Annotated in this window: 57 protein-coding genes, 1 tRNA gene, 5 pseudogenes and 2 riboswitches (2 of these 65 cut by a window edge); of the genes and pseudogenes, 30 read left to right on the top strand and 33 right to left on the bottom strand. The window is 66.6% G+C overall.

All coding sequences use genetic code 11. The features are described from left to right. Positions 1-647 carry the 3' portion of a hypothetical protein gene (locus tag AWC14_RS24295; RefSeq protein ID WP_235215856.1) on the top strand. It extends 67 nt beyond the left edge of the window, so only the last 647 of its 714 coding nucleotides appear in the window; its start codon lies off the left edge, out of view; the stop codon is at positions 645-647. A gap of 51 nt (positions 648-698) precedes the next feature. Here AWC14_RS24295 and AWC14_RS24290 read toward each other — a convergent pair whose 3' ends face one another. Then, positions 699-1,166 (bottom strand): very short patch repair endonuclease, encoded by a 468-nt coding sequence (locus tag AWC14_RS24290; protein ID WP_268811701.1) that lies wholly within the window; start codon positions 1,164-1,166, stop codon positions 699-701. Between the two features lie 291 nt (positions 1,167-1,457). Beyond that, a complete protein-coding gene (locus AWC14_RS24285; RefSeq protein WP_081968070.1) occupies positions 1,458-2,486 on the bottom strand; it encodes a DNA cytosine methyltransferase in 1,029 nt (342 codons plus the stop codon). 227 nt (positions 2,487-2,713) lie between these two features. Between AWC14_RS24285 and AWC14_RS24280 the strand changes: the two genes are divergently transcribed. After that, complete coding sequence (locus AWC14_RS24280; protein ID WP_045376546.1) at positions 2,714-3,202, top strand: hypothetical protein; 489 nt, start codon at positions 2,714-2,716, stop codon at positions 3,200-3,202. An 87-nt stretch (positions 3,203-3,289) separates the two neighbouring features. Here the strand turns inward: AWC14_RS24280 and AWC14_RS24275 are convergent. From AWC14_RS24275 to AWC14_RS24250, 6 genes and pseudogenes are all read right to left on the bottom strand, one after another. Next, positions 3,290-4,270 (bottom strand): annotated as a pseudogene (locus tag AWC14_RS24275) (ADP-ribosylglycohydrolase family protein); the annotation flags it as partial. Positions 4,271-4,295: 25 nt separating this feature from the next. Further along, entirely contained in the window at positions 4,296-4,886 is a 591-nt protein-coding gene (locus tag AWC14_RS24270) for a hypothetical protein (protein ID WP_045376550.1), read from the bottom strand. A gap of 32 nt (positions 4,887-4,918) precedes the next feature. Continuing rightward, positions 4,919-5,031: riboswitch (SAM riboswitch) on the bottom strand. Between the two features lie 45 nt (positions 5,032-5,076). Then, entirely contained in the window at positions 5,077-5,859 is a 783-nt protein-coding gene (locus tag AWC14_RS24265) for a hypothetical protein (protein WP_045376551.1), read from the bottom strand. Positions 5,860-5,892: 33 nt separating this feature from the next. Continuing rightward, positions 5,893-6,004, bottom strand: a riboswitch (SAM riboswitch). A 77-nt stretch (positions 6,005-6,081) separates the two neighbouring features. Beyond that, the gene (locus AWC14_RS24260) at positions 6,082-6,516 is read right to left on the bottom strand and encodes a type II toxin-antitoxin system VapC family toxin (RefSeq protein ID WP_045376553.1); all 435 of its coding nucleotides are present in this window, start codon (positions 6,514-6,516) and stop codon (positions 6,082-6,084) included. Then, positions 6,513-6,809, bottom strand: coding sequence for a FitA-like ribbon-helix-helix domain-containing protein (locus tag AWC14_RS24255; protein ID WP_045376556.1), 297 nt, complete (start codon positions 6,807-6,809; stop codon positions 6,513-6,515). Before AWC14_RS24255 ends, AWC14_RS24260 begins: the two co-directional genes overlap by 4 nt. 66 nt (positions 6,810-6,875) lie before the next feature. Then, a pseudogene (locus AWC14_RS24250) lies at positions 6,876-9,176 on the bottom strand (GH92 family glycosyl hydrolase); the annotation flags it as partial. Positions 9,177-9,354: 178 nt separating this feature from the next. Between AWC14_RS24250 and AWC14_RS24245 the strand changes: the two are divergent. Then, complete coding sequence (locus AWC14_RS24245) at positions 9,355-10,020, top strand: MerR family transcriptional regulator (protein ID WP_057003083.1); 666 nt, start codon at positions 9,355-9,357, stop codon at positions 10,018-10,020. Next, positions 10,013-10,777, top strand: a complete 765-nt coding sequence (locus AWC14_RS24240; RefSeq protein WP_045376567.1) for a nucleotidyl transferase AbiEii/AbiGii toxin family protein — start codon at positions 10,013-10,015, stop codon at positions 10,775-10,777. The genes AWC14_RS24245 and AWC14_RS24240 overlap by 8 nt, the downstream gene beginning before the upstream one ends. A gap of 120 nt (positions 10,778-10,897) precedes the next feature. Here AWC14_RS24240 and AWC14_RS30270 read toward each other — a convergent pair. The 3 genes and pseudogenes from AWC14_RS30270 to mntA all read right to left on the bottom strand — a co-directional run. After that, a pseudogene (locus AWC14_RS30270) lies at positions 10,898-10,964 on the bottom strand (type II toxin-antitoxin system PemK/MazF family toxin); the annotation flags it as partial. Continuing rightward, positions 10,951-11,070: pseudogene (locus tag AWC14_RS24235) on the bottom strand (antitoxin); the annotation flags it as partial. The pseudogenes AWC14_RS24235 and AWC14_RS30270, both read right to left, overlap by 14 nt. Next, positions 11,066-11,446, bottom strand: a complete 381-nt coding sequence (gene mntA, locus AWC14_RS24230; RefSeq protein WP_428839004.1) for a type VII toxin-antitoxin system MntA family adenylyltransferase antitoxin — start codon at positions 11,444-11,446, stop codon at positions 11,066-11,068. The gene mntA and the pseudogene AWC14_RS24235, both read right to left, overlap by 5 nt. Before the next feature lie 115 nt (positions 11,447-11,561). Here mntA and tpx point away from each other — a divergent pair, with 115 nt between their 5' ends. Next, positions 11,562-12,065, top strand: a complete 504-nt coding sequence (gene tpx / locus AWC14_RS24225) for a thiol peroxidase (RefSeq protein WP_045376573.1) — start codon at positions 11,562-11,564, stop codon at positions 12,063-12,065. A gap of 51 nt (positions 12,066-12,116) precedes the next feature. Next, the gene (locus AWC14_RS24220) at positions 12,117-14,483 is read left to right on the top strand and encodes a lysylphosphatidylglycerol synthase transmembrane domain-containing protein (RefSeq protein WP_045376576.1); all 2,367 of its coding nucleotides are present in this window, start codon (positions 12,117-12,119) and stop codon (positions 14,481-14,483) included. A gap of 3 nt (positions 14,484-14,486) precedes the next feature. On the opposite strand, the gene AWC14_RS24215 is transcribed toward AWC14_RS24220, so the two are convergent. Next, positions 14,487-15,425 carry a class I SAM-dependent methyltransferase gene (locus AWC14_RS24215; RefSeq protein WP_045376579.1) on the bottom strand — a complete coding sequence of 313 codons (939 nt, stop codon included), beginning with the start codon at positions 15,423-15,425 and terminating at the stop codon, positions 14,487-14,489. Between the two features lie 68 nt (positions 15,426-15,493). Between AWC14_RS24215 and AWC14_RS24210 the strand changes: the two genes are divergently transcribed. Genes AWC14_RS24210 through AWC14_RS24185 form a run of 6 tightly spaced genes read left to right on the top strand, consistent with a single transcriptional unit; the run spans position 15,494 to position 18,310 of the window. Next, entirely contained in the window at positions 15,494-16,009 is a 516-nt protein-coding gene (locus tag AWC14_RS24210) for a hypothetical protein (RefSeq protein ID WP_045376582.1), read from the top strand. Beyond that, positions 16,002-16,628 (top strand): RES domain-containing protein, encoded by a 627-nt coding sequence (locus AWC14_RS24205; RefSeq protein WP_142281816.1) that lies wholly within the window; start codon positions 16,002-16,004, stop codon positions 16,626-16,628. The genes AWC14_RS24210 and AWC14_RS24205 overlap by 8 nt, the downstream gene beginning before the upstream one ends. Before the next feature lie 54 nt (positions 16,629-16,682). Next, positions 16,683-16,952 (top strand): hypothetical protein, encoded by a 270-nt coding sequence (locus tag AWC14_RS24200; protein WP_052425533.1) that lies wholly within the window; start codon positions 16,683-16,685, stop codon positions 16,950-16,952. Continuing rightward, positions 16,949-17,380, top strand: coding sequence for a type II toxin-antitoxin system VapC family toxin (locus AWC14_RS24195; protein ID WP_081968064.1), 432 nt, complete (start codon positions 16,949-16,951; stop codon positions 17,378-17,380). Before AWC14_RS24200 ends, AWC14_RS24195 begins: the two co-directional genes overlap by 4 nt. Beyond that, positions 17,373-17,831 carry a hypothetical protein gene (locus AWC14_RS24190; RefSeq protein ID WP_045376585.1) on the top strand — a complete coding sequence of 153 codons (459 nt, stop codon included), beginning with the start codon at positions 17,373-17,375 and terminating at the stop codon, positions 17,829-17,831. The genes AWC14_RS24195 and AWC14_RS24190 overlap by 8 nt, the downstream gene beginning before the upstream one ends. Next, positions 17,828-18,310 carry a hypothetical protein gene (locus tag AWC14_RS24185; RefSeq protein ID WP_045376588.1) on the top strand — a complete coding sequence of 161 codons (483 nt, stop codon included), beginning with the start codon at positions 17,828-17,830 and terminating at the stop codon, positions 18,308-18,310. The genes AWC14_RS24190 and AWC14_RS24185 overlap by 4 nt, the downstream gene beginning before the upstream one ends. Here AWC14_RS24185 and AWC14_RS24180 read toward each other — a convergent pair. The 4 genes from AWC14_RS24180 to galT form a co-directional block, all read right to left on the bottom strand. Continuing rightward, positions 18,288-19,052 carry a Mut7-C RNAse domain-containing protein gene (locus AWC14_RS24180; protein ID WP_045376591.1) on the bottom strand — a complete coding sequence of 255 codons (765 nt, stop codon included), beginning with the start codon at positions 19,050-19,052 and terminating at the stop codon, positions 18,288-18,290. The two genes, AWC14_RS24185 and AWC14_RS24180, sit on opposite strands and share 23 nt — an antisense overlap. 39 nt (positions 19,053-19,091) lie before the next feature. Then, positions 19,092-19,391 (bottom strand): hypothetical protein, encoded by a 300-nt coding sequence (locus AWC14_RS24175; RefSeq protein ID WP_045376594.1) that lies wholly within the window; start codon positions 19,389-19,391, stop codon positions 19,092-19,094. A 202-nt stretch (positions 19,392-19,593) separates the two neighbouring features. Then, positions 19,594-20,685 carry a galactokinase gene (locus AWC14_RS24170; protein ID WP_085241473.1) on the bottom strand — a complete coding sequence of 364 codons (1,092 nt, stop codon included), beginning with the start codon at positions 20,683-20,685 and terminating at the stop codon, positions 19,594-19,596. Beyond that, entirely contained in the window at positions 20,682-21,755 is a 1,074-nt protein-coding gene (gene galT / locus AWC14_RS24165; protein ID WP_235215857.1) for a galactose-1-phosphate uridylyltransferase, read from the bottom strand. Before galT ends, AWC14_RS24170 begins: the two co-directional genes overlap by 4 nt. Positions 21,756-21,910: 155 nt before the next feature. Between galT and AWC14_RS24160 the strand changes: the two genes are divergently transcribed. Then, positions 21,911-23,926: an FUSC family protein gene (locus AWC14_RS24160; protein ID WP_052425537.1), complete on the top strand. Its 2,016-nt coding sequence runs from the start codon at positions 21,911-21,913 to the stop codon at positions 23,924-23,926. Here the strand turns inward: AWC14_RS24160 and AWC14_RS24155 are convergent. After that, the gene (locus AWC14_RS24155) at positions 23,901-24,701 is read right to left on the bottom strand and encodes a glycoside hydrolase family 16 protein (RefSeq protein ID WP_142281824.1); all 801 of its coding nucleotides are present in this window, start codon (positions 24,699-24,701) and stop codon (positions 23,901-23,903) included. The two genes, AWC14_RS24160 and AWC14_RS24155, sit on opposite strands and share 26 nt — an antisense overlap. 132 nt (positions 24,702-24,833) lie before the next feature. Here AWC14_RS24155 and AWC14_RS24150 point away from each other — a divergent pair, with 132 nt between their 5' ends. Together AWC14_RS24150 and AWC14_RS24145 are read left to right on the top strand one after the other, a co-directional pair. After that, positions 24,834-28,019, top strand: coding sequence for an ATP-binding protein (locus AWC14_RS24150; RefSeq protein ID WP_045376608.1), 3,186 nt, complete (start codon positions 24,834-24,836; stop codon positions 28,017-28,019). After that, a complete protein-coding gene (locus AWC14_RS24145) occupies positions 28,016-29,719 on the top strand; it encodes a hydroxysqualene dehydroxylase (protein WP_057003082.1) in 1,704 nt (567 codons plus the stop codon). The genes AWC14_RS24150 and AWC14_RS24145 overlap by 4 nt, the downstream gene beginning before the upstream one ends. Position 29,720: 1 nt before the next feature. On the opposite strand, the gene AWC14_RS24140 is transcribed toward AWC14_RS24145, so the two are convergent. After that, complete coding sequence (locus AWC14_RS24140; RefSeq protein ID WP_057003081.1) at positions 29,721-30,566, bottom strand: DUF5995 family protein; 846 nt, start codon at positions 30,564-30,566, stop codon at positions 29,721-29,723. A 395-nt stretch (positions 30,567-30,961) separates the two neighbouring features. Between AWC14_RS24140 and AWC14_RS29820 the strand changes: the two genes are divergently transcribed. From AWC14_RS29820 to AWC14_RS24125, 3 genes and pseudogenes are all read left to right on the top strand, one after another. Then, a complete protein-coding gene (locus AWC14_RS29820) occupies positions 30,962-31,903 on the top strand; it encodes a WXG100 family type VII secretion target (protein ID WP_069601495.1) in 942 nt (313 codons plus the stop codon). Positions 31,904-31,926: 23 nt separating this feature from the next. Continuing rightward, on the top strand, positions 31,927-32,313 hold the full coding sequence (locus AWC14_RS24130; RefSeq protein ID WP_235215859.1) for a hypothetical protein: 387 nt from the start codon (positions 31,927-31,929) through the stop codon (positions 32,311-32,313). Positions 32,314-32,460: 147 nt separating this feature from the next. Further along, positions 32,461-32,631 (top strand): annotated as a pseudogene (locus tag AWC14_RS24125) (site-specific integrase); the annotation flags it as partial. 72 nt (positions 32,632-32,703) lie between these two features. On the opposite strand, the gene AWC14_RS24120 reads toward AWC14_RS24125, so the two are convergent. Then, positions 32,704-32,789 (bottom strand) — tRNA-Tyr (locus AWC14_RS24120). 80 nt (positions 32,790-32,869) lie between these two features. Here AWC14_RS24120 and AWC14_RS24115 point away from each other — a divergent pair. From AWC14_RS24115 to AWC14_RS24100, 5 genes are read left to right on the top strand one after another with little or no spacing between them, the layout of a single operon-like run. Then, the gene (locus AWC14_RS24115) at positions 32,870-33,361 is read left to right on the top strand and encodes a YajQ family cyclic di-GMP-binding protein (RefSeq protein ID WP_057003080.1); all 492 of its coding nucleotides are present in this window, start codon (positions 32,870-32,872) and stop codon (positions 33,359-33,361) included. A 57-nt stretch (positions 33,362-33,418) separates the two neighbouring features. Beyond that, positions 33,419-33,925 (top strand): hypothetical protein, encoded by a 507-nt coding sequence (locus AWC14_RS28815; RefSeq protein ID WP_045376617.1) that lies wholly within the window; start codon positions 33,419-33,421, stop codon positions 33,923-33,925. Continuing rightward, on the top strand, positions 33,922-34,536 hold the full coding sequence (locus tag AWC14_RS24110; protein ID WP_158089925.1) for an RES family NAD+ phosphorylase: 615 nt from the start codon (positions 33,922-33,924) through the stop codon (positions 34,534-34,536). Before AWC14_RS28815 ends, AWC14_RS24110 begins: the two co-directional genes overlap by 4 nt. A 42-nt stretch (positions 34,537-34,578) precedes the next feature. Continuing rightward, positions 34,579-36,036 carry a flavin-containing monooxygenase gene (locus AWC14_RS24105; protein ID WP_235215860.1) on the top strand — a complete coding sequence of 486 codons (1,458 nt, stop codon included), beginning with the start codon at positions 34,579-34,581 and terminating at the stop codon, positions 36,034-36,036. A gap of 32 nt (positions 36,037-36,068) precedes the next feature. After that, a complete protein-coding gene (locus AWC14_RS24100; RefSeq protein ID WP_045376623.1) occupies positions 36,069-36,377 on the top strand; it encodes a hypothetical protein in 309 nt (102 codons plus the stop codon). 12 nt (positions 36,378-36,389) lie between these two features. On the opposite strand, the gene AWC14_RS29815 is transcribed toward AWC14_RS24100, so the two are convergent. Further along, on the bottom strand, positions 36,390-36,743 hold the full coding sequence (locus AWC14_RS29815; protein ID WP_235215861.1) for a hypothetical protein: 354 nt from the start codon (positions 36,741-36,743) through the stop codon (positions 36,390-36,392). A 178-nt stretch (positions 36,744-36,921) separates the two neighbouring features. Further along, a complete protein-coding gene (locus tag AWC14_RS24090; RefSeq protein WP_045376629.1) occupies positions 36,922-38,799 on the bottom strand; it encodes an alpha/beta hydrolase in 1,878 nt (625 codons plus the stop codon). 130 nt (positions 38,800-38,929) lie between these two features. On the opposite strand from AWC14_RS24090, the gene AWC14_RS24085 reads away from it, so the two are divergent. Next, a complete protein-coding gene (locus AWC14_RS24085) occupies positions 38,930-39,952 on the top strand; it encodes an NAD(P)H-dependent glycerol-3-phosphate dehydrogenase (RefSeq protein ID WP_045376633.1) in 1,023 nt (340 codons plus the stop codon). Between the two features lie 885 nt (positions 39,953-40,837). Continuing rightward, complete coding sequence (locus AWC14_RS24080; protein WP_081968068.1) at positions 40,838-41,611, top strand: YoaK family protein; 774 nt, start codon at positions 40,838-40,840, stop codon at positions 41,609-41,611. On the opposite strand, the gene htpX is transcribed toward AWC14_RS24080, so the two are convergent. Both htpX and grcC1 read right to left on the bottom strand, forming a co-directional pair. Continuing rightward, positions 41,608-42,471, bottom strand: coding sequence for a zinc metalloprotease HtpX (gene htpX / locus AWC14_RS24075; protein ID WP_045376636.1), 864 nt, complete (start codon positions 42,469-42,471; stop codon positions 41,608-41,610). The genes AWC14_RS24080 and htpX overlap by 4 nt on opposite strands. A gap of 67 nt (positions 42,472-42,538) precedes the next feature. Beyond that, positions 42,539-43,546: a nonaprenyl/(2E,6E)-farnesyl/geranylgeranyl diphosphat synthase gene (gene grcC1, locus AWC14_RS24070; RefSeq protein ID WP_045376639.1), complete on the bottom strand. Its 1,008-nt coding sequence runs from the start codon at positions 43,544-43,546 to the stop codon at positions 42,539-42,541. 21 nt (positions 43,547-43,567) lie between these two features. On the opposite strand from grcC1, the gene menJ reads away from it, so the two are divergent. The 3 genes from menJ (at position 43,568) to AWC14_RS24055 (ending at position 46,067) form a co-directional block, all read left to right on the top strand. Continuing rightward, positions 43,568-44,779, top strand: a complete 1,212-nt coding sequence (menJ, locus tag AWC14_RS24065) for a menaquinone reductase (RefSeq protein WP_045376685.1) — start codon at positions 43,568-43,570, stop codon at positions 44,777-44,779. A gap of 149 nt (positions 44,780-44,928) precedes the next feature. Continuing rightward, on the top strand, positions 44,929-45,612 hold the full coding sequence (locus AWC14_RS24060; protein WP_045376642.1) for a class I SAM-dependent methyltransferase: 684 nt from the start codon (positions 44,929-44,931) through the stop codon (positions 45,610-45,612). A 5-nt stretch (positions 45,613-45,617) separates the two neighbouring features. Beyond that, positions 45,618-46,067 (top strand): nitroreductase family deazaflavin-dependent oxidoreductase, encoded by a 450-nt coding sequence (locus AWC14_RS24055; protein ID WP_045376645.1) that lies wholly within the window; start codon positions 45,618-45,620, stop codon positions 46,065-46,067. 24 nt (positions 46,068-46,091) lie between these two features. On the opposite strand, the gene AWC14_RS24050 is transcribed toward AWC14_RS24055, so the two are convergent. Beyond that, complete coding sequence (locus tag AWC14_RS24050) at positions 46,092-46,778, bottom strand: demethylmenaquinone methyltransferase (protein WP_045376648.1); 687 nt, start codon at positions 46,776-46,778, stop codon at positions 46,092-46,094. Positions 46,779-46,846: 68 nt separating this feature from the next. Between AWC14_RS24050 and AWC14_RS24045 the strand changes: the two genes are divergently transcribed. Then, the gene (locus AWC14_RS24045; RefSeq protein WP_045376651.1) at positions 46,847-47,686 is read left to right on the top strand and encodes an SDR family oxidoreductase; all 840 of its coding nucleotides are present in this window, start codon (positions 46,847-46,849) and stop codon (positions 47,684-47,686) included. Here AWC14_RS24045 and AWC14_RS24040 read toward each other — a convergent pair. Next, on the bottom strand, positions 47,608-48,765 hold the full coding sequence (locus tag AWC14_RS24040; RefSeq protein ID WP_045376654.1) for a glycosyltransferase family 4 protein: 1,158 nt from the start codon (positions 48,763-48,765) through the stop codon (positions 47,608-47,610). The two genes, AWC14_RS24045 and AWC14_RS24040, sit on opposite strands and share 79 nt — an antisense overlap. Positions 48,766-48,905: 140 nt before the next feature. Here AWC14_RS24040 and AWC14_RS24035 point away from each other — a divergent pair, with 140 nt between their 5' ends. Further along, a complete protein-coding gene (locus tag AWC14_RS24035; RefSeq protein WP_045376656.1) occupies positions 48,906-49,529 on the top strand; it encodes a DsbA family protein in 624 nt (207 codons plus the stop codon). Here AWC14_RS24035 and AWC14_RS24030 read toward each other — a convergent pair. The 8 genes in view from AWC14_RS24030 to AWC14_RS23995 are tightly spaced (at most 54 nt apart) and all read right to left on the bottom strand, a layout consistent with a single transcriptional unit that may run on beyond the window. Further along, complete coding sequence (locus tag AWC14_RS24030) at positions 49,493-50,014, bottom strand: DUF3592 domain-containing protein (RefSeq protein ID WP_057003089.1); 522 nt, start codon at positions 50,012-50,014, stop codon at positions 49,493-49,495. The genes AWC14_RS24035 and AWC14_RS24030 overlap by 37 nt on opposite strands. Positions 50,015-50,019: 5 nt before the next feature. Beyond that, on the bottom strand, positions 50,020-51,639 hold the full coding sequence (gene menD, locus AWC14_RS24025; protein ID WP_045376660.1) for a 2-succinyl-5-enolpyruvyl-6-hydroxy-3-cyclohexene-1-carboxylic-acid synthase: 1,620 nt from the start codon (positions 51,637-51,639) through the stop codon (positions 50,020-50,022). A 23-nt stretch (positions 51,640-51,662) separates the two neighbouring features. Beyond that, a complete protein-coding gene (locus tag AWC14_RS24020) occupies positions 51,663-52,451 on the bottom strand; it encodes an alpha/beta fold hydrolase (RefSeq protein ID WP_057003079.1) in 789 nt (262 codons plus the stop codon). A gap of 34 nt (positions 52,452-52,485) precedes the next feature. Next, on the bottom strand, positions 52,486-53,196 hold the full coding sequence (locus AWC14_RS24015) for a sensor domain-containing protein (RefSeq protein WP_142281814.1): 711 nt from the start codon (positions 53,194-53,196) through the stop codon (positions 52,486-52,488). 4 nt (positions 53,197-53,200) lie between these two features. After that, positions 53,201-53,935 (bottom strand): DJ-1/PfpI family protein, encoded by a 735-nt coding sequence (locus tag AWC14_RS24010; RefSeq protein ID WP_045384963.1) that lies wholly within the window; start codon positions 53,933-53,935, stop codon positions 53,201-53,203. 10 nt (positions 53,936-53,945) lie between these two features. Beyond that, entirely contained in the window at positions 53,946-54,908 is a 963-nt protein-coding gene (locus tag AWC14_RS24005; protein ID WP_045384965.1) for a GlxA family transcriptional regulator, read from the bottom strand. Between the two features lie 54 nt (positions 54,909-54,962). Continuing rightward, on the bottom strand, positions 54,963-55,913 hold the full coding sequence (locus tag AWC14_RS24000; protein ID WP_045384968.1) for an o-succinylbenzoate synthase: 951 nt from the start codon (positions 55,911-55,913) through the stop codon (positions 54,963-54,965). After that, positions 55,910-56,272: the final stretch of an amidohydrolase gene (locus AWC14_RS23995; RefSeq protein ID WP_045384971.1), read on the bottom strand. The gene runs 1,242 nt beyond the window's last position; only the last 363 of its 1,605 coding nucleotides appear in the window; its start codon lies off the right edge, out of view; its stop codon occupies positions 55,910-55,912. The genes AWC14_RS24000 and AWC14_RS23995 overlap by 4 nt, the downstream gene beginning before the upstream one ends.

The raw sequence follows: 56,272 nt of genomic DNA, 5'->3' as shown, positions 1-56,272 counted from the left end.
GCGGGATGGTAAAGGGCGCGTTATGGCTGGTTGGCAAGATCGGAGAAGGAAACGTCTTCACGAAGCATCAGCTACGAGAAGCGTTTCCAAATGCATCCCAGATTGATCGCCGTATACGCGACTTGCGAGCTTTTGGCTGGATAATCCACAGCAGCACCGAGGATGCGTCCCTCCGCGCAGAAGAGCAGCGTTTCGTCAAAGCAGGTATTGCCGTCTGGAACGCGGACGAACGCCGCAAGGCGGCGGCCAGAACGATCACCGCCAAAGAGCGCCAGGCCACATTTGCCGCGGACGGCTATCAATGCGTGGTTTGCGGTATCGCCGGTGGGGAGTTGTACCCAGACTCAGCTCATGAGTCAGCTGTCCTTTCAGTAGCTCGCCGCGCGATCGCGATGCCTGACGGCACGGAGGTCGATGGCCTTGTTACTGAATGTAAACGCTGTCGCGCCGGCAGCAGCGCGGCGTCCCCAACGGATGCAGCGTCATTCCTCGGGCGAGTAGCTGAGCTGGAAGATACAGAGCGCGAGCAGCTGCGCGGCTGGTTGCGCCGTGGGCGTCGCGGCGTTGCCCCGGTTGACCAGGCATGGGTTATGTACAGAAGGCTACCTGCCGAGGTGCGAGATTACGTACGCCAACTGCTTGATTAGGTGAGCTGGTGCGGTACTTCAATGCTAAGCCGCTTCCAAACGGCGGCCGTACTAAGCGCCACCTGCGCGCGACCGAACCAACCCGGCGACCGCCAACGCCGACGCCGAGAGGTCTTCGTGTTCCCAGATCCTGACTGCCAGCCAACCAGCAGCTTCAAGCGCTTCGACCGCCATGCGGTCTCGCTGAGCGGTGCGAGCAAGCTTGGGACCCCAGTACCACTCATTGACGCTCGGCTGTCGGCCATGCTCCGGACACGAGTGCCAGAAGCATGAGTCAACAAATATTGCTACTCGCGCTCGCGTGAACACCACGTCTGGGCGGACTCGGCCGGTCGGAAGGTCGAGCCTGTAGTCCTTGCGGAATCTCAGACCCGCTCGGTGAAGCAAGCGGCGCAGTTCAATTTCGGGGGCGGTGTCGCAGCGTCTGATTGCCCGCATATTTCGCGAGCGACCTTCGGTCGAGGGCTGCGGGTAGAGCCCCCGCCGCCATGCCTTATGGCGCGGGTCGGTTTCTGGCACTGAAGTCTCTTCGCGGGTGCATGCCGTCTCCTGTCGGCGAGGTGCGTCCTGATACCCCAACCACAGATCGAACCACTATCCGAACCTGCAGCCTCCGCCTAGCTGAGCAACATCGGGATGCCGTCAATCTCTGTCTGTCGCCGACGAGCGATGCCCTCGAGCGGGTCAGTCTCGCCCAGTTTAACGCTGGTCGCGTGTTCCGCGGTCGAATGACTACGACCGATTGGCATGCGCGCGACCATGTCCTAAGCCGAAATCTTCTAGCGACAGCAACATCTGGCCGGGGCGGCGCTACCTATTATTCTCTTCATCTTCGTTCTGAACTAACGCTGCTCGGATCGCTTTTCCGAAGGCTGCTGCAACCGGTGGGGGAAATGCGTTCCCCACTTGCCGGTAGGCCGCAGTCTTGCGTCCGTAGAAAGCCCAATCATCAGGAAACCCCTGCAATCTGGCTACCATTGCCACCGTTAATTTTGGCATTTTGTTAAGCGGAAAATCCGGCCCAGGGGCAGAGTCGGCAACGCCAAGACCGTCAACACCGAGTTCACGCCATGCGGCTCGTGCCCGCGTAGGTCCAAGATCCGGGCCGCCGTGCTTCTTACTGCCACCGACGATTGTCGGCGCAATCCCGTTGGCTTTCCTTGCCCAAACCCTGGCCCCAGGCCACTTGTTCGAGGACATCATGTCAACGAGCGTATTGCCGACGGTTAGTGGCGGCTCGACTGAAGGGCTTGGCCAGGCGAAGCCGGAAGCCCACTCTTCCTTGATGGCGACCAACACGAATCGGGGCCGAAGTTGAGGGACGCCATGATCGCTTGCTTGCACTAGGTCCCACCAAGTTTCGTATCCCATCTGCCGAAGCTCATCGACAATCTGCTTTCGATAGCAATCAAATCGTTTACCTGCCAGCCCTCTTACGTTCTCAAGCAGGACCGCTCGCGGGTGCATATCCCTCACCAACTGGAGGGCATGAGGAAAAAGGTCACGTTCGTCGTCGGCTCCAAGTTGCTGTCCGGCAATCGAGAACGGCGGACATGGCACCCCACCTGCGAGCAAGTCGAGATCAGCAAATTCTTTTCCATCGAAGTCACGAACGTCAGCCTCGATAACCTTCCACTCGGCCGCTTTGTTTAGCCGAAGCGTCTCGCAAGCGTCGCGGTCAATCTCCACTACGGCCAAGTGCGAGAACCCAGCTTGGTCCAGTCCAAGTGCCTGACCGCCAGCACCCGCGCAGATTTCTACTGATGTGAGCTCTGGCGGTAGCTTCGCGTCCGTACATCTCGGTGCCTTCGCTGCAGGACGAACGCCAGTGCGAGGCATGGCCAAATCGTAACTACCCGCGGGGACAAATCCAGTCCGGCGGTCGCGTGGCGTGTCACCATCAGACTCGCCCTCAAGGCCGGAGGCGTTACTCCAGTACGTCGGGCTCGTAAAGCTCATAGGCCGCCCCGCCCATCGCAGCAGCACGACCGAGCGCCAGACCAACTGAGTTGGCGCATAGGCTTTTCGGTGTGGCGCCCAGCCAATTGCATCACCGCAGGAGAAGAATGACCGTTATGCATCATCAAGTGCGAGCCTCTGGCATCGAAGTTGATGAGAAAATCGTCCCGTTACTGCTCGAGGTTTGGTCCAGAGGCTTAGCCACCCAGTTCTCCTGCCAGGGCATTTGGGCCGGTCCAGAGTACAAGATCGGCAACGGAACGAAAGACGGTCCCGGGGGGCTGCAGACCTGGTGGCCAGGCGAGGATGAGCGAAAGCGTGCTTACATCCTTTTCAGAGACCTCGATGACGCAGTGAAGTTTCTCTACACCACCACACGCCTGCTGCTCGACGCCGCCGGGCCTGACGACTGCGTGTTATATGACGCCGAACTCAAACTCGAGTCGGCCGACCCCGAAGACGGGTCACGAACGCGCGGCTGTATCAGGTTCCATCCAGCCATCCTGGGAACCATAACGCGCCTGTGGAAGCTCGCACCGGAAGAACTCAATTCGAGCTCAGGCGCACCGTTCCGTGAGTGCGTTTGCCAACGCTGAGGGCAATTACGCCCAGGTACCCCAGGGACGCAAGAAATTTCACTCGCTACCGAGGGGAATCATCGGAATCTTCGTGCCGATTCCGCGGACAATGTCAGTCGTGACAGCGACCAGCTTGCGCGTATTCCACCCCGGCCACCCATGCAGCCGTCGGCGCCACTGCGCCGGCACCGCCGACGCACCCCACACCGCGCCAAGCAGCGCGCCGGCAATCGCCGCAACAGTATCGGTGTCGCGCCCACCGCGGACCGCGGCTTGCAGCGCCAACCGCAGATGATCGGCCCGAAACACTCCCGCAGCCGGAGCCTCTTGCGGCATTGGCGTCGTCGTGATCGCCGACCACGCCGCCTGCAGCGCCTGCACCACCCACCCGTTCTTGGTGAAATCCGCCGGTCGCGATCGTTCGGCCGCATCCAGCAGCGCGGACCACCGGTCGCGTGCCGACGCATCGAGGTGCGCCAAGCCGATCCGAGCGTTGAGCTCCCCGGTCAGCACCGCACGGCGGATGGCACAACACCACAACACACGCGCATCTCCAGTGTCCGGATCGTGGTGAGTCAACGCCCTGATCGCGCGGGACCGCCTACACCAAGCCCTGCTCGTCGTCCAGGTACGCCAACGCCACCGGCGCCGTGTGCATCAACGCGCCATTGCCAGCGCTCCGGCCCGTCCGCTCGTGCTCCGCCGCCGAAGCCTCGCGCGGTGGCCGCCGAAATACCCTGGCGCCCTGCCGCGCTCAACACCAAACGGGTTTGAATGCCGACATCCTGGGTGCCGGGCTCGCGGGCCCACCGATGCCACCGGCGCACGATCGCGTCCTCGGCCGGTCTCATCGCGCAGATCCGCGCCGGTGGCTGCAACCTCGGCGATTGCGATCGCCATCGATGTGTCGTCGGTCCATTCGCCGGTCTCCCACATCGAACGACCACTCACGTCGTCGTCGCTGTCGACCTTGACGTCGGGCCCGAGCAGTGGTCCGAACTCGAACGGCGCGCCTAGTGCATCGCCGGCTGCGGTTCCCAGCAGAACTCCACACGCACGATCCAGTTGTGCTGCAGTCAATTCCATTCGTTACCTCCTTCAGCTCCGCAATTCAGTTAGACGCCGTCGGACCTGGCGCACGCCCGAGCAGGCGCTTGAAGGCGTCCACCGACGCCTCGATGCTGGGCGGCCATTCGGCCTGCCAGACCCGCAGCGGGATGTCGGCGAGCGGGTCGAACCGGCTGGCCAATCGCCGGTACTCCCGCGCCTCCCACTCGCGCAGTCGGCCGTCGCCCTTGGCGAACTCCAGTAGCCGGTCGATCTGCTTCTCTTGCACCTCGGGAGGCGCGCCACCGCTGACGCCGATCCCGTTCATCAGGCTGTGTCGGCCGAGTGCGAATGGCCGATCACCGTATTCCGCTTCCAGCTCCGCGATCGCCTTGTTGACCCGCCGGCAGTTTTCGCATGCCAGCCATGACCAGCGAGTGGTGCCGCCGGCTGTCGCCCGAAAGCAGATGATGCACAACTCTTTTGCGCGGGGCACGTCGCAGCCCTTCCACTGCTCGGGCGAATCCTCGTCGCGGCACGACTGCCACCGACTATCGATGGGCCCGCGGAGCATTCCGCATGGGATGTGGACGGACAACTCATGAATGCGTGCGCGCAGCGCCGCATCGGCTGCACTCACATTCCGCTTGGCCATGGCAGAACTCCTGTTGCCAGGCCTCCTATAGGGAGGCGCTCTTGCCGAACACCGGTTGGTGTCGGCCGCTTCGTCATCCGAGCCACCCACGAGCGTGGGGTTGGCGTGCCGTCCAGTCGGAGCTTGGCGACGGCATCTCGTGAAGCGTTCTCAGGATAACGCGGCGTACCGACACATCGCCACGCTTTCCTCACCTGCTGGCCTTCGCCCCGTGGTCGTAGCGACCATTGAGCAGGGCCGACACCGTCGACGGCTGCCACAGCCGGCCTTTCGGGGTGCGCTGGCCCGTCGAGTTCAGCACCCGTGCCGTAGCCACCTGCGTGACACCGCACCCATGCACAAGCCAGCGCACATAGCGCTTCAACATCGGCTGGCGCTGCGACCACGGCGTCGTCGGCGCCGGAAGCATTGGCGCCGAGGCGCTTTCGAACTGATCGGCCTCCACTGCAGCTCGCCGTAGCGACCGCGCTGACGTTGGGGCGGTGCTGGCCGTCGCAAGGACCCGTTCGATTTCCCGCCCCAGGGTCTTGATGCCCACGGCAGCGAGAGCCGCGTGGTCGAGCTCGTCGACGACTTGGACTTCGCGTCGCAGCGCGATGTCGATTTCGCTGTACCCGCCAGTGGTCGGGAACGGCTCGAGCTCCCGCCCATAGCGGAGGTTGAGCCCGTGGCGTTGCAGCACCAGACTCAGCCGCCGCCAGTGCTGCTCGCGCCCGAGGTCCGGTGCAAGGAAGGGCACCCAGACGTGCATGCGGCCTGCGATCGCGCAACCCAGCGCCGACACAATCGCATCGACGTCGGTCAGGTCCTCGGTCGAGGCCGCCGCGCCCTGCTCGAACCCGAACGCCTCGGCGACGGTGCAGTTATGGCGGGACGCATTTGCGGACAAGTCGTCGCGGTGCTGCACGGTGTCGTGGTCGCCGAGCAGGATGACGCGGGATTCCGCCGGTACGTGTTCTGCAGAATGCGCCATGGATACCACCCGATGTCCCAAGCCTCCGTGGTGGAGGCGCTCTTACCGGCGCCGGTCGGTGCCGGTCGCTTCGTCATCCGAGCCACCCACGAGCGTGGGGTTGGCGCGCCGTCCAGTCGGAGCTTGGCGACGGCGTCTCGTGAAGCTGACCCAAAGGTATCGCCAGGCACCGACAAGTTCGGCTGTCCAAACCTTCCCTCCCACGACCAGGACAGATGCCGATCAGATCGCGACGAACCCGAGCCGTTCGGCAACCTTCCGTTGTGCCTCGTCGCGGGATGCGAATGCCTGCGGCTCGCCCGGCTCCAACAAAGGCGGAACAACTAGTGCGGCGACCGCTAAGTGCCAGGCATCCATCGCCCGCAGCGCATGCCGCCGTACCAGCTCCAGCGCATGCTCCTCGACCTGCTCTTGCGGCGCGCCGAGCACAATCACGGGGCCGGCAAGGTCCGCGTCCAGCAGTGCGAGCAACCCTTTTTCATCACCGCGGCCTGCTCGTGCGGCGCGAACCAGCGCACCGGAGACCTCGATTCTTGTCCATGTGCCGGTGACGGTGGCAATCTCCGGGTCGGCGAGCAGCGCGGTTGCCTGCTGGTGCCCGTCTTCGTCGACAAGGTAAGCGCGGGCAAGGACCGAGGAGTTCAGATACGCGATCACGGGCGCTCGCGCTCTTGCGCGAGCAAATCATCGATTTGTGGACCGAGGCCGCGAGTTGACTCAAGGATCCGCTGCCGTCGCGCCGCACTCGCCGGCCGGGTTTTCACGGTACGCAATGTGCCTGCCGCCGCCGCCGCGGCCCGCACCTGCGCACGCCGATCGGCGCCGTCGGCATCGGCAGCCGCGTCGAGGATCTCGGTTGCGACGGCATTCAGGCTGCGACCCTCGCGCGCCGCACGAGCGACCAATCGCCGGTGTATGTCATCGGATACCCGGAGTAGGAGCTGCCGCATGCTGCCAATGCTATCAGGTCACGGGTGATGATAGCACCCATTCTCCGCGTACTAGGACGGCAAAGGCGCCGCGTTGCCCCCACCGAACGACGGCGGCGCGGATGATTCGCTAGTTCCCCACGTCGTATTAGGGACCGCGGCGAGCGAGAAGGTGACCTCGCCGCCGGTTCGGACGATCGACCCCGGCAGAAACGTCTGATCGGTGGGCTGCCTGTCGACGCTCAGCCCGCTGATGTACTTCAGACCGCTCGAGGCGCCGGGCGCCGCAATCCGGATGAATTGTCCAGCAGGAAGCCTGATCTCGATGCGATCGAACAGCGGCGTGTTCACCGTCAGGATCGATGTCCCAGGCGTCGCCGGGTACAGACCCAATGCCGCCCAGACGTACCAACTCGACATCGCGCCCAGGTCGTCGTTGCCCGGCTCGCCGTTGGGCGTCGGGGCGAACAGTTCACGGCGCACCCGATCGACCGTCTCCTGGGTCTTCCACGGTTGCCCGACGTAGTTGTACAGCCACGGCACCCCGAAGTTCGGCTCGTTACCCACCCACAGATATGGCTCGTCGGAGCCCGCGTTGAGCTGCGTCGTGAACCGGTCCAGCCGCTCGGCCGCCGCCTCCCGGCCGCCCAAAGCGGCCACCAGCCCGGCGAGATTCTGGGGCACCATCCACAGGTACTGCTCGGAGTTGCCCTCGTCGAACCCGTCCTCCCCGAGATCTGTGGTCGGCCCGGTGAACCCCGGCCACACCAGGAAAGCACCGTCGGCGCCGCGCGGCGTGATGCGGCGAGTTACCGGATTCAACAGGTTCTGCCAGAACTGCGCCCGCCGCAGGAACTCAGCGTCAATCACGTTCTCGCCCAACGCCACGGCGAATCGGGAGATCGCGAAGTCGTCGACCGCCCACTCCAGCGTGATCGACGCACCGTCGATCCCATGATCGCCGCGGAATTCCTCGATCTGCGGCGCATACCCCTGCTCCAGGTAGCTGGCGATACCCGGCCGCTCCACATAGCCGCCCCGCCCCGTGCCGCCCTCGGTGGCGCCCTTCAGCATGTAATACAGCACTCTCTTGACGTCGAAATCTTTGGCGCCGAACGCATACAGGCTCGCGATCAGCGGCACCACGTTGTCTCCGGTCATCTCCCCCGTCGCCGCATTCGCCAGCGCCCACCGCGGCAACGACCCGCTCTGCTCCGCGTCATTCACCAGCGACTGCGCCATGTCGCTGGCCCGCTCCGGAAATATCAAGGCCTGCAGCGCCGCAAGGCAGCGGTACGTATCCCAGTCCGAGAAGTTCGCGTACTGCGTGTGCCCTGCCGCCACGGAATGGATCGCGCTGTCGAACCCGATGTAACGCCCGTCGGCGTCGTTGAACGTGTTGGGGTGCAACAGCGATCGATACAGCGAGGTATAGAACGTCTCGATATCGCCCCCGTTGCTGCCCGCCACCGCCACCCGCGACAGCGCCGCGTTCCATTCGGCCGACGCAACCGCGCGGACGTCGTCGAAACCCGCCCCGCCTTCGGCCGCCAGGTTCGCTAAAGCCCCGTCGACGCTCACATACGACAGTGCGGTCCGCACCTCGACCACCGAGCCCGGCGCAAACTCGACCCATCCCCCGGCCCACGGCGAATCCGCCTGGCGGGCACCGGGAAACACCGAGTTCCCTTCGAATGTGCCGACGGACCTGAACGGCTGGCTGAAGCGCATCGCGAAATACACCGTGTAGACGTTGTCTTTGCCGCAGAATCCTCCGGTGGTCGCCGAGCCGGTGATCGTGGTGTTGTCCTCGCCGATCTGGATGGTCGCGGCGTAATTGCCCGCGAGCGACCCGCCGGGACGCACGTGGAACAGCGCGGGCCGACCGTCGTCGGGATAACTGAACCGGCCGACGCCGGTGCGAGTGGTGGCGGTCAGTTCCGCTTTCACGCCGGTGTCGGGGAACCGCACTGTGTAGTAGCCGGGCACGCCGACCTCGGTGTCGTCGTGGGCGATCGTCTCCCAGGCGTACCAGGGCTGCGCGCCGATCGGCGTCGTCGTCGGCAGCATCGGGATATCGCCGAATGCGGCGCAGCCCACCGAGGCGTGGGTCATGGAAAAGCCGGTGGAGCGGTCGTTGTCGTGGTCGTAGCCGGCGTAGGTGTCGGTGGTGTCCGGCGAGTACTGCACCATCCCGAACGGCACCGACGCGCCCGGGAAGTTGTTGATCTCGCCCCACGTCTCGTTGCCCGTCCCGGTGCCGTTGAGCGTGTCGACGTGCTCGACCGGGTTGGCGACGAAGGCCGCCTCTTCGGCGTGCGCGCTTGTCGCCGGCCACAACGTCACGCAGACAGCAACCCACAAGGCGAGCTGCCGTCGCGACCGCATAGCTGTCTCTTACTGCACGCCGTCACATCCCGTGGGAGTTTCGCGATCCGCCAAACCCGGCGTTGCTGTTCACCGCGGAACGGCGCGACGAAGCGGTGAGCCGCCGAACACCTTGCGTGCGGGAGCACGGCAGCTTCCAGGCATTGACAGATAACTTCGCAAAAGCGAATATATCTGTATGGACTTCGTGGCGGTCAAGGATGCCGCACAGCGACTTGGAGTCACGACACGGCAGATTCAATATCTCGTGGCGCGCGGGGAGTTGCGCCCGGTCGCGCGTGGCCTGATCGACGGAGCTTCTCTCGATCGGCATATTGCAACTCGACAAGCGTCTCGGCGTCGCGCCTGGTCTGAAAACACCGCGTGGGCTGCCCTGGCGCTGCTCTCAGACCTACCCACACCATGGCTGGGTCCGACGCAACGGTCGCGATTGAAGACCGCCCTCCAGCAGTTGACCGGTCCCGACCTGGTCAGCCGCACTCGCGGCCGCGCCAAAGTGCGGCGATACCAAGGCCATTCGCGTGGGGCCGAACGGCTCCGCCAGGAAGTGGTCGATACCTCGAGTGCGGCCGCTCTGCTCGAGCTGGTGGAGGCCCCGAACTATGTGGACGGTTACGTCGCTGCCCAAGACCTCAACAAGATTGTCGCCCGCCACGCTCTCATTGAAGATGCCGACGGTATCTACACCTTGCGGGCAACCACTATGGATTTGACCACTGTGCGTGCCCTTGCAGACAAGACGCCGGTACTCGCAGCCCTCGATCTCGCGGAATCTCTTGACATCCGGGAGCGTCAGATCGGGCTGAATTTTCTCGACGACACATTAAAGCGCCTCAATGCCTGAACGTTCCACGATCGACGTCGTCGCAGCACCAGGCGGCTGGCCAAAGCCATGGCCGAATGTCGCCGAACTCGCCGATCACTTGCCGGGCGACCGATGGACACTCGTCGGCGGGCTCATGGTCCAACTGCACGCTGTGCATCACCGCATCGGAACCATCCGCCCCACCAACGATGTCGACATCGTGCTGCACGTCGAGACAACCCGGGGTTCGCCTGCAGTCGCTGCGGACGCGCTGGAGTCGCTCGGATACCGCCTAACCACTCCTGTCGACCCGCGCAACAAAACCGCGCACCGGTTCACCCGCCTCGACCCATCGACCCGCACCACGGACACCGTGGATGTGCTCCTCGCCGACCACGCCGCGCCGAAGGTAGTCGAGAGACTACGCGGACACACAATGGTGAAGATCGAAGGCGGAACCCAAGCCCTACGCCGCACCATCAACGTCTGCCTGCAGATCGTCACGGGCCAGACCACCACCATCAGCGTTCCCGACGCCTTCGGTGCACTGATCCTCAAAACCGCCGCTTACCAAACCGATTCCCGCGATAGGGCCAGACACCTCTATGATGCCGCGGTCCTGCTGTGCTGCATCGAAGACCCGTATGCTCAACGAGAACGGTTTGCGGGCTCCGACAGAAAACGACTGACGTTTCTTGCGAAATCGCTTTTACCGGAACATCCTGCGTGGCAACGCATCCGAAGCGACATCCGTCGCGACGGCCAAGCCGCACTTCGGCTGCTCTCAGCGCCCTGATCGCGTCTTTCCCAGCCCTAGTCATGCTGAGCTGTCCGCACCGAAAGGCGGCGGCGCGGACGATTCGGCAATTCCCCCAAAACCGTGTTTCGAAGTGACGATGGCACGTCATGCCGCTCAGCGGGTTAGGACGAGCACCGGGCGATCACCGCCAAGGGGCTGCGAACCACAGCTCACCGCGCCGCATCCGCCCAGTCAGCCCAATCCTCCACGGGCCCCCAGTCGGCGACCTCGGCGAGCGCCGTTTCCTCGTCCGTGATGGGCTGCCAGGCGTATGCGCGCACGTCGTCATCGACCACGTCGCACCGCTTCAGCGAACTCCTCGTGGGCCCGTGTGATGCGCGGCAGTGCGTCGAGGTAGATCTTGCGGGTCGTTGCTTCCCAGGCCACCCGCCTCGCGCGATCCGTCTCGAAAAGAAGTTTTCCGCGCATCGCGACGCGGCCCGCAAGTTCAAGAGGAGCCTTGTCCAGGACCAACAGGTCGACGCCGCTGGGCAAGAGAATCTCGAACGCCGCAGGTTGCTGCCCGCCGAAGTACGCGGCGATGTCGATGTCTGAGGTTGGCCGCGCCGTGTCGTCCGCACGGCTGCCGTGCAGGTAGGCGAACACGGCACCGTGACGCCGCAGCGCCTCGCCGGCCTCGGCGGTTCGTTCCGCGACATCGGTCACGTTGGCAATTGTCTCATCGCGGCCTGGCCACACGGCAGGATGCGATCACGGCGAGTTCGGTGGAACGACCACCCGCCTCCGCGGGTGGCCCGCGCCGCTTGGCAGACTGGGCGCCATGGCACAGATAACCCTGCGTGGAAATGCGATCAACACCGTCGGCGAGCTCCCGGCCGTCGGATCCCCGGCTCCCGACTTCACCCTGACCGGCACCGACCTCGGCCCGGTCAGCAGCGACCAGTTCCGCGACAAGCCCCTGCTGCTCAACATCTTTCCGTCCATCGACACCCCGGTCTGCGCCACCAGCGTGCGCACCTTCAACCAGCGCGCCGCCGGCAGCGGTGCCTCGGTGCTGTGCGTCTCCAAAGACCTCCCCTTTGCCCAGGCGCGGTTCTGCGGCGCCGAGGGCATCGAGAACGTCAAGACCGCGTCGGCCTTCCGCGACAGCTTCGGCGATGACTACGGCGTCACCCTGACCGACGGACCGATGGCCGGCCTGCTCGCCCGCGCCGTCGTCGTCATCGGCACCGACGGCAAGGTCGCCTACTCCGAACTGGTCCCCGAGATCGCCCAGGAGCCCGATTACGACGCCGCGCTGGCCGCAGTGAGCTCGTCGGCCTGACTGTCGGCGCGCCGCTGAGCGACGCGGCGCCAAGCCAGGGATCGTTGCAGCATGCGAGTTGACGGGCGCGAGATCACCGTCTCCGGCAGCCTGCTGCAACCACTGACCCGCCGGACCAACGACATCCTGCGGCTCGTGCTGGCGGGACTGTTCCTCGCGGTCGTGATCACCAGCTCGCTGATCACCCGCACCCAGTGGGTCGCGCTGGAGAAGTCCGTCTCGCAGATCGTCGGGGTGCTCTCCCCCACCCAGTCCAATCTGGTGTACCTGATCTACGGCATCGCGATCCTGGCGTTGCCGTTCGTGATCTTGATCGGGCTGATTGTCGCCCGGCAATGGAAACTGCTCGGCGCCTACGCGGCCGCCGGGCTCCTCGCTGTGCTCTGCTTATCGATCAGCGGCAAGGGCATCGCCGCGCCCCGCTGGCATTTCGACCTCTCCGACCGGCTCGCCACCACGCTGTCGCAGTTTCTCGACGACCCGCGGTGGATCGGCATGCTCGCCGCGGTGCTCACCGTGTCGGGGCCTTGGCTGCCGGCGCGCTGGCGGCGCTGGTGGTGGGCGCTGCTGCTGGCCTTCGTGCCGATTCACCTGGTGGTCAGCGCCATCGTGCCGGCCCGCGCCCTGCTGGGGCTGGCGGTGGGGTGGTTCGTCGGCGCGCTCGTGGTCCTGGTGGTCGGGACGCCCGCGCTCGAAGTCCCGCTCGACGGCGCGGTCCGCGCGCTGGCCCGGCGCGGGTTCGTCGTGTCCGCGCTCACGGTGGTCCGGCCGGCCGGGCCGGGGCCGCTGGTTCTTTCGGCGCAGTCGGACGATCCCGCGGTGATCGAGTTGTACGGCCCGCACCAGCGCAGTGGCGGGGCGCTGCGCCAGCTCTGGCGCAAGCTGCGGCTGCGCGGCACCGAGACCGCGCCGCTGCACGCCTCGATGCGCCGCGCCGTCGAGCATCGCGCCCTGATGGCGATCGCGATCGGCGAGGCGGAGGTGGCCAACACGTCGACCGTTGCCGTCGCCTCGCTCGAGCGCGGATGGACGCTCTACGCGCACAAGCCCGTTCGCGGTAAACCGATCACCGAATGCGCGACGACGACGCCGGTCGCCAAGGTGTGGGAATCGTTGCGGCACTTGCACGATCAGCAGATCTCCCACGGCGACTTGCGTAGCAAGGAAATCACGGTCGACGACGGTGCCGTGCTGTTCGGCGGTTACGGTAGCGCCGAATACGGCGCCACCGACGCCCAGCTGCAATCCGATGTCGCCCAACTGCTGGTGACAACGTCGTCGCTCTACGACCCGCAGGCCGCGGTGGGCGCCGCGATCGACACATTCGGCAAGGACGCCGTGCTGACCGCGTCACGACGGCTCACCAAAACGGCTGTGCCGAAACGGATCCGGGACTCTGTCACCGACGCGAAGGCCGTCATCGCCGACAGTCGCGCCGAGGTGAAGCGCCAAACCGGGGCCGATCAGATCCAGGCCGAGACGATCACCCGGTTCACCCGCAGCCAGCTCATCCAGCTGGTGCTGCTCGTCGCGCTGGTCTACGTCGCCTACCCGTTCATCAGCACGGTGCCGACGTTCTTCTCCGAGCTGAAGACCGCCAACTGGTGGTGGGCGCTGCTGGGGCTGGCGGTCTCGGCGCTGACGTATGTGGGGGCGGCTGCCGCGTTGTGGGCATGCACCGACGGGTCGGTGAGCTTCGTCAAGCTGTCAATCATGCAGGTGGCCAACACCTTTGCGGCCACCACCACCCCAGCCGGCGTCGGGGGGCTCGCGCTGAGCACCCGCTTTCTGCAGAAGGGCGGGCTCAGCGCGATACGCGCCACCACGGCGGTGGCGTTGCAGCAATCGGTTCAGGTGATCGTGCACGTCGTGTTGCTGATCATCTTCACCACCGCCGCGGGCGCGGGAACCGACCTGTCGCACTTCGTCCCGAGAGCCACGGTGCTGTATCTGATCGCCGGCGTCGCGCTCGGCATCGTCGGCACGTTCTTGTTCGTGCCGACGCTGCGACGCTGGCTGTCGACGGCGGTGCGCCCGAAGCTTGCCGAAGTCTCCCGCGACCTCGTCGAGCTGGCCCGCGAACCGTGGCGACTGGGCCTGATCGTACTCGGTTGTGCCGGAACGACTCTCGGCGCTGCATTGGCGCTGTGGGCCAGCGTCGGGGCATTCGGCGGCAGCACGACGTTCGTCACCGTCACCGTGGTGACGATGGTCGGCGGAACCCTCGCCTCGGCCGCCCCCACGCCCGGCGGCGTCGGCGCCGTCGAAGCCGCGCTGATCGGTGGACTGGCCGCCTTCGGCGTCCCCGCGGCCGTCGGCGTCCCGTCGGTGCTGCTGTACCGGGTATTGACCTGCTGGCTACCGGTTTTCATCGGCTGGCCGGTGATGCGTTGGCTGACCAACAACGAGATGATCTAGCGCCTATAACCGTTGCGCGGACACAAACAGACTGCGCGGCGAGGAGTCCTCGACATCGGCAGGCGGGCGGCGGTAGCTCGCCATCAACTCCTCGGCCGGGACCACCGACACCTCCCAACCGTGGTCGCGCAGCCAGTCGCCGACGTCGGCGCGATCCTCGAAGTACCACAGATCCTGCACGTCGGGGATGTCGCGCTGCTCGCCGAGCTTGGCCGCCAGATCGCGGATGCGCTGCATCTGTTCACGCTGGCGCGCATGAACCTCGGGGTCGTTGAAACCGGGGCCATGCGCCTCCACGGCGATGCGGCTGCCAGGTGCGCTGAGCGCGGTCACCCGCTCGAAGAGCAGGTCCTGGGCGGCCGCCGGCAAAAACGGCAGCAGCCCCTCGGCCGACCAGACGCTGGGCACCGACGGGTCAAAACCCGCCTCCTGCAAGGCCTTCGGCCAATCCTGGCGCAGGTCGACGGCGACATTGACCAGCTTGGCCGTCGGCTCTGCACCGTGTTCTCTAAGCGTCGACGACTTGAACTCCAGCACCTTGGGCTGGTCGAGTTCGTACACCGTCGTCCCGTCCGGCCACGCCAGGCGCCATGCCCGCGAATCGAGGCCGGCCGCCAAGATCACCGCCTGGCGCGCCCCGGCTTTGGTGGCCGCAAGGAAGAACTCGTCGAAAAACGCTGTGCGGGAAGCCATGTAGTTCCGCATCGAGCGCATTCGCAGCGGCAGGTCCGGCTCGGCCTCGACGATCTCGGCGGGCAGCTCGGGCGCCGCGAACCAATTCCACATGCCCTCACCGGCGGCGTCGAGGAAGACCCGCGCGAACGGGTCTTGAATCAGCGGATCGTCGCTCTCGGTGTCAGCGGCGCGGGCCGCGGCCACGCCCAGCGCCGTCGCGCCCACGCTTTCGGTGATGTCCCAGGTGTCGTTGTCGGTTCGTGCCATGCTTTCGACCGTACGCGAGCTTCCTGCGCGTGTGTTTCAATTGTTTCAATCGGTGGTACCATGAGGACATGCCCACCGCCGTTGCCCCGCTTGTTCGCCAGGTCGCCGAGCGCGCCCAAAAGGATTCCGGGTTCGCCGAGGTGCTCGACGCCATCCTGGACGCGCCGACGTCTCCTCAGGGAACGCTGGTGCGCATCGCCGCCGGCAGCCTGAACGACGAGCGTCGCGGCGCTTTGGTGCGCGAGTTCGTCGAGGGCTCCCTGCCGACGCCGGCCGTGCAGGCCCGACTGGGGGTGAAATCGCCGCAGGCGGTGCACCGACTGCGCAGCCGAGGAAAACTCATCGGGTCCGCGGTCGGCAACCAAACATGGTTTCCGGCTTGGCAATTCGACGACGACCGGTTGCGGACGGATCTGCCGCGGATCCTGGAGTTGCTGGCGAGGTTCACGTCGGACCCGCTGGCCGCCGACCGGATCATGCGGCTGAAGCACGACGAGCTCGGCGGCTCGTCGATCGCCGAGGCGCTGCGCCGCCCGAAGACCGCCGAGACCGCGTGGCGGATGCTCGCCGCCGTCGGTGCCTGACCTTCCCGCCGGTTATCGGGCGCCGCTGCCCGACGCCCGGCCGGTCGGGCTGCGCCGTCGCCGCGTCGAGGCCGGCACCGAACTGTGGCGGGTGGAGGCGGCCCCGCCCGCCGAGTGGACATGGGACGGTTTCCCCACCCCACGGTTTCGCTTCGATCCGGAGTCTGGCGCGTTCCGAACCCGCTATGCCGCAAGCACACTCGTCGGCGCGTTCCGCGAGCGCTACCGGCCCACCGGGCTGATGATCCCCGCCGACCACGCCGGGCACTATCTGGTGCGGCTGGTCGCCGCGCGGCATCTGCGGGTGCTCGACCTGCGCACCGAGGCGAACCTCGATGTCCTGGGTGTCGACGACCAGATCAACACCGGTCAGCATCCCGACGTGTGGCACACCTGCCACCGCCTGGCCGATGCCGTGCGGCGATGGTGGACGGGGCCCGACGCCCTCGACGCCATCGTGTACCGGCCGCGCACCACCCCGGAGACCTCGATCAACTACGCGTTCTTCGGTCTCGACGCGTTCACCACCGAATCGCGGACAGTGGCCGAGCGCTCGGACGTCCTCGCCGAACTGGTACTGCGCCATGGGTTTACGGTCGGGTGGGACATTGGCGACTAGTCGGAGGCAACCCAGCGCTTGCACTTGTGCTATCGCATTTGATAGCATCGGCGTATGCCGAACGTGCTGATTCGCGATGTGCCAGCCAAAGATCTCGACCAGATTCGGTCGGCAGCTGCGGCGCGTGGAATGTCGCTGCAGGCTTACCTTCGCGAAGCAATGCACGCGCAGGCGGCGCATTTACGCAGGCGTGAGGCGTTGAACCGGACCGCCGCCCGGCTTAGCGGTAAACGAGCCGTCGAAGAACAAGACCGTCAGGCGGTGCTCGAGGCGATCGATGACGCACATGCTGAACGTGGCGCCCGCCTCGGCCGGAAACCGTGATCGTCGACGCTTCGGTTGTCATTGACGCAATCGTCGACTCCGGTCGCCGAGGCCGGGCTGCCCGCCGGACCCTTGCGGATCATCCAGCATCCGAACCTCTCATAGCGCCAGGACATTTCGCGGTCGAAATCCTCTCCGGTCTCGCGGCAGCCGCGAACCGGCCAACACACCCACTACAGGCCGAGCAGATCGACCAGGCACTCAGGGACGCTGAAGCGCTCGAAATAACGATCGAAGCCACACCATGGGCTGACGTCCGGCGCGCCTGGGCTCTGGCTCAGACCTCACTCCGCTATCCTGATGCCATCTATATCGCCAGCGCGGAACGCCTTGCGACCGCATTGATTACCAGTGACACCCGCATCGAACGATCCGGGGCCCCGGTCCGCTGTCCGATCATCACAGTCCAACCCGCCGACGATGAATGAATCTCCCGCGATCATGCTCTCGCACCACCCGGCGACGGTGCTGCGCGTCATCAACCCCATCATGCGGTTGCTGCTGAGCTTCGCCGGCCGGAAGACGGGACGGCCGTACTCGATTCCGGTGAACTCCCACCGGATCGACGGTGACCTCTACGCACTGACCGATGCCCCGTGGAAGCAGAACTTCCGCGGCGGCGCGACCGCACAGGTTGTCCACGACGGCAAGACGACCAGCATGCACGGCGAACTCGTCGAGGACCGGGCCGTCGTCGCGGATGTCTACCGGCGCTGCGCGCAGTCCTGCGGCGACAAAGACCCGCAGCGCACAATGGGTTTGAAGTTCCGCGACAAGCGCATCCCGTCGACCGAGGACTTCGCCGAGGCGGTCGACCGACTCGGTCTGTCCGCTATCCGGTTCCGCTGCGGCGGCCCACGCTCTACCGTATTGCCATGACAGAACAGTCACCCGCGATCACGGAATCGCACCCGCCGGAGGCCGTGCTGCGAGTCGTCAACCCGGTGATGCGGTTGCTGCTCCGCACGCCGGTGCCGAATCCGTTACGCAAACAGTTGATGGTGGTCAGTTTCGCCGGACGAAAAACCGGGCGTCGGTACTCGATCCCGCTGAGCGCCCACTGGGTCGACAACGATCTGTATGCGCTGACCGGCGCAGCCTGGAAGCGCAATTTCCGCGGTGGCGCCGCCGCTGAAGTGCTGCACGACGGCAAGACGACGAGCATGCGCGGCGAGCTGATCGAGGACCGTACGGCCGTCGCGGATCTCTACCATCGCGCCGCGGAGTCCTACGGCGCCAAGGAGGCCCAGCGCGCGATGGGGCTGAAATTCCGCGATCAGCAGGTCCCGACGCTCGAGGACTTCGCCGAGGCATTCGACCGCATCGACCTGGCCGCTATCCGGTTGACTCCGGCCTAAGCTGCTCGCGCAGCCGCTCGACCAGCCGGACCAACCCGGTGTGGTGTGACCCGGGCCAGTAGATGCGCCCGCATTCGGTGCAGCGGCGAAAATCGTTGTAGTAGCGGCGAGTCAACGGCTCCAAGTGCTCGATCACCTCGTCCTTGGAAACCGTGGCCAGCGTGCCGTTGCATCGCAGGCATCGGGTCAGCGGCGCCACGCGTTGCGCCAAGTCCAGTCGCCGGATCACCTCCAGCGTCTGCTCTTCGGCGTGCTCGGCGTGCACGAACAGACCATGGGTGATCGCCCGGCGCTTCAGCAGACCACGGTCGCGAGTCAGCAGAATCCGCTGCTGGCTCAGGCTGATTTCTGCCAGGGTCTGGTCGTCGGCGTCATTCGACCACCACACGTCGAAGCCCAGCATCCGCAGCAGCCGCGCCAGCCGGCCGAGGTTGACGTCGACGACGAAGCGCGGATCACGCAGCGGCACCGGCCGCAGCCGAGCCGTCGACCCGACGTCGAGCGCCTCGAACATCGGGTAAGCGGCGATGCGGTCGCCGACCTCCGGGCGGTGCGCGAAGCCGACCGGGTCGCCGTTGACCAGGATGAGGTCGACCTCGGTGTGCGGAACGCCCATCGCCTCGAGGATGTCCTTGACCGTCTGGTGCGACCGGAACGGGCGGCGCACGGTCACCCCTCGCGACTCTGGTCCGAGGAACTCGTTGAGCTCGGCGTATGCCCGGACATCCACATAGCCGACCATTGCCCCATGGTCGCCCCGCGAGATCGCGGGGCACAAGCCTCACAGCGACACCTTGGCTTTGTCGCGCAACGCCAGCACCCGTTGGTGGATCCGGTACTCGGTGCTGCGCGGCATTCCGCCGGGGCCATAGCGACCGCGGCCGAGCCGTCGCACCCGGCCGTATCCCATCTCCCAGCGCAATGCGTCCGAGATAGCCTTCGACGCACGCCCGCTCACGGCAAAGCCATGCCACCTGAGCGCGTCGGCCAGCTCGGTGATGGTTGCCGGCCCGTGCAGGGCCAAATGCATTGTCAGGACATAGCGGAGTTCGGTCCCCCGCAGCTGCAACGGTTCATTCATCAGCCGACCATCGCACCTGCCACCGACACGTCCCGTCTTGTCGCTGATAGCCGGGCATCCCGAAATTGCCGAATCTGCGGTAACAGATGTGGCTCGCTGGCCCCGAGTGCCTGGAGTGACGAATTCGTCACCGGCTCAACGCCTAAAAGCCCCACTTGTCGCTAGGAGGAGGGCACATCGTGCATACCTTCCGGCCGGTGACTCATGTGACACCTGGGACCCCAGCACCTCGTGCCGCGTACGTCCGGGTAATCACCGGCTGCTCGTACCCCGCTTCGTGCACCGCCCCACGCACTGCCGACGCGACGGCATCCACCCGCTCAGTCGGCACCAACGCGATCACACAACCCCCGAACCCGCCGCCGGTCATCCGCGCGCCGAAATCACCCGACCCCACCGCCGCATCGGCGATCACATCGATGTGCTCCGTGGTGATTTCGAAGTCGTCACGCATCGAGACGTGCGACGCGGTGAAGATGCCGCCCGCCGACGCGAAGTCCGACTCCCTCAGCGCCGCAACGAAATCCAGCACCCGCTGGTTCTCCGTCAACACATGCCGGGCACGACGGGCATCGACCGCATCGCCAACCGCGCGAAGCGCGGACAGGTCAGAAACCTCCCGCAGCGACGACACCCCCAGCAAAGCAGCCGCCCGTTCGCACGACGCCCGAAGGGCCGCATACTCGCCACCCGCGTGGGTATGCCGCGCCCGCGAGTCGATCAACAACAGCGCAACCCCCGCGGCTTCGGGGTCGAACGGCACCGGCCGCACGGTCAACTCCCGAAAGTCGATCAACAGCGCCCTCGCCGGCTCCCCGAACAGAGCCGCCAACTGGTCGAGCAAACCCGTTGGCGCACCGACGTATTCGTTTTCGGCGCGCTGCGCCAGCCGCGCCTGCGAGATACGGTCGACGCACACACCGGCGGCTGACACCAGCGCGCCCAGCACCGCGCACTCCAGCGCCGCCGACGACGACAACCCCGACCCGATCTCGACGTCACTGGTGACCGACATCGCCCCGCCCGGCACCGCATGCCCGGCCCGACGCAACGCCCACACCACCCCGGCCACATAGCCGGCCCAACCGCTGACGTCACCCGGAGCGGTGTCGAGTGCAATCCGCACCACACCGTCCATGCGGTCGCTGCGCACCACAAGCACATCGGTGTCCGACGGCTCGAACGTCACCGTGGTGCGCTGCGGCAACGCGATCGGCAGAGCGAAACCGAGGTTGTAGTCGGTGTGTTCGCCGATCAGGTTGATCCGCCCCGGCGCGGCGTATCGGATCGTCACCCCAGTTCTCGCAGCCGCTGGGCCACGGCTTCCGGCACCACGTCGCTGATGAACGCATCCATCGCCGATTCGGAGGCCGCCAAATACTTCAACGCGGTAGCGCTGCGCCGGATCGACATCAACTCGACGTGGAAGTAGCCCTCCCGCTGCGCGTCGGTGTCGGCGTACTGGTGCAGCGCCGACATGTACGGCAGCGGAGTCGAATACATCCGGTCGAAGCGCCGCAGCAGGTCGAGATAGATCTGCGCGAAGTCGCCCAGTTCGGCCTCAGAGAGCTCAATGAGGTTGTGCACGAACCGGTTCGGGTAGATATGCACCTCCACCGGCCAGCGCGCGGCGAACGGCACGAACGCGGTAAACGACGCGGTGCGCGCAACAATACGACTGCCGTCGGCAACCTCGCGCGCCAACAGGTCTTCAAACAGGTTGCGGCCACACCGGTTTCGATGCTCACGCGCCTGTTCCAGCAGGACAGCAGTCCGCGGCGTCAGATACGGGTAGCCGTAGATCTGACCGTGCGGATGGCTCAGCGTCACCCCGATTTCCTCGCCGCGGTTCTCGAAGCAGAACACCTGCTCGACGCCGGCCAGCGCCTTCAAGTCCGCCGTGCGATGCCGCCACGCGTCCACGACAAGCCGGGCGTGCGACACCTCCAAGTCGGCAAACGAACCCGTGTGATCCGACGAAAAGCAGATTACCTCACAGCGGCCATAACCGGGCACCGAGACGAAGTCGTCGGGCACCTGAAGCTCCCCACTGCCGCGCAGGCTGGGAAACCGGTTCTCGAAGACCACGACGTCGTAGTCGGGCGCAGGCACCTCGCTGGTCAACCCGGTCGGGCCCGGACACAGCGGACACTGGTCGGCGGGCGGCTTGTACGTGCGGTCCTGGCGCAGCGCCGCGATGATCACCCACTGCCCGGTCGTCCGGTCGAACCGCAACTGCGACGGGTGCGGATCCCGCGGCGGCAGCGACCGACGGTCTAGAACCGGCGCCGGGGTGTGACCCGGCAACGAGAAGAACAGCAGGTCGCGGCCGTCGGCCAGCTTCGCCCGGGTCGGCGCCGTCACGATGTCGAAGACTAATCGACCGCCGCGTTTGGGCCGCGGCGCCACAGTGCAGTAACGATGAGGAAGGCAGAAGGAGGCGGTCACGGGTGCGCGGGCGGTTCGAGCGGACGCTGAACTGGCTAATCGGCTCCGACCCCGGCGCGCTGCGGCTGCGGATGGCCACGAGGACGACGGCGGCTCTGGCATGCGCGCTGGTGATCCTTTTCCTGCTGGCCAAGGCCACCGGTCAGCCGGTGACCGTGGCGCTGCTCGGGGTGCTGATCACGATGGTCGCGGCGCGTTCGGTCAACGAGCCCGATCCCCGGCAGCAGAAGCTCACGATGGCGCTGCTGCCGGTGCCCGCCGCGGCGGCCATCTCCGCCGGCACGCTGTTGGCGCCGCACAAGCTGGTCAGCGACGTCGTGTTCGTGGCGGTGGTGTTCGTCGCGGTCTACATCCGCCGCTTCGGCCCGCGCGGACGGGCGCTGGGCATGGTCCTGTTCATGGCCTACTTCTTCACCCTGTTCTTGCGGGCCACCACGGCCGAGCTGCCCTGGCTGATCGGGGCCGTGCTCGTCGGCACGCTGTGCAGCTTTGTGTTCGCCACCTATGTACTGCCCGATCGGCCCGAACGCGTGCTGTCGGCCACCCTGCGCGCGCTGCGTGCCCGGATGGCGATCGTCGTCGACACCACCGCGGAGGGACTAAAAACCGGCCGGCTCGACGAGCGACGGCGCCGCCGCCTGCGGGCCCGGATCGCCCGGCTCAACGAGACCGCCCTGATGGTCCAGAGCCAGCTCGAAGACAAGGTCAATCCGGCGACGCTGCCCGGGCTCACCGGCGAGCAATTGGCGCTGTGGCTGTTCGACGCCGAACTCACCGTCGAGCGGGTCGCCACCGCCGGGGCGCGAGCCGCCACCGCCGACATTCCGGCCGCGGACCGCGCCGAACTGGCCGCGGCGCTCACCCAGCTGGCCAGTGCCATCCGGCTGCCGGACCGCGGCGGGCTCGACCAAGCGGCGGCCATGGCGCAGCGGATACTCGACCAGCGGCCAACCGACCGGGCCCGGCGCCTCGCGATGGCGATAATCGCCACGGCCACAGCAACTTCCGAAATCCGCGCGCGAGTCGAACACCCCGGAAGCTGGGCGCCCACGCCCGTCGAAAGCGAACCTCCCGAACCCGGTCTGCGGCCGACCACCCGGCAAGCCATTCAAGTCGCCGTCGCCGCATCGCTGGCGATCGTCGTCGGCGAACTGGTATCCCCGGCGCGCTGGTACTGGGCGGTGATCGCGGCGTTCGTCACCTTCGCCGGCACCAACTCCTGGGGCGAAACCCTCACCAAAGGCTGGCAGCGACTCCTCGGCACCGCGCTCGGTGTGCCGAGCGGCGTGCTGATCGCCACGCTGGTCTCCGGTGACCGCGGCGCCTCGCTGGTCCTGATCTTCGTGTGTCTATTCTGCGCCTTGTATGTCATGAAGATCGCCTACAGCATGATGATCTTCTGGATCACCACGATGCTGGCTTTGCTGTACGGCCTGCTGGGCCAGTTCACCGTCCACCTGCTGTTGCTGCGCATCGAAGAGACCGCGATCGGCGCGGTAATCGGCGCCGCGGTCGCGATCCTGGTGCTGCCGACCGACACCCGAAAAGCCATCCGCGACGACGCCCACACGTTTTTCACGACGCTGTCCAACCTGATCGACGCATCGGCGTCGTCGCTGCTCGGCAAGGCCGCCGGCAACCCGACGGACCTGGCCCGTCAACTCGACCGCAACCTGCAGCAGTACCGGCTCACGGCCAAGCCGCTGATGGCCGGGGTCGCCGGGCTGTCCGGGCGCCGCAGCATCCGCCGCGGGCTACGGATGCTCGCCGCCTGCGACCACTACGGACGGACGCTGGCTCGCAACAGTTACGACGACGCGCCGCCTGAGCTGGCCGACGCCGTGAGCGCCGCGGCCGCGCAGGTCCGCCGCAATGTCGAGGCTCTGGACGCCGCGCGCGACGGCAAGGCGAGTGTCGCCCCTGCCACCGACCACCTCGACGCCGCCGAGACTCTTGCCCGCGAGCTGGACGGCTCCCGTCTGCTGGCTGCCCTGCACGCGCTGCGCCAGATCGACCGGGCCGTGGTCACCGCCGCCGTCGAGCTGGGCGCCGAGGAGGCGGTTACCAGACCCGTATCCAGTCGATGAGCATCTCGGCCGGATAGGTTCCCGGCCCGGGATCGCCGCCGCCCGACCCGGCGACGGCCAGGTTTAGCACCGGAAACACCTGGTAGCCGGGGTCGTTGAACGGCCAGTCGGCAATCGAGCGCGCCGGAACAGTGAAATACGGCGCCGCGCCGTCGGTGTAGTCCTGCCAGAACCGCATGCCGGCGTCGTCCCACTGGCATCGCCAGGTATGCCACGCGCTGTCCAGCGCGATGTTGTGCGTCGCCCATTCGGCGCCGTTGGCCTTGGTGTGGACGGTGGTGGCCGACGGCCAGTTGCCGTTGCCGTACCACTCCATGATGTCGATTTCGCCGTTGTTGTCGTTGCCGAGCCAGAACGCGGGCCAGCAACCGGCGGTCAGGCAGTTGAGCTTGATCCGGGCTTCCCAGGTGTGGCCGATGCCGCCGCGCCACGAGCCTTGCACTTTGCCGCTGTAATAGGTGTTGCCCTCTTTTGCGGCGCGCAGCACCAAATTCGAGTTGCCGTCGAGGAACACGTTCTTGCGGTCGTCGCGGTATTGGCCGACGTTTTCCGGCCGTTCCCAGTACGTCGGGTCCTTCATCGACTCGCGGGCCCGCGCCACCATCCATTTCGACCGGTCGGGGGCCGAGTCGGCCGGGCCGTCGAACTCGTCGTGGAACAGGTAGTTCCCGGATGCCGCGGGCGGCGCGGCCTTTGCCGTGGGAACGGGAATCGCGGCGGTCAGCAGGCCGAACCCCGTCATCATCATCATGCTGCGTCGATCCATCCCATGCAGACTACCCATGCGAGTACCGCCTGCATCCGACGCGAGTAAAGCTCTACTCTACTTGCGTCGATTTGCTGAACATCGCTGGTCACACGCGTATCGTTAGCCTCTCGGGGGAGCCTTCGGGGGCCGGAGGCGTATGTGAGCCCTGACCAATCCAATACGACGATCAACGAATTGCTGGACCGCGCGGTGCGGGCCATCAATGCGGGCGACCGCGCGACCGCGACCACCCTTGCCGGACAGGTCCTTTCCGTCGACCGCGGCAATCCGGAGGCCGAGGACCTGCTCGCCGCTCCCGCCCGGTACGGCGAAATCCGCCGCCTCACAATCATGTTCGCCGACCTGGTGGATTCGACGGTGCTGTCCACCCGGTTGGAGCCGGAGACCTATCGCACGCTGGTGGGCCGTTACCGCGACGAGGTGTCCCGGCTGATCGACCGGTACGAGGGCCATATCTGCTCGATCAAGGGCGACGGGCTGCTGGCGGTGTTCGGCCATCCCAAGGCACACGAGGACGACCTGCGGCGCGCGATCGCGGCCGGGATGGACATCACCCGGGCGGTGGCCCAGCTCAGCGAGCAGGCCAGCCGCAAGTTTGGCGCGCCGATCAACGTGCGGGTCGGCATCCACCGCGGCCTGGTCTACCTCGACACCGACCAGGACGACGTCTACGGATTCGCCGCCAACCTGACGGCCCGCATCTCCGGGCTGGCCGAGCCCGGCACCGTCGCGGTGTCCGACGCGGTGGCGCCGCTGGTGCGCGACGCGTTCGAGCTCAGCGCGCGCCCGCCGGCCGCGGTGAAGGGCGTCGACGGATTGATCCCGCATCACCGGGTGGTCACCGAGCGGCCGAGCGCCCCGCCGCTGCGTCCGCTGCCGCTGATCGGGCGCGACCGGGAACACGACTGGCTGCAGCACAGCTGGCAGCGGGCAAGCGAGGGCACGCTGACCATTCCCGGCGTCGCACTTCGCGGCGAGCCTGGAATCGGCAAGACCCGGCTCGCCGGCGAGGCCGCCGGATTGGCCCGGGCCGCGGGCGCACCGGTCGTGGAGCTGATCGGCTCCCCGCTGCACACCGACACCGGCCTGCACCCGGTGCGCATGCTGTTGGAGCGGCACTGCGGCATCACCCGGCTCACCGACGGCCCGGAGCGACTTCGCCTGTTGCAGGACGAATTAGTCTCCCGCGCAATGGATCCCGAAAGCACGGTGCCGCTCTTGGCGCCGGTGCTGGGCGTCGGCCCCGAGCACGGCTACCACCCGGCCGCAGTCGAAGGCCACGCGCTGTACCAGTCGATCGGCGCGGCCGTGCGCCAGTACGTGTTGGCGCGCATCGGCGATCGAGCGGGGTTGGTGGTCGCCGAGGACGTGCACTGGTTCGACCCGTCCACTCTGGAACTGATCACCGCGTTGCTGGGAGCCGCCGACGGCCGCCTGCTGGTGGTATTGACCGGCCGCGAGGACGGGTGGATGCAATCCGATTGGCCAGTAACGCTTTTCGACCTTGCACCGTTGACCGACGAGCAATCCGACGCGCTGATCGACGCGTTGGATCCGGCACTGACCGATGCGCAGCGGGCTGCGGTGCGCCGCCGCTGCGACGGTGTGCCGTTCTACCTCGAACACGTCGTCGGCGAACTCGACGCCAAATTCGGAGTGCCCGAGGCGCTGTACGAGCCGCTGTTCGCCAGGCTGCATCGCCCCCACGCCGATGCGGTGCCGGTCGCGGAAGCGGCCGCCGTCATCGGGCGCTCCGGCGACATCGCCTTGCTTCGCGCCGTGGTCGGCCGCGACGCCGAGGACGTCGACGACATTGCCGCCGAACTCGTGCGGGCGCGGGTGCTCGAACTCAGCGGCAACGACGGCTGGCGATTTCGCCACGAGCTGCTGCGCGAGGTGGCCGCCGAACTGGCGCCGCCGTCGCTACGCCGCGACCTGCACGCCCGCACCGCCCGCGCGCTGGTCGACGCGGCCACCACCGTCGAGCCTGATTGGCGTGTGGTCGCAGACCATTTCGAGCAGGCCCACCTGTACGACGAGGCCGTCGCCGCCTACCAGAAAGCCTCGGTCGACGCCCGTCGCCGCGGCGCCATCGCCGAGGCCCGCGCCTGCCTGACCGACGCCGTCAACCAGCTCGCCCATTGTCCCAAAGGACCGGAACGCGACCGCAAAGAGATCGCGATCCGGCTGGAGCGCGGTTTTTTGGCCGGCGCCGTGCAGGGCAGCATGAGCGGGGAGGGACCCGCCGAGGTCGAACGCTGCCTCCAGTTGGCGAGCAGCGGCATGTACCAGGACGAGCTGTTCCTGACCTTGACCGCGATGATCGCCTACTACTACAACAGGGCCGAGCTGCGCCGGCTGCGGGAACTGATCGACTCGCTGTCCAGCCGGATTCCGCCGGACCGGCTCTGGAGCTATCCGGCGATCGAATCCTCACTGGGCGGGGTCATTTGGCTGGAGGGCGACTTCCCGGCCGCTCGCGAACATCTGCTGCGCGCGCTGGCCGACCGCTCCGCCGCCGACCCGGGCGAATTAGGCGCGGCGTGGTGGATTGCCGACGACCCCATCGCCGCGGCGCACATCTACTTGGCGCGAACACACATGGTGTGCGGCGACCTCGATCGCGCCTACGCGGAGCTGGCCGAAGCCGCCCGGCGCTGCGACGCCCTGGCGTTCCCGCAAAACGTCTACAACAGAGCACATCTCGACTTCGCGACGATTTGGCTGTACTCGGAGGCGGGCCAATTCGAGCAGGCCGCCGCCGTGGTCGCCGACCTTCGCCGGCTCAGCGAGCAATCGGGTCTCGACATGTGGCAAGGGGTTGCCGCGACCCAACATGCGACGGTGAAGGGCCTCGCGGCATTGAGCGCCGGCGCCGACCCGGACACCCTGATCAGCCGGGCCAGGAAAATCGCCGGGTGGGTGGACGCCTCCCGGCACCTGCATCTCAACGTCTATCTCACTTTCCACGACTCGGTGATCGGCCGACTCCTGACTGCGGCGGCCCGGCCGGAAGAGGCGCGTAAGCGGTTGGACTGGGCGCTGCAGCACGCGCACGAGACCGGGATGCACTTCCACGACGCCGAGTTGATGCGCGTGCGGGCCCACACGTTGCCGGAGCCGTCGCAGCAACACGAGGCGCTGCGCACCGCACTCGAATTCGCCCGGAAGCAGGGCGCGACGTTGTTCGAATTGCGATGCGTGCTGGATAGCTTCGAGTTGCACGGCGACGGCGACCGGTCGGCGCTGGCCGACGTCGTCGACCGCTTCCCCGGCGACGCGCGGTGGCCCGAATACGCGCGGGCGGAAAAGATCCTGTCGTGACATCGGTCGCGGTGCTGGGCGGCGGAGTCGGCGGGCTGACCGCCGCACACGAACTCGCCGAACGCGGATTCGACGTCACCGTCTACGAGCAGCGCGACGCGTTCGGCGGCAAGGCCCGCTCGATGCCGGTGCCGGGCTCGGGAACCGGTCACCGCGAAGACCTGCCGGCCGAGCACGGATTCCGGTTCTTCCCCGGCTTCTACCGCCACATCCCCGACACGATGGCCCGAATCCCAGGCGCCAACGGAACCGTGGCAACCCATCTCACCGCGTCGACGCGAATGCTGCTGGCCCAAGACGGTCATCGCAACGAGATCGTCGGGATCGCCGAACGGCCGACGTCGCTGGACGACATCGAGGTGATGATCCGGTTCATGTGGGAAACCGGTGTCGGCCTGGGCATTCCGCCGGGCGAACTGGCCTGGTTCTTCGATCGCCTGCTGACGCTGATGTGCTCCTGCGACGAACGCCGCTTCGACGAATGGGAGCAGGTCAGCTGGTGGCAGTTCATGGGCGCCGAACAGCGCTCTCCCGCGTTCCAGAAGTTCCTGGCCGACGGGATGACCCGAACCCTGGTCGCCGCACGCGCGCGTGAAATGTCGGCGCGCACAGGCGGATTGATCCTATGCCAGCTGATGTACGACCTGGTACGCGGCGACGGGCGGATGGACCGGGTGCTGGACGGCCCGACCAGCGAGGTGTGGATCGACCCGTGGGTCAGCTACCTGCGCGGCATGGGCGTCACACTGCGCGGCGGCTGCGAGGTCGACGAAATCGACTGCAAGGGACACCACATCACCGGTGTGACGATTTCCGGTCCCGGCGGTCCGGAGCGGGTGCACGCCGACTATTACGTGGCGGCGCTACCGGTCGAGCGGCTGCGCATGCTGGTGTCGCCCGCACTGAGCGCCGCGGAGCCGCGGCTGGCGGCGCTGCCGGCACTGGTCGTGCGCTGGATGAACGGCGCCATGTTCTACCTGTACCGCGATGTGCCGCTGGTACACGGGCATGCGATTTTCATCGACTCGCAGTGGGCGCTCACCGCGATCTCGCAAGCCCAGTTCTGGCCCGGCATCGACTTGGAGAAGCGCGGCGACGGGCTGGTCAACGGAATCCTGTCGGTCGACATCTCGGAGTGGAAACGCAAGGGCGGGCACGTCAAAAAGATTGCGATGCACTGCACCCCGGCCGAGATCCGCGAGGAAGTGTGGGCCGAGCTCGTCGACGCCATCGACGACGGCTCGCTCGACGCCGCCAACGTGCACAGCTGGTTCCTGGATCCCGCGATCCAGCAGCCGAACCCGACCGGGGCGACCAATTTGGAGCCGCTGCTGGTCAACACCGCGGGCTCGTGGGCGGACCGGCCCGACGCGGTCACCGCGATACCCAACTTCTTCCTGGCCGCCGACTTCGTCCGCACCTACACCGATTTGGCGACGATGGAGGCCGCGAACGAAGCGGCGCGCCGCGCGGTCAACGGCATCCTGGACGCGGCCGGTTCGCCGGCGTCGCGCTGCGCGATCTGGAAACTGCGCGAACCCGCCGTGCTGGCACCATTTCGCAAGCTGGACCAACTGCGCTGGCGGCTGGGCCGGCAGGTCGTCAAGCCGCCCATCCGGGTCAAGCCCGACGGCAAACCGCGCCACAGCGGCCCGCTGGCCCGCGTGCTGCTGGCGATCACGCGTCGCGGGCGACGCTAGGTCAGAGCAGCTTCTTGATCAGCGGGTGCGGTTTTTCGGCGATGCCCGCCAGCGCGGCTATGTTCGCGCCGACGTTGTGGCTTTCCCGCTTGCTGATGACATTGACGATGTGGTGGAAAGGTCTCCACTTTTCCGGCGGGTCCAGGTACCAGGCGCCCAGCGCCGACGTCCACGCCGACTGGTTGACCATCTTCTGCTTCGCCTGGGCCGGATTTTCGGCCAGAGCAACGGCGAACCACCAAGCGCCCGTACGGAATTTGACGATCAGCCGTCGGATCCAAAAGGTCTCGTTCGGCACCAACCAGCGGATCCGGCGGAACTCCGGTGACAGCTTCTCGATGATGTCGAGCAAGCCGGGGACCTGGCTGCCCAGCAGGGCGTTGACGCGAAAGAAATCCGGCTCCAGATCTTGCAGGGTATGAGGCGCGACGGTCGCGGCGCTGACACCCAAATCGAAACAGATGTGGGCGTTCAGCCCGGTCATCATGTGCTGGATCATGGTTGCGTCGCTGTCCGCCTGCCCGACGAACGAGACCTCCCACGGCGCCGTCACCCCGTGATAGGCGTGCGGATGGAAATACGCATTCAGCGCGTCGAAGTAGCGCTTGGCGAAAACGAGGTCGAACCGCTGCATCTGTTGCGGATCCTTGAACGCGCCGTCTTGCAGGCCTTGCCGCACGGCGAAGGTCGCCCGTTTGTACAGCACGGCGAAGTAGCCGATGGTGCTCTCGGCGTTGATCGACCAGTCGATGATCCGATCGAGATTGCGCGCGACGTCGTCGACGCTTGTGGGTTCGGGCAGGCGCGGCAATGGCCCCGGCGGGGGCGTAGACAGGGGAACAGCCATGTGAGGGATTCTCACCACGCGGGCGATAGCCGACTAGGGTAGTCGGCTACCCGAATGTCGGCTGAGCGGTTCACGTCCCAAGGCGTGGCCGCTGAGCGTGGTGGCAGGTCCAGGCTTCGAACCTGGGTAGGCATACGCCGACGGATTTACAGTCCGTCACTCTCGGCGTTTGTACCAAAAAGCTGTGTTGGTTGTGCGAGCAATACGCAGTCAGAGCGTTGGTTGTGCCGGCTAACGACAGTCGCAAAAATCTGCTGCGGGCGCATTGTCTGGCAGCGTTGCTCACGACGGCACCGAAACGCGGGCTGTGCGGCCCGTAGAGCCAAGGTCACCCGGTGGCCAACGCCATTCCCCGACCACGCCGTCAGCGGATGTGACCCGACTAGACTCCTCACATGGCAGCACAGCTGACCACCGACCCCGCCGCCCTGGTCAAAGAGGCTGGCAATTTCGAGCGGATCGCCGAAGAAATCAAAGCCGTCATCACCCGGGTAGAGCAGGCGGCCACCGACCTAGATACCCATTGGCAGGGCATTGCCGCCGACGCGGCTAAGCAAGCGCTGGCGCGCTATCACGAAGCGGCCACCGCACAGGTCGGGCTGCTCAACGAGGTCACCACCAACTTGCACACCGCAGGCCTGCAATACAGCGCGACCGACGACGAGCGGGCCGCTGCACTGGCGTCGGCGATGAGTAATGGCATGAATAGCGATAGCGGCAAGGGACACAACGGCGTTCAGCTTGTCGACTGGAAACAGGGACCAACCCCGGCACCCAGTCCCGGCCCGACAGGTCAAGACGTGCACAATGCGATCAAAGACCTCCCCAGGGGTACCCGCCCGAATTTTGCCGAGGTCCGCAGCGATGACGATCTTCGAAGACTCTGGAATTGGGCTACCGAAGGGACGCCGGAACGCACCCCGCCCAGCAGCTATAAGGGGACTGAAAGGGTGTTGCGTGATGGGACGATCATCGGGCTGCGAACCGGTGACAATGGCCTGACACTGGATTTGAATCCCCCTGGGGGATCTTACGAGAAGGTCCACGTCAATACCGAAAGGGGCGGCGTGCCAAACGTTCCGTCCGGTGGAGTGGGGTCGCCCGGTGGCGCGGCAGCTGGGACGAATGCGCCGAGTGGGCCGCCGCCCGTTGGCCGCGCGCCTGCTGGGGCTGCGCCGGTGGAGCCGCCGGCGCCCCGCCCCGCGCCAGCTATGCCCATGGGGCCGAACGATCCGAACGCTTTTCCGCATCCCGTTCAGCCACCGCATAGCCATCATGGTCCACCGGTACTCGGAAAAGACGACATGTCCGACCTACCCGAATACGAACCAGAATGATTAAGAACCAAGGGATTGAGCGAATGACTACTGCACGCGACAAGGTCCGCCAGGAGGTACTTCTAGATGCCGCCGCGGGCGACGAGTTGCCCATCACCGCGGTTGACTATTACGTGAAGCAACAGCATTCGTCTGCATCGGTGTCAGGAATTCAAGACGAGACGCTGGCGACGATCCGCTCCCTGGCCGAGGATGGGCTGGTAGCGCTCGGCGCGATGTCGGGCGAGGGTGGCCGCTGGGAGGCTTGGGACGAGCCGGTCGATGCGTCGATGCAAAGAATTACCGACTGGTATGTGCCTCACTACGATGATCCACCGGCATGGGTGTTTTCCTCGTGGATCAAAATCACCGACAAGGGCAGGCAGGTTGCGCGTGAACTTGAAGCGAAGTCCAGAGGTTCACTCACGTAAAACCGCGTGGCTTCGACACACGGGATCGCCGATAGCGGGGTTCGCCATCGGGCTTGTCCTGCGGCTTTTTTCGGTGATGGTACTTACGTCGGTCATCATCTACCTAGCCAGTGTGATCGGCATCGCGCCGTTTCTTCGGACCAATCAATAGCCCACACCGCACCCTGCGCGTCGCTGGCAATCAGTTCCGGCACGAACGTGAAGGTCGTTCAGAAGCTCCTTGGGCACAAGACGGCGGTGTTGACGCTCGACCGCTACGGGCATCTGTTCCCCGACGATCTGGCCGCCGTGGCAACCGCTTTCCACGGGGCAGCTTGACCTGCTGCAGGCGCTCTGCGGGCGCAGACCCGGTTACGCGCTGTGCCAGAGACCGCAAATAGGCTCTGAGCTTGGTGGCAGGTCCAGGATTCGAACCTGGGTAGGCATACGCCGACGGATTTACAGTCCGCTCCCATTGGCCGCTCGGGCAACCTGCCTTGGTGCGACTAGCACCCTATAACGAGGATGTACTCAGGATACAAACGACCAAGCAACCAATCGAGGAGGGACGGATCCAATGGCGGATTCATCGTTCGACATCGTCAGCAAGGTCGATCGCCAGGAAGTCGACAACGCCCTCAACCAGGCCGCCAAGGAGCTGGCCACCCGGTTCGACTTCCGCGGCACCGACACCAAGATCGCTTGGAAGGGCGACGAGGCCATCGAGCTGACCAGTTCGACCGAGGAGCGGGTCAAGGCCGCCGTCGACGTGTTCAAGGAAAAGCTGATCCGCCGCGACATCTCGCTGAAGGCCTTCGAGGCCGACGAGCCGCAGGCCTCCGGCAAGACCTACAAGATCACCGGCACGCTCAAGCAGGGCATTTCCAGCGAGAACGCCAAAAAGATCACCAAACTGATCCGCGACGAGTGCCCCAAGAACGTCAAGACCCAGATCCAGGGCGACGAGGTGCGGGTGTCCAGCAAAAAGCGCGACGACTTGCAGGCCGTCATCGCGATGCTGAAAAACGCCGACCTCGACGTCGCGCTGCAGTTCGTGAATTATCGCTAGACTCATGCGGTTCGTGCGACTCGCCACAGCGCACGAAGCGCATGTAGAATCGCCAGCGTGACCACTATCGAGGACCTGACCGCCGCAGCACAGCGCATCCGCGAAAGTGCCCAAGCCGTGGGCTCAGCGCTTGCCTCGGTCACCGTCTACACCGAGCCCGCTATCGCCCGGGCAGTGCAAGCCGAACACAACCTCTACGCACGAATCGAGGCTGAGTTCGGCATGCTCACAAGCACCGAAGCCGGCAAACGAATGGGGTCGCGGTCACGCGCGCCGCGCAATCTCGCCAGCACCGCCCGTCGCAACAACCAGCTGGTTGCCGTGCGGCGGGGCAGCTCCCTGGCCTACCCGGGCTTCCAGTTCGGGCCGGACGGGCAGCCGCTGGCCGTCATTGCGCGTTTGCGCGAGATTGCTGCGGCTAACGACTGGTCAGAGACCGGCCTGGTGCAGTGGTTGTGCTCGCCGACGACTTACTTCGACGGAGACCGTCCCGTCGACCATCTCACCGAGGATCCGGACCGCGTCGCCGCAGTGGCCGCGGATGCCCTGGCCGTCGAGTGGTGAAAGGGCCGCCGAGCCCATTCGACCCGGCCACCGTCACCCTGCCCGAAGGCGACCTGCTGTACCGCGTCTTGACGGCGACCCGCACCGCCACCAAGTTCAACCCCGGCAAAGGTGCACCGACCCGGTTCGCTTTCTTCGGCGACCCTGTGGCGCCGGTCATGTACGCGGCCGAGACCGACGTAGCGGCCGTCGCCGAGACGCTGCTGCACGACATCCCGGTCGACGGGGGCGTCCTGCCCTACGACCAGTACTCCCACAAAGCTCTTGTTCGCCTCGCGGTGACCCGCAACCTGCGGCTCGGTGTCCTACACGGCCTGGGGTTACGACGCCTCAAGATCCGCGCCGACGAGGTCACGTCAAGCCCATCCTCCACCTACCCGGACACCGTGCGCTGGGCTGAAGCCGCGCACGCGAGCGGCGTGGACGGCATGGTGTGGATGTCGCGAATGTGCAACGACACCAAGGCTTACGTCTTCTTCGGCGACCGGTGTGCCGACGCATTCGCCCAGGACACCTCCCACGCACGCATCTTCGCCAGCCCCGCCGACCAGATGTGGTTGATCGAACGGTGTGCGCCGTTGCATGTCGACGTGCTGCTTCAGCCATCGTGATGCTCTGGCCCAATCAACCGGTGGGTGCCTAATGTGATGGCCATGGACTTCGATGTCGTGATCATCGGCGCCGGCATCTCCGGGCTGGGCGCGGCCTACCGGCTCACCGAACGCAACCCCGGGCTCAACTACGTGATCCTGGAGCGTCGCGAGCAGATCGGCGGCACCTGGGACCTGTTCCGTTACCCCGGCGTGCGCTCCGACAGCAGCATCTTCACGCTGTGCTTCCCCTACGAGCCGTGGACTAGCAAGGAAGGCGTGGCCGACGGTGTGCACATCCGCGAATACCTGACCGAGACCGCGCACAAGTACGGCATCGACAAGCACATCAGGTTCAACAGCTATGTGCGCGCTGCGGACTGGGACTCCTCGACGGACACCTGGACGGTCACCGTCGAGCAGGACGGCGCCGAGAAGACCTACCGCGGCCGGTTCGTGTTCTTCGGTTCGGGCTACTACAACTACGACGAGGGCTACACCCCGGAGTTCCCCGGCATCGAAAAGTTCGGCGGCACCGTTGTGCATCCGCAGCACTGGCCGGAGGACCTCGACTACACCGGCAAGAAGATGGTGGTGATCGGCAGTGGTGCGACGGCGATTTCGCTGATCCCGTCGCTGACCGAGAAGGCCGCGAAAGTCACCATGCTGCAACGCTCCCCGACCTACATGTTCTCGGCGTCGAGGTACAGCTGGTTCGCCGACGGGCTGCGAAAGCTGTTGCCCCGCAAGCTCGCCCATCCGATCATCCGGCTGCGCAACGCGCTGTTCGAAGGGGCGATCTGGTTTCTGGCGCGTAAGACCCCGGCGTTCATGAAGTGGTGGATCCGCCAGATCGCGGTTCGCAACCTGCCCAAGGGTTATGACGTCGACACCCATTTCAAGCCGCGGTACAACCCGTGGGATCAGCGGCTGTGCCTGATCCCCGACGCCGATCTGTACGTGGCGATCAGCGAAGGCCGCGCCGATGTGGTCACCGACCACATAGACCACTTCGACGCCACCGGCATCGTGCTGAAATCCGGCGGGCACCTCGACGCCGACATCGTCGTCACCGCTACCGGTCTGCAGTTGCAGGCGCTCGGCGGCGTCACGCTGTCGTTGGACGGCGCCGAGATCAAGCCGCAGGACCGCTTTGTCTACAAGGCGCACATGCTCGAGGACGTGCCCAACCTGTTCTGGTGCGTGGGCTACACCAACGCGTCCTGGACGCTGCGCGCCGACATCACCGCCCGTGCGACGGCGAAACTGTTGGAATACATGCGAACTCGCGGCTACACGCATGCCTACCCGCATCTCGGCGGCGAGCCGATGCCCGAAAAACCGTCGTGGGATATCCAGGCCGGCTACGTGCTGCGGGCGCTGCACGCGCTGCCGAAGTCCGGAACCAAGCGGCCGTGGAACGTCAGGCAGAACTACTTCGCCGACGCGATCGACTACCGGTTCGACCGGATCGACGAAGCGATGGTGTTCGGTCGGTGTCGACAGTCACAAGTTGCTTGAAACCGACCCCCTCGGCCGGGCATTATTAAGGAATGCTAAGCACACGGAAGTTCGTCAGATCGATGGTCGTTGCGGCTGCTGCCGCGACAGCGATCGCGGCCGGACCGATGGCCGTGTTGTCTTCCCCGGCACCGGTTTCCGACCAGGTCATCGTTGCCGATCCGGGCGGTACCCAGGGCGGCGGCGGCCCTGACGGTCAGGGCGGTGGCGGCGGCTGCGGCAGCGGTCCGGGCTGGAACGGCTGCGGTAGCTGGAACCCCTTCCAGGGCGCCATCGTCAACGCTTGCACCAACGGCGCATGCGGCGGCTGGGACGGCCAGCGCGGCTGGGGCCACTTCTAAAGAACGCGGCTCTCAACCCCCGGCGATTTCGTCGGTGATGTCGTGCCAGCCGCTGTCGTTGCGGTGGTCGTTCATGTTGCGGCACTCGCCGAACAGTTGGATACGACCATATTCAGCATCTCTGCCCGGCCCCATGGTGATCGTGATGTTGCCTTTGTGCAGGTTCTCACCATGCGGCTGCATGCCGGGCGCGGCGCCGCTACCCCAGCCCGGCTGCTTGGCCATCGTTGTGGTGATCTGCTGGAAGTAAGCGCTGCGGTCGACGCCATCTGGCACTTTAAACACCATGTCGACACGGCCGTGGTAAGGCGGATCGCCCTGGTCGTTGCACCACTCCCAGGCGAAAGTCGCGTAGGTGACATGCAAGCCAACAGCTTTGGTGATCTGCCTGGCCGGCTCGACAACCTGGGCTCGTGCCTGCTCGTCGGACAGTGGCTCGACTGGGGGGCTTGCGCGGTGCTGGGACGGAAACATCAGCGAGCATCCTCCTAAGACAACGGCCAGCGCGGCGGCAACCAGCGATGCCCACTGCCGCCGAAAGCGGCTACTTCGGTGGTGGTTTGTAGTCATGGCCAAGTGTTCCCGGTCGGTCCCATTCGGGGTCGTAAATCGGTGATTCCAGCTTCGGTACAGGAATGTTGCCGAAGGGGGTATGCACCTGGCCTGTCGTGACCGGTGGCACATCCACGCGCGGTTTAGCCAGCAGTCCTTCGTCTCCCAGGTTGGCGCCGTGCCCCGTGGCGATGTCGGTCATGCTGCGCAGCGCTTCACCTCCCACCGTGTAGTAGAAGGAATGGTCATGTGGATTCAGACCGGTGGTGCCGGGGACTTCGGCGTGGAAACGTGTCGCCCCGAAGCCGTCATGGGATGGATCGGCACCCAACCCGGCCGAGGATCCAAGCGGGTGCCCCAACAGGTCGTTGAGTGGATTCGACATGCCGTGACCCTCACCAATCCAGCCGACCGGATCGGTGGAGGCATCACCGACGTAGAGCTTGCCGCCATCGAGGTGGAAATCGGCGGCGCTGTGCGCCATATCGGTTCCGGGGCAGCCCAATAGCACGGCATCGTTGGCATGCATGCCGCTGCGCGCGAACGCGTCGGCCACCGTTGTGGAGCCGTAGGAATGCCCGATCACGGTGACGTGCTGCGGGATTCCGCTGTCGTGGGTCACCCCGAGCCCGTTGACATCCCATGCCAGTAGATCGCCACCGGCTCGTGCTAGTCCCGGGTTCGCGATATTGGGGTCGGTGAAGTCCGCGGGGGCGTCATAGCCCATCCACGCGATCACCGCGGTGGGGTTCTTCGGATCAGCGTAGCTCGACTGGTCGTAGAGATTGATCGCGTCGTTGTGACCGTCGGAGAGCCAGCCGCCCTTCACACTGCTGCTGGTACCCGGCACGATGACGGCGGTGTTCGGCGATTTGTCGGGATTGCCGATCGCGATTGCGGCCCTGCCTTTACCGTTGAATGCCGTCGGGTCGTACGCCCACAGCATGGTAGGACGTAGCTGCTTTTCCCTCTTCTCCTCCTCGCTGATCTCGCTGTAGCGGCGGTGGTCTTTGCTGGTGTCGATGCCGAGATCGTGCAACAGACCCTCTTGCGTCTTTTGCGCATTTTGGTAGCGGGTGATGTCGTTGGCCGAAAGCCCATATTTCCCTGGGTCTTTCACGACATCGGCCGGGGAAACCCCGTGCTGTTGCGCGGTGTGCTCGACCCGGTTGAGGTCGTCGTCCATCACCTGCACGTTGACCTTGTCGCGCACATCGGCCGGAATACCGTTGAGGTTGCCCAGGATCGGCGGATGTTGCGCGATCAGAGCTTGGCGCTGCTCGTCGGTCAGCGAATCCCACCACTTCTTGACGTCCTCGGGGCTGGTGTCCGGTGACGGGATCTGAATGTCCTGGCCCGCCACCTTGACCGGCGGATTGGGTATCGACGAGCCGCACGCTTCGGCAATCGCCGCCGCGGTCGACTGGTCGGTCTCGTCGAATACCTGCAGGAGCTTCTGGAGGAACTTGGTGAACTTCTCCGCCAGCCCGTTCAAGAACCTGCCGATGAGCCACTGGTGTGGCTTGACCACACCGTCGTCGCTGACCGAGAAACCCATGGTCTGCAGGCTCTCGACCAAGTCCAGAATGGCTTTGCGCAGCGCTGACAGCTGGTCGCCGCCATTTTGCAGCGCCGACTGCAGTTCCTGCAGCCTGGTGTGGAACCGCTCCTGCTTGCCCAGGATCTGCAAGCCCTTGGCGATCGCGGCCTGCGCGGCGTCGCCCTGCCAGGACTGCTGAAGACGCGACAGCTCTTCGCGCTCGCCGGCCATGACGGTTTCGAGCTGGGTGATCTTGCCGGAAAGATCATGGGCAGCATCGAGCAGCCTCTCCGGATGCGACGCCCTGACGGTCGAAACCGATACGCTCACGTCGCTAAATCTCCCCGGCCCGGCGTCGAACTGCAGGTTTTCTGAAGTTACCACCGGTTTGCCAGGTGCCCGCGCAGCAATTTGCGCGCACTGGCACCAACGCGAGGATCCCGGCAATACGCTGATCGCCATGGCAGCTTTGCGCGAACCGAAGGTCGTCGTTCTGGGTGGCGGGTCTTGGGGCACCACCGTCGCGTCCATCTGCGCGCGCCGCGGACCGACGCTGCAGTGGGTGCGCTCGGAGGAGACCGCCAAAGACATCAACGACAACCACCGCAACACCCGCTACCTGGGCGACGACGTCGTGCTCAGCGACACCCTGCGCGCCACCACCGACTTCTCCGAGGCCGCCAACGCCGCCGACGTCGTCGTGATGGGTGTGCCGTCGCACGGGTTCCGCGGGGTGCTGACCGAACTGGCCGCCGAGCTGCGGCCGTGGGTGCCGGTGGTGTCACTGGTCAAGGGCCTCGAGCAGGGCACCAACATGCGGATGTCGCAGATCATCGACGAGGTGCTGCCGGGGCATCCGGCCGGCATCCTGGCCGGCCCGAACATCGCCCGCGAAGTTGGCGAGGGGTACGCGGCGGCGGCTGTCTTGGCGATGCCCGATCACCACCTGGCCGCCCGGCTCGCAGAGTTGTTCCGCACCAGGCGTTTTCGGGTCTACACCACCGACGACGTCGTCGGTGTGGAGATGGCGGGTGCGCTGAAGAACGTCTATGCGATCGCCGTCGGCATGGGTTACTCGCTGGGCATCGGAGAGAACACCCGCGCATTGGTGATGGCCCGGTCGGTGCGCGAAATGTCCAAGCTGGGCGAGGCGATGGGCGGGCAGCGCGACACCTTCGCCGGGCTGGCCGGCATGGGCGATCTGATCGTCACCTGCACCAGCCCGCGCAGCCGTAACCGCCACGTCGGCGAGCAGTTGGGCGCGGGCAAGCCGATCGACGAGATCATCGCGTCGATGAACCAGGTGGCCGAGGGCGTCAAGGCCGCCAGCGTGGTCATGGAGTTCGCCGACAAGTACGGACTGAACATGCCGATCGCCCGCGAGGTCGACGCGGTGATCAATCACGGCTCCACCGTGGAGCAGGCCTACCGCGGCCTGACCGCCGAAAAACCCGGTCACGAGGTGCACGGCGCCGGGTTTTAACAATCACCGTTGTGCGTATGTATTTTCTATGTATTGCACAGGTGCGGTTGTTGCTCCGTCGAGCCGATAAATACGCTGGCGCAGAGCAATTGGGGTTCGGCTCGCGGTGATCGAAATCACGGTACCTGTAAAGGCTTGTGCGAGAAGTGTTTTACTTCGCTGCAATCTTGGACACCGAGATGTTAACGTCGGGCCGTTACCCTTACACTCGTCGTGTCAACAAGGGTTGGGGAGTCGGATGTTCGCCGTGATCACTGCCGCAGTGGAGGTGCGGTGAGTTTTCGCGGCGCAGGCAGACATTCGCGGACGCGGCTGATTGGCGCGCTCGCTCTTGCGATATGCGTGCTCACCGCCGTGATCGGATATGGGGTGGCGCGGGCCGACCATGCGGTGTCCGCCCTGCCACAGCCGGTGTCGACATCCTCGAGCGGTCCCAACATCGCCGACGAACGTCTCGAGCACCATGTCGCAACCGCCTCTTCAGACGCTCTTCACCCGGCGTTACACATGGCGGTCCTGCACCGGACACGGCCGTCGACTTTTTCACCGTCGGTGCAGTTGCATTGGTGGTCACCTTCGCGGACTTTCTCACCCACGTTCTGGTATGGGCCCGGCGCGGCCGCCTCGTGTTTCCCCGCCACGTCGCTTGCCGGTCGAGAACGCTTGACCCAGCTCTGCGTCGCCCGGCACTGATCAGCCGCGACCAACCCGCTGTGCCGTCACCGCGGCGGGTGCCTTCCGCTTGACCTTTGCGGTATGACACCGCAACGTCAGCGGCCAGCCTGAATCTGCTTGCACTGCAACGCTGCACGCCATCGCGATGTGCGGCGGCCGGTACGCGGATACCCCACATGCCATCACGAAAAGAAAGAGATAGCCCACTTTATGACTGAGCGCAGCACAATCGACGTGGCCGAATCACCGCACGCGGATGGCCGGCCTCGACGAGCCCGGCCCTGGCTACGTGAAATCTTCGACAGTGAGGCACGGTTGTCGTGGATCCTTGCCTGGCTGGCGGGCCTGGTCGGGGCGGTGGCGTTCACCCACTCCGCCGGCTACTTCGTGACGACCGCCACCGGCAACACGCAACGCGCAGTGGCGGGTTTGTTCATCGACGACCCGTGGCTGTCGATATCGGCCACACTGCTGGTGTCGTGCTTCCTGTGCGGCGTGATTTTCGGGTCCATGTGCCGCCGGCGTATCTGGCGGGGGCATCCGCACGGACCCACCGTGATCACCACCGTGTGCCTGTCGATTGCGACTATCAGCGACGTCGGGCTGCAGGGCTGGTCGACGGCTCCTGTCGCCTTCATACCAATCTTGGTCGTTGCCTTCGGAATTGGCGCTTTGAACACCACGTTCGTCAAGGACGGGGAGGTATCGATACCGCTGAGCTACGTGACGGGGACGGTGGTGAAGCTCGGTCAGGGCATCGAGCGCCACCTCAGCGGCGGCTCGGTTGCCGACTGGCTCGGACACTTCCTGCTGTTCGCCAGCTTCGTCGCCGGCGGACTGACGGGCGGGGCCATTTGCTCGCTGGTCAGTGGTTCGCAGCTGCTGGCGGCCGCCGCCGTTGTCTGTGCGTTCACAACCGCATACACCTACTTCTTCACCGACCGGCGTGCTGTGCTGAAGCAGTCGCGCTCGATCGAGTCCTAGCCGCGCGCCATGGCCTCGAGCCGGCGAATCCGGTCCTCGATCGGCGGGTGTGTGGAGAACAGCGAGCCGATCCGTTCGCCCGCCCGGAACGGGTTGGCGATCATCAGGTGGGCCTGGCTGGCCAGCTGCGGTTCCGGCGGCAACGGCGCGGCCTGCACGCCGCCGGAGATCTTGCGCAACGCCGACGCCAAGGCCAGCGGGTCACCGGTCAGCACCGCACCGGACTCGTCGGCCTGGTACTCGCGCGAGCGGGACACCGCCAGGCGCACCACCGTCGCCGCGATCGGACCCAGCAACGAAACCAACAGCACCGCAAAGGGATTGCCGCCGTCGCGGTTGCCGCCGCCGAACATTCCGGCGAACATCGCCATGTTGGCCAGCGCGGTGATCACCGACGCGAGCGCGCCGGCCACACACGAGATCAGGATGTCGCGGTTGTAGACGTGCGAAAGCTCGTGGCCGAGCACGGCGCGCAGCTCGCGCTCGTCGAGGATCTGCAGGATGCCGGTGGTGCAGCACACCGCGGCGTTGCGCGGATTGCGGCCGGTGGCGAAGGCGTTGGGTGCGTTGGTGTCGCTGATGTAGAGCCGCGGCATCGGCTGGTGCGCCCCGGTGGCCAGCTCACGCACGATCCGATACATCGCCGGCGCCTGAACTTCCGATACCGGCTGGGCGTGCATCGCCCGCAGCGCCAGCTTGTCGCTGTTGAAGTACGTGTAGGCATTCATGCCGATGGCGAAGAGCACCGCCAGCCACATCATCGTCTTTCCGAACAGGGCGCCGACGAACACGATCAGCGCCGACATGACGACCAACAGCGCGAACGTCTTGAACCTGTTGGCGTGCGGATGCCAGGTCATCAGCTTCCTCCTCGGAACACAGCGTTCTTGCTGATTAAACGCCGACGCCGACCCGCGGGGTTCCGGATCAGCCGTGCCGGTTGATGGTGTAGTCGACGAGTGTGGCCAGCGCGTGCCTTCCGGGCAGGTCGGGCAGGGCGGCAAGCTCCTCGCGCGCCTGCGCTGCGTAGCGCGCCACGGTGTCCTTGGCCTGCGCCATGCCCGCCGACGCACGCAGCAGCGTCAGCGCCTCGGCCAGCACCGCGTCGTCGGTAACGGGGCCGGCCAGCAACTCGCGCAGCCGGTCGGCGTCCCGACCGGTCTCGCGCAGCGCGTAGAGCACAGGCAGCGTGTGCACCCCCTCACGCAGGTCGGTGCCGGGCAGCTTGCCGGACTCGTCGGGGTCGCTGTCGATGTCGATGATGTCGTCGGAGATCTGGAAGGCGGTGCCCACGATGCCGCCGAGCCGGTCCAGCCGCTCGATCTGGTCCTCGTCGGCGCCGGAAAACATCGCGCCGAACCGCCCGGCCGCGCCGATCAGGCAGGCCGTCTTCTCGTGCACCACCTTCAGGTAGTGCTCGATCGGGTCCGCGCCGTCGGCGGCGCCGCGGGTCTCGCGCATCTGCCCGGTGACCAGTTGGGCGAACGTCTCGGCGATGACCCGCACTGCCCCGGGACCCAGCAACGACACCAGCCGCGAGGCCGTCGCAAACAAATAGTCGCCGGCCAGGATCGCGACGTTGTTGCCCCAGCGCGCGTTGGCGCTCTGCGCGCCCCGGCGCACCTGCGCCTCGTCCATCACGTCGTCGTGGTAGAGCGTCGCCAGGTGCACCAGCTCGATGACCGCGCCGGCGATCGTCACCTCTTGGGCGTCCGGGTTGGGGCCCAACTGCGCGGATAGCACGGTGAAAAGCGGGCGGAACCGCTTGCCGCCGGCCTCGAACAGGTGCAGCACCGCCTCGGTCATCAAGTCGTCGGCGCCGCGCAGTTCGGTCTCCATCAGGCGCTCGATGCGATCCACACCGTCGCGCACGTCGGCGGCGAATTCGGCGTCGCCCAGGTCGACGCCCGCCACCACAGTCGCCGGAGTTCTCACCCAACCAACATACTGGTGATCATGCACAGCAACGCCGACGTGGTGGTTGTGGGCGCCGGACCGGCCGGATCGGCGGCGGCGGCCTGGGCCGCCCGGGCGGGCCACGACGTGCTGGTGATCGACGCGGCGAGCTTCCCCCGCGACAAGGCCTGCGGCGACGGGCTGACGCCGCGGGCGGTCGCCGAGCTGGAGCGGCTTGGGCTGGGCGACTGGCTGGATGCCCGGATCAGGCATCGCGGTTTGCGGATGAGCGGTTTCGGGGGCGCGGTCGAGGTCGACTGGCCGGGGCCGTCGTTTCCGTCGACCGGCAGCGCGGTGGCGCGAGTGGAGCTGGACGACCGGATCCGCAAGGTCGCCGAGGATTCCGGCGCGCAGATGCTGTTGGGTGTCAAAGCGGTTGGCGTGCATCATGATTCGTCGGGCCGGGTGGTGTCGGTTGGGTTGGCCGACGGGACCGCGGTCAGGTGTCGGTCGTTGATCGTGGCCGACGGCGCGCGTTCTCCGTTGGGCCGCGTGCTGGGGCGACGGTGGCATCAGGAGACGGTGTACGGCATTGCCGCCCGCGGGTATCTGGCGACGCCGCGCAGCGAGGAGCCGTGGCTGACGTCGCATCTGGAGTTGCGCTCCCCCGACGGCGCGGTGCTGCCCGGCTACGGCTGGATCTTCCCGCTGGGCAACGGCGAGGTGAACATCGGCGTCGGCGCGCTGTCGACCTCGAAGCGGCCGGCCGAGCTGGCGTTGAAGCCGCTGATGTCCTATTACACCGACCTGCGCCGCGACGAGTGGGGTTTTGTCGGGCAGCCGCGCGCGATCTCGTCGGCGCTGCTGCCGATGGGCGGCGCGGTGTCGGGGGTGGCCGGGCCCAACTGGATGCTGATCGGTGACGCCGCGGCGTGCGTCAACCCGTTGAACGGCGAGGGCATCGACTACGGGCTGGAGACCGGCCGGCTGGCCGTCGAGTTGCTTGGTTCGGCCGAGCAGTGGCCCGGCGTACTGCAGTCGCATTACGGCCGCGGGTTTTCGGTGGCGCGCCGGCTGGCGCTGTTGTTGACCTTCCCGCGGTTCCTGCCGGCGACCGGGCCTGTCGCGATGCGCTCGACGAGGCTGATGAGCATCGCGGTGCGCGTGATGGGCAACCTGGTCACCGACGACGACGCCGACTTTGTCGCGCGAGCCTGGCGCGGCGGCGGGTGGGCGTCACGCCTGGCGGATCGCCGAAAACCCTTCAGCTGAGTCACCTTTCGCCGCTTTTGCCGCGAGCGTGCGTGTCCCCGGTCGACACGCCGAGGGTGTCGCCTGGTCTGCGCACGCTCGCGGCGGGAAAGGGGGCTGCATATATCAAGACTATTGACATATATCAGGCGGCCTGATATGCATGGGTGATGACTCAACCTGTGGACTTCGAATTCGAATCGGCCTACCGCGGCGAATCCGCACAATTAGGCCACGGCGCCAAACCGCCGTGGAGCATCGGCGAACCACAGCCGGAGCTGGCCGCGCTGATCGACGCCGGCAAGTTCCACGGCGAGGTGCTCGACGTGGGCTGCGGCGAAGCCGCCATCTCGCTCCACCTCGCCGAACGCGGCTACACCACCGTCGGCATCGATCTGTCGCCGACGGCCATCGACTTGGCGTGGCGCGAGGCCAAGAAGCGGGGGCTGACCAACGCCAGCTTCGAAGTGGCCGACATCAGCTCGTTCACCGGCTACGACGGCAGGTTCGACACCATCGTCGACAGCACGCTGTTCCACTCGATCCCGGTCAAGGCACGCGAGGGCTACCAGCGTTCGATCGTGCGCGCCGCCGCGCCGGGGGCGTCGTACTTCGTGCTGGTGTTCGACAAGGCGGCAATGCCGGACGGCCCGGCCAACGCCGTCACCGCCGACGAACTGCGGGCGGTGGTCTCGAAATACTGGGTGATCGACGAGATCAAGCCGGCCCGCCTCTATGCCAACGCGCCGGACGGCTCGACCGACCTGTCCGCGTTGATGGGCGCCGAGTTTCGGCCCGAGCCCGACGGCCGCATGTCGGTGGCCGGCTGGCTGTTGTCAGCGCACCTGGGGTAACAACGATGACTGACCCGAAGCCCCCGCGCTGGCTGAAACTGACCAACAAGGTCATGATCGCGATGCAAAAGCTCGGCATCCCGACGGGCCCGCCGATGGTGTTGACGGTGCCCGGCCGCAAGACCGGCCAGCCGCGCAGCACGCCGATGACACCGTTCACGCTCGACGGTCAGCTCTACACCGTCGCCGGTTACCCGGGCGCCGACTGGGTACGCAACGCCCGGGCCGCCGGCTCGGGAACCCTTGCCAAAGGCCGAAAGTCGCAGCGCGTCAATATCATCGAGCTGCCGCCCGAGCAGGCTCGGCCGGTGCTGCGCGCGTTTCCGGTCGAGGTGCCGATCGGCGTCAGCTTCCTCAAACGCGCCGGCCTGGTTCGCGAAGGCACTCCTGCCGAAGTCGAGGCGTTGGCCGGCCGGATTGCGGTATTCCGCCTCGACCCGATCCCCGCGGGCTGATCGCGTTCAATTGCGTCGAGTGTGTCAGGCTTTAAAAGCCGCGTGCAGCGCGACGATGCCGCCGGTGAGGTTGCGCCAGCGCACCGCTGACCAACCGGTGCGGGATATCTGGCGCGCAAGCGTCGCCTGGTCGGGCCAGGCCCGGATCGACTCGGCCAGGTAGACATACGCCTCGGGATTGCTCGACACCGCGCGCGCGACCCGCGGCAGCGCCTGCATCAGGTATTCCTTGTAGACGGTGGCGAAGAGCGCGTTTGTGGGAGTGGCGAATTCGCACACCACCAGTCGGCCGCCGGAGCGGGTGACGCGCGCCATTTCCCGCAGCGCGGTTTCGCGGTCGGCGATATTGCGCAGCCCGAAGCTGATGGTCACCGCGTCGAACATGTTGTCGCCGAAGGGAAGTCGGGTAGCGTCGGCGGCTACCTTGGGTACTTGCCTGTCTCGGCCCGCCGCGAGCATCCCGACCGAGAAGTCCGCCGCCACACACCAGGCTCCGGAGCGCGCCAACTCCACCGTCGACACCGCGGTCCCGGCGGCCAAGTCCAGCACCTTCTCCCCCGCGGACAGTCGCAGCGCCGAGCGGGTGGCGCGCCGCCAGTAGCGGTCCTGGCCCAGGGAGAGCACCGTGTTGGTCAGGTCGTATCGGCGGGCGACGCCGTCGAACATCGACGCCACCTCACGGGGGTCTTTGTCCAGGGTCGCGCGGCTCACCTCGACGACGCTACCTGTGAACTTCGCGGAGCGGGAATGCGGCGCCGACTCCGACGTTGCACACCGGCGTGAGCGAAAAAGTTTGGTTCATCACCGGAACATCGCGCGGCTTCGGACGTGAATGGGCGATCGCCGCGCTCGAGCGGGGCGACAAGGTCGCCGCGACCGCCCGAAACACCGCGACGTTGGCCGATCTTGCCGCCAGCTACGGCGACGCGATACTGCCCATCGAGTTGGACGTCACCGATCGCGAGGCGGATTTCGCCGCGGTCAAACGGGCCCACGACCGTTTCGGGCGCCTGGACGTCGTCGTTAACAACGCGGGCTACGGGCAGTTCGGCTTCATCGAGGAGCTGTCCGAGCAGGAGGCCCGCGACCAGATCGAGACCAACGTGTTCGGCGCACTGTGGATCACCCAGGCCGCGTTGCCGTATCTGCGCGAGCAGCGCAGCGGCCACATCATCCAGGTGTCGTCGATCGGCGGCATCGTCGCATTCCCGTTGGTCGGCATCTACCACGCCTCGAAGTGGGCGCTGGAAGGCTTCTCGCAGGCGCTGGCCCAGGAGGTGGCGCCGTTCGGCGTCAAGGTCACCCTGGTCGAGCCGGGCGGCTTCGATACCGACTGGGGCGGACCGTCGGCCAAGCATGCCGAGCGGTTGGCGGCCTACGACCACGTGCGTGCCGCGGTCGAGGCCGAGCGCCGGCGGCGGTGGGCCGATCCGGGCGATCCGGCCGCGTCGGCGGCGGCGCTGCTGAAGGTGGTCGATGCCGAAAAGCCGCCGCTGCGGGTGTTCTTCGGCGCATCGCCGTTGGAAACGGCTCGTGCCGATTACGAAAGCCGGTTGCGCACTTGGGAAGAGTGGCAGCCGGTGTCGATCGAGGCGCAAGGCGGCAGCACCGCCTCGTAGTGTTCGAGCAACTGGTCGCAGATCGCCGGCCAGGACCGCTCCAGCACGCTGCGCCGCGCGGCTAGCGAATACCGCGGCCGCTGGTCAATCAGGTGCGCGACCGCGGCGGGCAAGTCGGCCTCGAAATCCTTGACAGGAAGCAGCATTCCGGTGCGGCACGGCGTCACCAGGTCGCGCGGGCCGCCGGCGTCGGGGGCAATGACCGGCAGCCCCGACGCCAGCGCTTCCTGCACGGTTTGGCAAAACGTCTCGTGCTCGCCGGGATGCACGAAGACGTCCATGCTGGCGTACGCCGTGGCGAGTTCGTCGCCGTACAGCGCGCCGGTGAAAACCGCTGTGGGCATGAGCGATTGCAGCTTGGGGCGATCGACGCCGTCGCCGACGATGACCAGCTGGACCGCCTCGTCCAGCGCCGCCAGCCGCTCGACATGCTTCTCCGGCGCCAGCCGGCCCACGTAGCCGACGATCGGTTTGCCCTCCGGTGACCACCGCCGTCGCAGCGCCTGGTCACGCGCGGACGGCACGAACCCGGTGATGTCGACGCCGCGAGCCCAGTGATACACACGCGGGATCCGATGGGCGGCAAGGCTTTCCATCGCCGAGGTGGATGGTGCCAGGGTGCGGTCGGCAAGCCGATGCAGGTGGCGGGTCCACGCCCACGCCGCCCGGGAGAGTCCGCCGATACCGTAGCTGGCCGCGAATCCCGCGACATCGGTTTGGAATACAGCGACGGTCGGCACCCCAAGTCGCCGGGCGGCCCGCACCCCGCCGTAGCCCAGCAGTGCGGGTGACGCCAGATGCACGACGTCGGGCTCGAACCCGCGCAGCACACGCAGCATTCGCGGGAGCGGCACGCCCAGCGGCAGCGTCGTCACCTTGGGGAACATCCGCGACGGCACGCGGTGCACCCGGATGCCGTCGTGAAGCCGCTCGGCGCGGGGCTCGCCGGGCGGAGTGTCGGGTGCGATGACGAGGGCTTCGTGGCCGGTGCGGCGCAAGTGCTCGAGGATGCGAACCACCGAGTTGCTGACGCCGTTGACGTGCGGGAGGAAGGACTCCGCGACGATGGCTACGCGCACACCGTTACGGTGGCAGCGCCGCCTGTCGATAAGGTTGCCGACGGGCATACGGCGTGCGACCAATGCGCGAGCAGACGCAAAATGCCCACGACACGCCGGTGCGAGGGTGATTCTGCGTCTGCTCGGCAGGAAGGGAAAAGATGCGGTCCTGGCTGGGGGTATTGGCAATCACTGTGAGCTGGATCGCATTCGGGACCGCGGCGGCGCACGCCGACGTGCCGCGCAGCAGCGACGGCAACGGCGTGGTGGTCGGGTCCGCAGGCGCCCCAGTGCAGTTGGAGATCTTCATCGAACCGCAGTGCCCACACGTCGCCGAGTTGGAGTCAACCGACGGCGACGCGATCGCGCGCGGCATCGGCGACGGCCGGCTGGCGGTGACGTATCGACCGCTGACGTTTCTGGGCGACCGCAAGCACAACGACGTGTCCGCCCGGATCAGTAATGCGCTGTTCCTGGCAGCCGATCCGGCGACATCGCCGAGCGCGTATCAGGCTTTCGTGCAAGACCTCTACCGCCACCAAACCGGGCCCGACAACGCCGACATCGCGTCGATGGCCCGCGAAAGCGGGGTGCCCGACGCGGTGGCCGACCGGATCGCGGCCGGCGACTACGCCGTCGACACCGCAGCAATGAACGACGCCAACCGGGCCCGCCTCAAAGAGGAAAACCCCGAAAATCCCGGCACTCCAACGGTGTACGACCTGAACACGAAAACGGTTGTGGACATTCAGGACTCGGACTGGCTGGACAAACTGCTCGCGTGACGGCCCGCCCGCTTTTCCAGTAACGCCAGGCCGGCCAGCGCGGCACCGGCGACCAGCCAACCCACCACCATGATGGAACCGGCCGGGATGATCGCCAGCTTGGCGGTGCGGTGCTGCACGCGGACCAGGTTCGGGTTCTTCTTGTCGTATTCGACGTAAATCCGCATGCCCGTGGCTAATTCGGACGGGTAGAGCACGCCGAGTTCGGGGCGGTAGGTGACCCGGTCCGGTGTGACGAACTCGATCGTCGAGCGTCGCGGCCCCGCGCTGAGCACCTCAGCCTGCGCGACCCCCATGTTGTTCTGGATCGACAGGTCGTTGCGCCAGGCCCCGGCCACCAACAGCACCGACTGCAACGTCACCAGCCCGGCGGCGATCAGCACCCCGATCCGCGTCCAGCGCAAGATCCGTCGCGCCGGGGTGTCGGGAAGCTCGTCGGCGCGGCCGTGAATCAGGATGCGCGCCAAGGTTTTCGCTGCGTTCAGCGCTCTCACAGCGCGGCCTTGATGGCGGCATGCAGTTGGCGCAGTGAGGACCGGTCGGCCTTGACCTCCAGCACCCGCATGCCTGCAGCGGGTTCGTCCAACGCCGCACCCAGCTGGTCCACCTCGATTTGGCGGGAATCGACATGATAGGCGCGGCACAGCGCGCCGACGTCGACGTCGTGCGGGGTGCCGAAGATGCGCGACGACACGTCGGAGAACCGCGGGTCGCCCTGTTCGAGCAGTTCGAAGATGCCGCCGCCGTTGTCGTTGGACACCACGATGGTCAACTGTCGCGGCGTCGGCTCGGTGGGGCCGATCAGCAGGCCGGAGCTGTCGTGCACGAAGGTCAGGTCACCGATCAGCGCCACGGTGCGGCCCTGGTGCGCCAGCGCGGCGCCGATCGCGGTGGACACCGTGCCGTCGATGCCCGCGACGCCGCGGTTGGAGCGCACCGCGATGCCGTGGCTGTCCAACCCGACCAGCGCCGCGTCGCGCACCGGGTTGGAGGCGCCCAGCACCAGCTGGTCGCCGGGGCGCAGCGCGTCGGCGACGGCCGCGGCAACGTGCAGGCCCGTGGTCAGCGGATGGGCCTTGAGCTGCCCTCGCACCGCGTTGACGGCGTGCCGGTTGAGCTCGGCGCAGCGGCGCAGCCAGGCCGGGCTGGGCTCGCCGCTGGTGACCGCGCGGGTGCCGGTGGCCTGCGAGTTGCCGGACACGTCGGGCCAGCGCGGGCCGGTGGTCAGCGCGTAGACCGGCACCGACGGGTCGGCCAGCAGCGCCGACACCGGCCGGTGCAGGGTGGGCCGGCCCAGCATGATCACCTGCTGCGGGTGCAGCAGCCGCAGCGCCAGCGGGTGCAGCGGGTTGGCCGGGGCGGGCGCGGTCGGCTCGGCGACGGTCGGCAACGCGGCCAGGTTGGGGTGGACGCCGGCGCCGTGGCCCGCGATGACGACGGTGTCGCGGCTCAGGTCGATATCCAGGGTCTGGTCGAAGGTGACCGGCGGCGTGTAGGTCCAGGGTTTGCCGTTCGGGCGGCCGGGCGGTGTGGGGGCGCTTTCCGGGTCCGGCACCAGCGGTTCGCGCAGCGGGATGTCGAATTGCACCGGGCCGGCGTTGGCGGTGCGGGCGCCGGTGGCGGCCACCAGCACGCGACAGGTGGCCGAGCGCCAGGTCGCGTTGAATTCGTCCATCCGCTCCGGCGCGTCCTCGGCCAGTCCCAGGCTGATGGCGGCGCGCACCTGGGTGCCGAAGTAGCCCAGCTGTTCCATGGTCTGGTTGGCGCCGGTGCCGAGCAGCTCGTAGGGCCGGTTGGCGCTCAGCACGATCAGCGGCACCCGCGCGTAGTTGGCCTCGACGACGGCCGGGCCGAGGTTGGCCACCGCGGTGCCCGACGTCATCGCAACGCACACCGGCGCCCCCGCGCCGACGGCCAGCCCGATGGCCAGGTAACCGGCGGTGCGCTCGTCGATGCGCACATGCAGCCGCAGCCGCCCGGCCCGGTCGGCATCCTGCAGCGCGAAGGCCAGCGGCGCGTTGCGCGAGCCCGGGCACAGCACCACGTCGCGGACACCGCCGCGGATCAACTCGTCGACGACGACGCGGGCCTGTGCCGTCGAGGGATTCACCAGTTCAGCTTAGTTGGGTGGCCTCAGGCCGCCATGCCCGCGAAGAACTGCAGAATCGCGGCGTTCACCGCGTCCGGGCGCTCGAGGAACCCGAGATGCCCGGCATCGGCGATCTGCAGGTAGCGGCCGTTGGGTATGGCGTCGGCGACCTCGCGGCTCAGATGCGGCGGGGTGACCATGTCGTCGGCGAAACCGATCACCAGGACCGACGCGGTGATGGCCTGATACGTCGGCAGCCGGTTGTTTTGCGGCGAGACGTCGAGCTGGCAGCGCAGCCCCGGGGTCATCTTGTTGGGCCACATGGTGAAGATGTCGATCCACTCGGCCACCGCCGCGTCGTCGTTGAGGGTCTTGGGTGAAAAGCTTTCCAGCAGGCGGATTTTCGCGTCATAGGCGGCCGGCAGCCGGGTCTCCGAGGCGGCCAGGTCGGCCTCGGCGGTGTGGAAGAACTGCCGGGCGCGGTCCAACCGGCCGCGGGTGGCCATCAGCACGGCTTTGCTGACCAGATGCGGATGCGCGACCATCAACTCTTGGGCGATGAACGCGCCCATCGACGCGCCGACGATCCGCGCCGGCGCCGCGCCCAACTCTTCGATCAGCGTCGCGGTGTCGGCGACCATGGTTTTCGTCGTGAAACCCGATGCGTTCTCGGTGGCGCCGATCCCGCGGTTGTCGAAGGTGATGGTCCGATATCCGGCCGCCAGAAAAGCCGGGACCTGGTGCAAATGCCAGCCGCGCCCGGCACCGCCGCTGCCGGAAATGAACACGACGGGCTCACCGGTCCCGCGGTCGTCATAGGCAAGGTTGATCACCTGTGTGAACCTACGGGACGCGACGCGACGCGCCTCAGCCCGGGATGCGGTCCAGGATCCGTTTTGCGATCTCGGGGGCCACGTCGCCCATCCGGATCCCCATGATTTGCAGGTCGACGACGACGTTGGACTTTGCGGCCATCGATCGCACCACTGCGAGATCCGGGCTGAGCGCCGCAGTGTTGCGCACGGTGACCAACCCACCGGACTCTGCCGGATCACCCACCACCCAGGGAATGACGCTGCCGTCGGGCCACGTCCAGGTGAGCTGCTTGCCGGCACACTGGCGCCACTGTGCGACCGATTTCGACACAAAGCTCTGCGCGGCCGCCGCGTTGTCGAACGCCGCGACGCCCTCGTCGACATCCGGCACACCCTTCGGATCCGCTTGCCGCACAGTGTAGATCGCAGTGAAGCCGCTGCCGTTGTACGACGATGCCTCACCGCTGAACACAGCGCTCATACACTCGACGGGCTCAACCTTGGTGTCGGTGCTGGCGTCCGGCTGGTTCCAGGTCTGCTGGGTGACCATCTCCGGCGCCTTCATGATGTCTTTGATTTCGTCGAGGGTGGCCAACAGTTTGGGCAGATCCGCAGCGGTCACTGCCGGTTTGGCCGGCGCAGGCTTTGTCCCGGGGCCGCGGCCGCCGGCGGGGACCGCGGTTCCGCCGATAGTGGACACGCAGCCGGCGACGGCCAGGCTCACCGCCCAGGCGGAGACCGCTTTCATACCGAGTCGCAGCACGCTGTCAGCTTACGGAGCGGGCGAACCTTTCGCGGCGGGAACGTACGGTACGCAGCGCCTGTTCCCAGGCCAGCAGTGTCGCGGCCTTGAGCTGGGCCGGTTTCACCAGGTCGCGGGCCATCAGGGCGGCGGCGGCCGCCTTCGTCGTGGCCGACGCTTTCGACATGTGGCCGGAGTCGAACGGGGGCTGCGGGTCGTACTCCATGGAGAGTTGGATCGCCTTGGCGCGGCCTTCGCCGCCGATCTGACCGGCCAGCCACAATCCCAGGTCGATGCCCGCCGAGACACCGGCACAGGTGACGATGTCGCCGGATTGCACGATGCGTTGGTCGCCAACTGGGTTGGCGCCCAATGTCTTCAGGGCGCTGAGCGCCAACCAGTGCGACGTGGCGCGCTTGCCGTCCAGCAGCCCGGCGGCGGCTAGGATCACCGAACCGGAGCACACTGACGTCGTCCACGTCGCCGCCTCGTGGGCCCGGCGCACCCAGTCCAGCAGCTTCTCGTCACGGGCGTGTTCGATGGACGTCATCCCGCCCGGCACCAAAATCAGGTCGGGAGAAGGCGTTTCGTCGAAAGAGTGGGTGGCGCCGACGACGAGCACACCGGAGTCTGCGGTGATCGGTCCCGGCTGGTGCCAGACGAAGCGGACTTCGGCTTTCGGCAGCCAGCGCAACACCTCGTAGGGCCCGATGAAATCCAGTGCGGTGAAGCCGGGATACAAAACGATGGCGATCTGCATGAGTTCTCCTTTAGGCGAAGGTTTTGCGGTATTGGTCGGGAGAGATGCCGATTCTTCGAACGAAGTTGCGCCGCATGGTTTCCGACGTGCCGAAGCCGCAGCGGGCGGCGATCGCCACCACCGTGTCGTCGGTCTCTTCGAGTTGACGGCGCGCGGCGTCGATGCGAATGCGTTCGACGTAGGCGCCGGGTGGCTCGCCGACTTCGTCGGTGAAGACCCGGGTGAAATGCCGCGGGCTCATGCCGGCCCGGCGGGCCAAGTCTGTGATGCTGTGTGCTTGGCCGGGTTCGGATTCGATGACGTGCTGCACGTCGCGGATCGGTTCGCGTTTGGCGCGGGGCATCCACACCGGGGCCGCGAACTGGGTCTGGCCGCCGGGCCGGCGCAGGTACAGCACCAGCCAGCGGGCCACTGTCTGCGCGACGTCGGTGCCGTGGTCGTCTTCGACCAACGACAGCGCGAGGTCGATGCCGGCGGTGACGCCCGCGGCGGTCCATACCTTTTCGGAGCTGCGCAGGAAAATCGGCTCAGGATCGACTGTGACGTTTGGGAATTCGCTTGCCAGTTGGTCGGCCGACCCCCAGTGCGTGGTGGCGGTGCAGCCGTCGAGCAACCCGGCCTGCGCGGCCAGGAATGCGCCGGTGCAAACAGTGACGACGCGCCGTGCGTTGTTGGCGACGGCCTGGATCCAAGCGATGACGTCCGGGTTCTGACGGGCGGCGTCGACGCCACGACCACCGGGCAGCACGACGGTGTCCACCGGTTGCCGCGGATCGGGCAGCGAGGTCGCGGCGAACGTCAGGCCCGTTTCCGTTGTCGCCGGCTGCCCGCCGGCCGATGCCAGCACCGGCCGGTATCCGTCGCGTTTGTGCGCAGCCAGGTACGTCGACGCCGCCGCGAACACCTCGAACGGTCCGACGACATCGAGTCCCTGGATGCCCGGATAGCCGAGGACCACGACCGATCGCGTCATGGATTCAGTGTCGAGGACGCGACGCCATGGCGTCTACGACATGTACCCCACAGATCAGGACATGAGGCGGTAGCAGCGCTTTACCCGGTCGATCCACCACTGGCGTCGCTCTGGCGTGGCCGCCAATGCTTGCAACCGGGCGGGGTCGGGTGTTCGTGGCACGACCGGAAGGTAGCCGTCGTTCGCCGTAATCGGTTCGGCGACGTCCTCCACGAAAAGACCGCCGGTGCCCAGCCCACAGGCATGTTTGAGTTCTGGCAATGCGGCGGCAGCGAGCAAACCGTTTGCGATCCCGACCGCCGAATCCAGCGCGCTGGAGATCACCACCGGGATGTCGATCTGCTCGGCGATGTCCAGCAGCGCCGAAACACCGCCCAGCGGAGCAACCTTCAGGACCGCGATGTCGGCGGCTTTCGCGCGGACCACATTGAGTGGGTCGCTGGCCTTGCGGATGCTTTCGTCGGCAGCGATCGGCACGTCGACGCGCTTTCGCAACGCGGCGAGCTCTTCGACTGTCTTGCAAGGCTGTTCGATGTACTCCAGCGGCCCGAGCACTTGCGCGGCCTGGACAGCCTGCGCGACGGTCCAGCCGCCGTTGGCGTCGACGCGCACCGTGGGCATCAGCGCGCGAACGGCCTCGACGCGGGCGACGTCGTCGTCGAGCGTCTGCCCTGGTTCGGCGACTTTCACCTTGGCGGTGCGTGCGCCCGGAAAGCGCGCCAGCACTTCGGGTACCTGCGCCGCGGGCACGGCGGGGACAGTGGCGTTGATAGGGATGCGATCACGTCGCGTGGATGGCGGTGTGACATAAGCGGATTCGAGGCCCGACGCCAGCCAGTGGGCGGCCTCGGCATCGTCGTATTCGAGGAAGGCGCCGAATTCGCCCCAGCCGGCCGGGCCGTCGATCAGCGCCAGCTCGCGGGTGGTGATGCCGCGGAAGCGGACCCGCATCGGCAGCGCGACGACGTGCAGCCGGTCCAGGATGTCGTCCAGCGGCGGCGTCACTCGCCGTACACCTGCCGGCCCGCCAAAAACGTTGCACGGACGTCGAGGTCGGCGATGTCTTCTGGCGGCACCATGCGCGGATTCGCCGACAGCACCACCAGGTCCGCGTATTTGCCGACCTCCAAAGACCCGATCACGTCGTCGGCGAACAGCTGCCAGGCGGCGTCGATGGTCTGCGCGCGGATGGCCTGCTCGACCGTCAACCGCTCCTCAGGCGCCAGCACCCGTCCGCTGGGCGCGGTCCTGGTGACGGCCACGCTGATGTTGCGCAGCGGCTCCTCGGGCGTGACCGGCGGATCGTTGTGCAGCGAGATGCGCATACCGGCGGCCACTGCGGAACCCGCTGGCATCCAACGGGA

The sequence above is a fragment of the Mycobacterium kyorinense genome (assembly GCF_002101735.1).
GTDB lineage: Bacteria > Actinomycetota > Actinomycetes > Mycobacteriales > Mycobacteriaceae > Mycobacterium > Mycobacterium kyorinense.
The sequence above is the reverse complement of the archived record's forward strand: the minus strand, read 5'-3'. Positions and strand labels throughout refer to the sequence as shown.

Coding starts and splice junctions, on each gene's coding strand:
- AWC14_RS24285 (WP_081968070.1), bottom strand. CDS start 2,486: ATGCCTCGCACTGGCGTTCGTCCTGCAGCGAAGGCACCGAGATGTACG.
- AWC14_RS24280 (WP_045376546.1), top strand. CDS start 2,714: ATGACCGTTATGCATCATCAAGTGCGAGCCTCTGGCATCGAAGTTGAT.
- AWC14_RS24270 (WP_045376550.1), bottom strand. CDS start 4,886: ATGGCCAAGCGGAATGTGAGTGCAGCCGATGCGGCGCTGCGCGCACGC.
- AWC14_RS24265 (WP_045376551.1), bottom strand. CDS start 5,859: ATGGCGCATTCTGCAGAACACGTACCGGCGGAATCCCGCGTCATCCTG.
- AWC14_RS24255 (WP_045376556.1), bottom strand. CDS start 6,809: ATGCGGCAGCTCCTACTCCGGGTATCCGATGACATACACCGGCGATTG.
- AWC14_RS24245 (WP_057003083.1), top strand. CDS start 9,355: ATGGACTTCGTGGCGGTCAAGGATGCCGCACAGCGACTTGGAGTCACG.
- AWC14_RS24240 (WP_045376567.1), top strand. CDS start 10,013: ATGCCTGAACGTTCCACGATCGACGTCGTCGCAGCACCAGGCGGCTGG.
- tpx (WP_045376573.1), top strand. CDS start 11,562: ATGGCACAGATAACCCTGCGTGGAAATGCGATCAACACCGTCGGCGAG.
- AWC14_RS24220 (WP_045376576.1), top strand. CDS start 12,117: ATGCGAGTTGACGGGCGCGAGATCACCGTCTCCGGCAGCCTGCTGCAA.
- AWC14_RS24215 (WP_045376579.1), bottom strand. CDS start 15,425: ATGGCACGAACCGACAACGACACCTGGGACATCACCGAAAGCGTGGGC.
- AWC14_RS24210 (WP_045376582.1), top strand. CDS start 15,494: ATGCCCACCGCCGTTGCCCCGCTTGTTCGCCAGGTCGCCGAGCGCGCC.
- AWC14_RS24200 (WP_052425533.1), top strand. CDS start 16,683: ATGCCGAACGTGCTGATTCGCGATGTGCCAGCCAAAGATCTCGACCAG.
- AWC14_RS24190 (WP_045376585.1), top strand. CDS start 17,373: ATGAATGAATCTCCCGCGATCATGCTCTCGCACCACCCGGCGACGGTG.
- AWC14_RS24185 (WP_045376588.1), top strand. CDS start 17,828: ATGACAGAACAGTCACCCGCGATCACGGAATCGCACCCGCCGGAGGCC.
- AWC14_RS24180 (WP_045376591.1), bottom strand. CDS start 19,052: ATGGTCGGCTATGTGGATGTCCGGGCATACGCCGAGCTCAACGAGTTC.
- AWC14_RS24175 (WP_045376594.1), bottom strand. CDS start 19,391: ATGAATGAACCGTTGCAGCTGCGGGGGACCGAACTCCGCTATGTCCTG.
- AWC14_RS24160 (WP_052425537.1), top strand. CDS start 21,911: ATGGCCACGAGGACGACGGCGGCTCTGGCATGCGCGCTGGTGATCCTT.
- AWC14_RS24140 (WP_057003081.1), bottom strand. CDS start 30,566: ATGGCTGTTCCCCTGTCTACGCCCCCGCCGGGGCCATTGCCGCGCCTG.
- AWC14_RS29820 (WP_069601495.1), top strand. CDS start 30,962: ATGGCAGCACAGCTGACCACCGACCCCGCCGCCCTGGTCAAAGAGGCT.
- AWC14_RS24130 (WP_235215859.1), top strand. CDS start 31,927: ATGACTACTGCACGCGACAAGGTCCGCCAGGAGGTACTTCTAGATGCC.
- AWC14_RS24115 (WP_057003080.1), top strand. CDS start 32,870: ATGGCGGATTCATCGTTCGACATCGTCAGCAAGGTCGATCGCCAGGAA.
- AWC14_RS24105 (WP_235215860.1), top strand. CDS start 34,579: ATGGACTTCGATGTCGTGATCATCGGCGCCGGCATCTCCGGGCTGGGC.
- AWC14_RS24100 (WP_045376623.1), top strand. CDS start 36,069: ATGCTAAGCACACGGAAGTTCGTCAGATCGATGGTCGTTGCGGCTGCT.
- AWC14_RS24085 (WP_045376633.1), top strand. CDS start 38,930: ATGGCAGCTTTGCGCGAACCGAAGGTCGTCGTTCTGGGTGGCGGGTCT.
- AWC14_RS24080 (WP_081968068.1), top strand. CDS start 40,838: ATGACTGAGCGCAGCACAATCGACGTGGCCGAATCACCGCACGCGGAT.
- htpX (WP_045376636.1), bottom strand. CDS start 42,471: ATGACCTGGCATCCGCACGCCAACAGGTTCAAGACGTTCGCGCTGTTG.
- menJ (WP_045376685.1), top strand. CDS start 43,568: ATGCACAGCAACGCCGACGTGGTGGTTGTGGGCGCCGGACCGGCCGGA.
- AWC14_RS24060 (WP_045376642.1), top strand. CDS start 44,929: ATGACTCAACCTGTGGACTTCGAATTCGAATCGGCCTACCGCGGCGAA.
- AWC14_RS24055 (WP_045376645.1), top strand. CDS start 45,618: ATGACTGACCCGAAGCCCCCGCGCTGGCTGAAACTGACCAACAAGGTC.
- AWC14_RS24035 (WP_045376656.1), top strand. CDS start 48,906: ATGCGGTCCTGGCTGGGGGTATTGGCAATCACTGTGAGCTGGATCGCA.
- AWC14_RS24010 (WP_045384963.1), bottom strand. CDS start 53,935: ATGCAGATCGCCATCGTTTTGTATCCCGGCTTCACCGCACTGGATTTC.
- AWC14_RS24005 (WP_045384965.1), bottom strand. CDS start 54,908: ATGACGCGATCGGTCGTGGTCCTCGGCTATCCGGGCATCCAGGGACTC.